This is a genomic window from Pseudomonas sp. GW821-FHT09D08 (assembly GCF_059416305.1).
Genome location: NZ_JBWKOX010000009.1, coordinates 1 through 54,674 on the forward strand (window position 1 = coordinate 1; position 54,674 = coordinate 54,674).

Here is a 54,674-nt window from a genome sequence, read left to right on the forward strand (position 1 = left end):
GACCCGCGTCCAGGCCTCAAATGTGTAAACGATGTCCCCGGTTTCAGATGTAAACGATGTCTACGGTTCTACACCCCGATAGCTGAGGGTCAGTCGACATCAAAGTGACTGATCCACCGCTATCGGTGGCAAGCCCCCTCCCACAGTTGTTTTGTGTTGGATTTGAGGTCAGCGGCGATCGGCGACGACGCCAATCAGCACCAGCACCACCACCAGCACCGGCGCCAGGCTGTAGTTATTGAACTGGCTCAATCCCCGCACAATCCACGGCGTGGCGTAGATCAGCGCGGCACCACTGCCGATCATGCACAGCAAGGCCATCAACGGTACGCGCAACGCGCCGGCAACGCTGCCCAGGCGTGCTTCGACCCAGCCCTTGATGTCGGCGCCAAACAGCACCAGCAAACAGCCCACAAGGGCCAGGGAGATTTCCGATAGGTTGCTGCGGCTCCAGCGGGATACGGTGGCGAGCAGGTCGAGTACCAGATCCATTCGATTTCCTTAGAGCGATCAGCTCAAAAACTTCTGCAACAGGTCATTGAGAAAGAGTTGCCCGCGATCGGTGGCCGCCAGGCGTGACGGTTCGACCTGCATTAAGCCACTTTGTTCTGCCTCGCGCCGCGCCTCGTCGAGGCTCGCCAGGTCGAGGCCGGTGCGTTCGGCGTAGAGCGTGGCGTCGACGCCCTCGGTGAGGCGCAGGGCGTTCATCAGGAACTCGAACGGCAACTCTTCGTTGGTCAGCTCCTTCGCCCCGGCCTGGAAGCTTTTGGCCGGGTTGAGGTAGTCCTTCGGCGCGCGGGTCTTCCAGGTGCGCACAATGCGCCCGTCCGGATGGCTGAGCTTGCCGTGGGCCCCGGCGCCGATGCCGATAAAGTCACCGAAGCTCCAGTAGTTGAGGTTATGTCGCGCCGGGCGCCCGGGCTGGGCGTAGGCCGACACTTCGTATTGTGCGTAACCGTGTTCGGCCAGCAGCGCCTGGCCGGCTTCCTGGATGTCCCACAGGGTATCGTCTTCCGGCAGCGCGGGCGGCTGGTTCCAGAACACGGTGTTGGGTTCCAGGGTCAACTGGTACCAGGACAGGTGTGTGGGTTTGAGCGCGATGGCCTGGCGCAGGTCGCTCAAGGCATCGTCCAGGGACTGGTCGGGCAAGCCGTGCATCAGGTCCAGGTTGAAGTTGTCGAACCCGGCCTGGCGCGCCATCCCTGCGGCGCGTACGGCTTCGTCGCCGTTATGGATGCGGCCCAGGGCCTCAAGCTTTGCCTGCTGGAAGCTCTGGATGCCGATGGACAGCCGGTTGATCCCCAGCGCGCGGTAGGCGACGAACTTCTCTTGCTCGAACGTGCCGGGGTTGGCTTCCAGGGTGATCTCGATGTCGGCGGCAAACGGGATGCGTGCTTCCACTCCTTTGAGCAATCGGCCCAGCGCCGCAGCGCTGAACAGGCTTGGCGTGCCGCCGCCGAAGAAGATCGAACTCAGTTCGCGCCCATACACCGCGTGCAGGTCCTGATCGAGGTCGGCCAGCAAGGCGTCCACATACTCTTCTTCCGGCAGCACCTTGCTGGCGGTGTGGGAGTTGAAGTCGCAGTAAGGGCATTTGCGCACGCACCACGGGATGTGGATGTACAGCGCCAGGGGCGGCAGCACCGGCAGCGCCGCCCGAGGTGTTTGCGCGCCACCGTGGATCAGCGGCTGCGCGGAGGTGTTCCGGGTCATTTCAAGCCCAGGCGCTGGCGCAGCAAATCCATTGCGCGGGCACGGTGGCTGATCTGGTTCTTGTCGGCCGGGCTCAATTCGGCACTGGAGACATTGCGCTCCGGCACCCAGAACAGCGGGTCATAGCCAAAACCGTGCTCACCGCTGGCCGCGTGCAGGATGCGCCCGTGCCACAGGCCTTCGCAGAGGATCGGCAGCGGGTCATCGGCATGCCGTACCAAGGCCAGCACACAGACGAACTGCGCGCCGCGCATCGCGTCCGGCACGTCCTTGAGCGCGTCCAGCAACTTGGCGTTGTTGGCCGCGTCGCCCTTGCCGTCGGCATAACGCGCCGAATAGATGCCAGGGGCGCCGCCAAGAAAGTCCACTGCCAGCCCCGAGTCATCCGCCAGCGCCGGAAGGCCCGAGATGCGTGCGGCATTGCGCGCCTTGAGGATGGCGTTCTCGACGAACGACAGGCCGGTCTCTTCCGGCTCCACCTGGCTGAACTCGCCAATCGAGCGCAGTTGCACGGACTCGCCGAGCATGGCCTGGAGTTCTTTGAGCTTGCCGGCGTTATGGCTGGCCAGTACGAGTTGAGTAAGGTTCATCATTCCGCCGGAAACAGTTCCTGGTTGAATTGGAAGCTATGGGCTTTGCCGCCGGTTTCCACATTGATGGTAAACGTCTTGTATTCCCGCTGCGTCACGGAGTACGGCGCGAGGTAATTGATCCCGCCTTTCTCGTCGATTTGCTTGAACGTCAGGATCTCGCTCTTGCCGCCCAGGTCCTTGATGGTGCCTGTCACCTGCGCTGCCACCGGGGTTACGCCCTTGATCACGGTCACATTGATCAAGCCCTTCTCCTTGCTGCGCACCACGCCGACTTTCTGGGCGGTTTCCGGCTGCAGGAAGCTGGAGGTGAAGGTGTTGTAATGAACGGTGATATCACCGAAGTCTTTCTTGCGATTAGCGTCGATAGTGTCCGCCGCCATGGCGCTGGCGCCCAGGCATGCAGTCAGTAGAAAAATAGCCAAGCGACTCATGATCGTCCCTCTTGAAAATGATTAGACGGCAATCTTGTGATCCGTCAAGCCAGGGCTGCTGACCCGATAGATACCAATTTCGCCCAACAGATTGGGCCATAGCTTGCTTGCCCAGCCGTGACGATGCTGTTGATCGACGGCCAGGCGGTTGATCACCTTGGCTTCACGCTCGCCACACAGGGCTTCGAAGTCTTCGAAGGTGCAGAAGTGGATGTTCGGCGTGTTGTACCAGGTGTACGGCAGGAAATCCGAGACCGGCATGCGGCCCTTGGTCGCCAGGTACCAGCGGCAGCGCCAGTGCCCGAAGTTGGGGAAGGTGATGATGCACTGGCGACCCACGCGCAGCATTTCGTCGAGGATGCGGTCCGGGTAGTGCACCGCTTGCAGGGCCTGGGTCATCACCACGATATCGAAGCTGTTGCTGGCGAAGTTGCCCAGGCCCTTGTCCAGGTCCTGCTCGATCACGTTGATGCCCTTGGCCACGCACTGGGCGATGTTGTCCGGGTCGTTTTCCAGGCCGTAGCCGGTGACTTGCTTGTTGTCGCGCAGCCAGCTCAGCAGTTCGCCATCGCCGCAGCCCAGGTCGAGCACGCGGCTGCCGGCGGGGATCCAGTCTTGGATGATGTCCAGGTCGGCTCTCATGGCGTTCTCACAAAGTAATGCGGTTCATGTAGTTGCTGAAAGCCTGGAGGTAGCGCGGGATCGGAATCAGGAAGGCGTCATGGCCTTGCGGTGCATCGATCTCCAGGTAGCAGACGTCTTTCTTGGCCGCCATCAGCGCATCCACCAGCTCTCGGGAGCGGGCCGGCGAGAAGCGCCAGTCGGTGGTGAACGACATGACGCAGAACTTGGCCGTGGCGCCCTCGAAGGTTTTCGCCAGGTCATCGTCGTGGTTGGCTGCCGGGTCGAAGTAGTCCAGGGCCTTGGTCATCAGCAGGTAGGTGTTGGCGTCGAAACGCCCGGAGAACTCCTCGCCCTGATAACGCAGGTAGCTTTCCACCTGGAACTCGACGCTGTGGAAGTCATAGTTGAGCTTCTCGCTCTTGAGGCCACGGCCGAATTTCTCGCCCATGGAGTCATCGGACAGGTAGGTGATGTGTCCGACCATTCGCGCCAGCATCAAGCCGCGCTTGGGGATCACACCGGCTTCCTGGAACGAACCGCCGTGGAACTCGGGGTCGGTGAGGATGGCCTGGCGTGCTACTTCGTTGAAGGCGATGTTCTGCGCCGACAATTTGGGCGCCGAGGCGATGGCCAGGCAATGGCGCACGCGATCCGGATACGTGATGGTCCATTGCAGGGCCTGCATGCCGCCCAGGCTGCCGCCGATCACGGCGGCCCATTGTCGGATACCCAGCAGGTCGGCGAGGCGCGCCTGGCTGTGCACCCAGTCTTCCACGGTGAGTACCGGGAAGTCGGCGCCGAACGGTCTGCCGGTTTCCGGGTTGAGGCTGCTGGGGCCGGTGGAACCGTTGCAGCCGCCGAGGTTGTTCAGGCTGACGACAAAGAACTTATTGGTGTCGATGGGCTTGCCGGGGCCGATGCAACTGTCCCACCAGCCAGGCTTGCGCTCGTCAACGCTGTGGAAACCAGCGGCGTGATGATGGCCGGAGAGGGCGTGGCAGATCAGCACGGCGTTGCTCGCCGTGGCGTTCAGTTGGCCGTAGGTTTCATAAATCAGGTCATAGGCAGGCAGCGAACGACCACAGGCCAGGGCCAGCGGTTCGCTGAAGTGCGCCACTTGGGGCACGACCAGTCCAACAGAATCGGGGGGGAAGGCAGTTGGCATCGACCCTGCTCTCGTTTAAATGAGGCGTAAGTCTAAAGACCGATGCACCCAGCGGCAAGCAAAGGCCAAATGTGGGAAGGGGCCGGTCGAATCGTCGCACCGCCCCTCCTGCATTTGCTTCGCCTGTCAGATCAGCCCGAACAGTAACTTGGGCATGTTCGCGAAGTCAGCCAGGTACGGGATGCCCCAGCCTTGTATCAGCTGGATCGCGATAAACGCGAAGATCGGCGAAATATCCAGGCCGCCGAGGTTGGGCACCCAGCGACGGAACGGCGCGAGCACCGGCTCGGTGATCTGAGACACCAGCTCGGCACCTGGGCTGCGGCTACCCGGTGCGACCCAGGACAGGATCACGCTGATGATCATCGACCAGAAGATGATCTTCAAAAACAACGAGAAGATCCCGATCAGTGCCCATGGCAACAGCAGCACGGTGTAAGGCAGGTAGCCCTTGAGCATCAGGACCAGCGCGAACAGCAGGATCTGCAGCAGCAATGCCAGCACCAGCGACGACATGTCCAGGCCGAACATGCTCGGGACCACCCGGCGCAGGGGCTTGAGCAGCGGTTGCGTGGCCTTCACCACGAATTGGCACAGCGGGTTGTAGAAGTTCGCCCGCACCAGTTGCAGGATAAAACGCATCAGCACGATCAGCAGGTACAGGCTGCCCAAGGTCTGGATGATGAAGATGACGGCGTCATTGAGTCCAAGCATCATTTATTCCTTCGTAGGGGGACGACTATTTGCCCAGCTGCTCGGCCATTTCAGCCGAACGATGTGCTGCGGCACCCAGTGCTTTTTCCACCAGGGCTTCAAAGCCCCCGGCCTGGAACGATTCGATGGCAGCCTGCGTGGTGCCGCCGGGGGAAGTGACGCGGCGGCGCAACTCGGCAGCGTCCACTTCACTGGAGACAGCCATTTTCGCGGCGCCCAGGGCGGTTTGCTCGGCCAGTTGCTCGGCGACTTGCTGCGGCAGGCCCAGTTTCACGCCGGCGGCGGTCATGGCCTCGATCAGCAGGAAGAAGTAAGCCGGGCCGCTGCCCGAGACGGCGGTGACCGCGTCCAGTTGCTGCTCCTGTTCCAGCCACAGGGCGATGCCCACGGCAGACAGCAGTTCCTGGGCCTGGTCACATTGCTCGGCGGTCACCTCGTGGGTGGCGTACAAACCGCTCACACCCTGGCGCAGCAGCGCCGGGGTGTTGGGCATGCAACGTACGATCGGCTGGGCACCGAGCCAGTTGTTCATGCTGGCGCAGGTGATGCCGGCGGCGATCGACACCACCAGTTGGTGCGGCTGCAGGCTTGGGCGCAGGCTTTCGCACACGGCCTTCATGGCCTGTGGCTTGACCGCCAGCACGATCACATCGACACCTTGGATGGCTTCGGCGTTATCGGCGAAGGTTTCGATACCGTGCTCGGCGCTGACGCGGGCACGGGTCTCGGCGCCCGGATCGCTGGCGCGGATCTGCGCCGCTTCCAGGCCCTTGGCCCGCAGGCCGCCGATCAGGCTGGCCGCCATGTTGCCGGCGCCGATAAAGGCAATACGCGTGTTGCTCATGACAGGTCCTTACTTAGATGGATGTCAGCCATTTCATGGCTGGCCGTAGTCGCGGGCGCCAAACAGGGCGGTACCGATCCGCACCCAGGTGGCGCCCTGGGCGATGGCCGACTCAAGGTCGTGACTCATGCCCATGGAAAGTGTGTCGAGCGGCAGGTTCAGGCTGTTTTGCAGGTCGCGCACGCTGGAAAACGCGGCGTCTTGTTCGGCACGATCGTCCGTCGGCTCGGGAATCGCCATCAGGCCCCGCAGCTTCAAGCGCGGCAGGGCGCTGATGGCGTTGGCCAGGGCCGGCAGGTCGGCGGGGGTGCAGCCGGACTTGCTGGCCTCGCCACTGACATTGACCTGGATGCAGATATTCAGCGGTGGCAGCTCGGCCGGGCGTTGCTCGGACAGGCGTTGTGCAATTTTGAGACGGTCCACGGAATGCACCCAAGCGAAATTCTCGGCGATGGCGCGAGTCTTGTTCGATTGAATGGGGCCGATGAAGTGCCAACTCAAGGGCAGGTCGGTTAATTCGGCCTGCTTGCCCAGGGCTTCCTGCAGGTAGTTTTCGCCAAAATCACGCACCCCGGCGGCATAGGCTTCACGCACGGCTTGGGCGGGTTTGGTCTTGCTCACGGCCAGCAGATGGATGCTGCTTGCGTCACGTTGCACGGCGTCGGCTGCGGCGCGGATGCGCTGGCTAACCTGGCCGATGTTGTCTGCTATCGTCGACATTCAAGATGCGCCCGTGGATATGGAGTCCGCGGCATTCTACTGGAAATGGAAAGCCCTATGGATATCACTGAATTACTGGAGGCCGGCGTGCGTCGCGGCGCTTCCGACCTGCATTTGTCGGCCGGTGTGGCGCCCATGCTGCGCATTGATGGCGAAGTCTGGCCATTGGATTGGCCAGTGCTTTCACCCCCGCAAGTGGCGGATTTATTGAGCCCTTTGCTCAACCGCTACCAACAAAAGGATTTCGAAACATCTCTTGAAACGGATTTTGCCTTCGAGTTGCCGGGCGTGGCGCGGTTCCGGGCGAACGTATTCCAGCAGGATCGCGGCATGGGCGCGGTGTTTCGCACCATCCCGGGCAAGGTCCAGAGCCTGGAAAACCTCGGCCTGGGGGAGGTATTCCGGCGTATTGCCCAGTTGCCGCGTGGCCTGGTGCTGGTGACGGGCCCCACCGGCTCCGGCAAGTCCACTACCCTGGCGGCGATGATCGATTACCTCAATCAGCATCGGCGCCAGCACATCCTCACGCTGGAAGACCCCATCGAGTTTATCCACACGCCGAAAATCGCCCTGATCAACCAGCGCCAGGTGCATCGCGACACCCACAGTTTCTCGCTGGCCTTGCGTTCGGCGCTGCGCGAAGACCCCGACGTGATCCTGGTGGGCGAACTGCGCGACCTGGAAACCATCCGCCTGGCCCTGACGGCGGCTGAGACCGGGCATCTGGTATTTGGCACCCTGCACACCACCTCGGCGGCAAAGACCGTGGACAGGCTGGTGGACGTGTTCCCGGCGGGGGAAAAGGCCATGGTCCGCTCGATGCTGTCGGAGTCGCTGCAGGCGGTGGTGTCCCAGGTGCTGGTCAAGAAGGTTGGCGGCGGGCGGGTGGCGGCCCATGAAATCATGCTGGGCACGCCGGCCATTCGAAATTTGATCCGCGAGGACAAAGTGGCGCAGATCGTCTCGGCGATTCAGACCGGCGGTGCGTTGGGTATGAAAACGCTGGATATGAGCTTGAAGGCGTTGGTCACGGAAGGCGTGATCAGCCGGGAAGAGGCGCGGGAGAAGGCGAGGGTGCCTGGGGATATCTGAGGGGTTGTGGACGACACAAATCGAATGTGGGAGGGGGCTTGCTCCCGATAGCGGTGGATCAGTCAGCTTATCTGTACCTGGCCCACTGCTATCGGGAGCAAGCCCCCTCCCACATGTACTACTGCATTCCAGCTTCAGATCAGCGTTGTACTACCCGCAAGGTGTTCTGCTCTTTCGGCAGAACCCGCTTGGCAATCACGTAGTTCTTGTCCCAGAACGGCTTTTTCAGCGTGTCGATGCTGACCGACTTGCCACGACGCGGTGCGTGGATGAAGCGGTCGTTGCCCAGGTAGATGGCTACGTGGTTCACCTGGCGGCTCTTCAGTTTGAAGAACAACAGGTCACCCGGTTTCAGGTCCTTGCGCTCAACCTTCTGCCCGTGACCGGCGGCCATGGCGTTGGAGGTGCGCGGCAGATCCACGGCCGCTACGTCGTTAAACGCATATTTCACCAGGCCGCTGCAGTCGAACCCTTTACTTGGGCTGCTGCCGCCCCAACGATAAGGAGTACCGAGCACGTTTACGGCGCGGCTGAGGACGGTGCTGCTTTGCTTGGTGTTGACTGCCATCAGGCCTGGAACTGCTTTACCGTGGGCCTTGCTCAGTTGAGTCGGGCGGCTGACGGTCGGCTTTGCCGATTTGGCAGTGCTGGGCGCGCTGTGGACTTTAGGGGTGAAACCGTTGACGTTCGGAAGTCGTTGCTCACGATTGGTGGCGTGGGCGGCCAGTGGCATTAATAGGCAAATGGTTAGCCATGTCTTTAAAAATGGTCGCATTAGGCGTGGCTCTTATGGGTTTGCGCGCAACTTTATAACAGCTTTTTGTGTCGTTCTCAGGCCGTTTGTCGACTGAACCTTGGGGTCAAACTCAGGAAAAACGCGACGATTCGCCGCGATTGTCCTACACAAGTCAGGTGGCATAAGGCTTTCAGGGGAGGGAAGATACCATTTGCCGTACGTCGGGCGCCTGTAAAAAAGTCACAAAGAAAGTGAAAAAATTTATCTATCGAAGCAAAAGAGGTACGCCATGAACACCTATCAACAGGTTGGTCCGCAGCAAGACACCCACAGCAAGGTGATCGGTTACCTGCTCTGGATTTTCGGGTTTACCGGGGCACATCGTTTCTATTACGGCAAGCCGGTCACTGGAACGATCTGGTTTTTCACCCTCGGCTTGCTGGGGATCGGCTGGCTGATCGACCTGTTCCTGATTCCGGCCATGGACCGTGAAGCGGACCTGCGTTTTACCGCTGGGCCTATCGAATACAACGTGGCGTGGATTCTGTTGGCGTTTCTGGGGGTGTTCGGCGTGCACCGCATGTACCAGGGCAAATGGATCACCGGCCTGATCTACCTGCTGACCGGCGGCTTGTTCCTGGTGGGGGTGCTGTATGACTTCTGGACGTTGAATACCCAGGTTTCGATCCGCAATGCCGAGCGCAATGGCGGCCGGTAGATCATAAATAACCTGTAGGAGCGAGCTTGCTCGCGAAGAACGAATAGACAATGCGGGCTACCTGATAGCGCTGCGTTATCGTTAACGTTCTTCGCGAGCAAGCTCGCTCCTACAGTTTTTAATGGCTCAAGCTTGGTAGCTGATGCGCCCATCCACCAAGGTGTAGCGCACGCTCGCCGGCAGGCTATGGCCGATGAACGGGCAGTTCTCACCCTTGGACAGCCAGTGCTCGCCCGCAACCGTGGAGCCGGCCGGGTCAAACAGCACCAGATCCGCCGCCGACCCCACCGCCAGCTTGCCCGCCGGCAGGCGCAAGGCCTCGGCCGGGCCTGCACTCAGGCGTGCCAGCAGTGTCGGTAGGTCCAGCAAACCGTCTTCCACCAACGTCATCGCCAGCGGCAGCAACAGCTCCACGCTGCTGATGCCCGGCTCTGTCGCGCCGAACGGCGCCAGCTTGGCATCGCGCTCATGGGGCTGGTGGTGGCTGGAAATCGCCGAGACCACACCGGATTTGACTGCCGCACGCAAACCGTCACGATCGGCCAATGTGCGCAGCGGCGGTTGCACGTGGTAAAGGCTGGAGAAGTCGATCAGCGCCTCATCCGTCAGCAGCAACTGATACAACGCCACGTCTGCCGTCACCGGCAGGCCACGGGCCTGGGCCTGGGCGATCAGGGCCACGCCCCGGGCGCTGGTCAGTTGGCTGAAGTGCGCACGCACGCCGCTTTGTTCCACCAGCAGCAGGTCACGGGCCAGGGCTACGGTTTCAGCGGTTTCCGGAATGCCCGGCAAGCCGAGGAAGCTGGCGACCGCACCTTCATGGGCCAGGCCGCCTTCGGCCAGGTCGCGGTCCTGGGAGTGGAAGATCACCGTCAAATCGAAGGTGGCCGCGTATTCCAGGGCGCGGCACAGGGTGCGGGTGCTGTGGAAACTCTCCAGGCCGTTGCCGAACGCCACGCAACCGGCATCGCGCAGGGCGATCAGTTCGGCGAGTTGTTCGCCTTCCAGGCCTTTGCTCAGGGCGCCGATGGGGAACACTTTGCAATTGCCGGCCTCACGGGCACGGTCGAGGATCAGCTCGGTCACGGCCGACGTGTCGAGCACCGGCTTGGTGTGCGGTGGGCAGCACAGGCTGGTGACGCCACCGGCTGCGGCCGCGCGGGTCTCGCTGGTGATATTGCCTTTGCGGCTGAAGCCCGGCTCGCGCAGGGCGACGTTCAGGTCCACCAGGCCGGGCGCGGCCACCAGGCCTTTGGCGTCGATGGTCTCGCTGGGGCTGAAAGCACCGGGCGCGGTACCGATGGCGATGATCCGGCCGGCCTCCAGGTGCAGATCGGTAACCTGATCCAGGCCACTGGCCGGATCGATGACTCGGGCGCCGAGAATGCTGAGCTTCACTGGGCCTTCTCCTGCTCGAATTGACGTTGCGCGGTTTGCCCGCTCATGGCCATGGACAACACCGCCATGCGCACGGCGATGCCATACGTGACCTGGTTGAGAATCACCGACTGGCTGCCGTCGGCCACCGCCGACTCAATCTCCACGCCTCGGTTGATCGGCCCCGGGTGCATCACGATGGCGTCCGGCTTAGCGCCGGCCAGGCGTGCGGTGGTCAGGCCGAACAGACGGTAGAACTCGCCTTCGCTCGGCAGCAGGCCACCCGACATGCGTTCGCGTTGCAGGCGCAGCATGATCACCACGTCCACATCCTTGAGGCCTTCGGTCATGTCGGTGTAGACCTTCACGCCGTATTGCTCGATGCCGATGGGCAGCAGGGTTTTCGGTGCGATCACGCGGATGTCCGGGCAACCCAGGGTTTTCAGGGCCAGCATGTTCGAGCGTGCCACCCGCGAGTGCAGGATGTCGCCGACGATGGCCACCGAGAGGTTTTCAAAGCTGCCCTTGTGCCGACGTATGGTGAGCATGTCGAGCATGCCCTGGGTCGGGTGGGCGTGACGGCCGTCGCCGCCGTTGATGATCGCCACCTGCGGGCACACGTGCTCGGCAATGAAGTGGGCGGCACCGGAGTCGCCGTGGCGCACCACGAACATGTCGGCGGCCATCGCTTCCAGGTTGCGCAGGGTGTCGAGCAGGGTCTCGCCCTTGCTCGCCGACGAGGTGGACACGTTCAGCGTGATCACGTCGGCCGACAGCCGTTGGGCCGCCAGTTCAAAGGTGGTGCGTGTACGGGTGGAGTTCTCGAAGAACACGTTGCAGATGGTCTTGCCGCGCAGCAACGGGACTTTCTTCACCGCCCGGCCGCCAACCTCGAGGAACGAGTCGGCGGTGTCGAGGATCTCGGTGAGCAGTTCGCGGGGCAAACCGTCGAGGGACAAGAAGTGTTGCAACTGGCCCTGAGCATTGAGCTGCAGCGGGCGCTTGGCATCTAGAGGCGTCATCGCGGGGACTCTTTACAAGGCGGTTTAAAGGGCAAGGTCTTGCAGTTCGAGTTCGAGCGGCGTGGGACCGGACAATTTTACTCGCTGGCTGGCCTCAAGGGACAGCGTGGCGCCAACCACGTCCGGGCTGATGGGCAGTTCGCCTGCGTCCAGGTCCAGCAGGCAGACCAGGGTGATGCTGGCCGGGCGCCCGTAATCGAACAGTTCATTCATGGCGGCGCGGATGGTACGGCCGCTCATCAGCACGTCGTCGATCAGCACCAGGTGCTGGCCTTCAATCTCGAACGGCAGGGCGGACGGGCGCACTTGTGGGTGCAGGCCGTTCTGGCTGAAGTCGTCGCGGTAGAAGGACACGTCCAGGGTACCCAAGGGTGAGTCGCTGCCCAGTTCGTCCAGCAACGCTTGGGCGACCCACACACCACCGGTGCGAATGCCGATAAAGCGCGGTTCGCTGATGCCACGGTGTTCCAGGTGCGTCTTGAGGCTAACCGCCATCTGGCGGATCAGTTCGGCGGGGTTTGGCAGACTCATGGTGGCTCCTTCAAGGCAGGCGATAGTGTGTAGGAGCGAGCTTGCTCGCGAAGAACTCACAGGCACCGTGTTCATCCAGGTTTCATGCGTTATCGTTGACGTTTTTCGCGAGCAAGCTCGCTCCTACAAAAAGCGACAGGCAAGCCGCGTCAGTCAGGATTCAAATAAAGCAGTGTTTTCGTCCAGCCAGCCCTGTAACAGCAAGGCGGCGGCGATGGCGTCCACCGGGTTGTCGCGGTAGCTGCCTTTCTGGCCGCCACGGTCACGGCGCTCGCCCTTGGCTTCAAAGGTGGTCAGGCGTTCATCGTGGGTATAGAAGGGCAGGTTGTAGCGGCCGTTAAGACGGCGGGCGAACTTTTCGGCGCGCAGGCACATGTCGCTGGGAGTGCCGTCCATGTTCAGGGGCAGGCCGACCACTACGGCATCGGGCTTCCACTCTTTGATCAGGGCTTCGACCTGGTTCCAGTCCGGTATGCCGTTCTGGGCCTTGAGGGTGCACAGCTCGCGGGCCTGGCCGGTGATGACCTGGCCGACCGCTACGCCGATCTGCTTGGTGCCGTAGTCAAAACCGAGGATCAGACGCAAGGCCATCAGGCGTGCCCCGCCTGGCTGGTCAGCAGGCTGAGGTTGACCCGCAGCTTGGCCGCGGCGGCTTCCAGGCGCAGTTCGCTTGCGGTGTTGAACAGGATGTCGGCATCGAACGGGCAGGTCAGCCAGGCATTGCTGGCCAGTTCGGCTTCCAGTTGCCCGGCTTCCCAGCCGGCGTAACCCAGGGTGATCACACTTTGTTCAGGGCCCACGCCGTCGGCGATGGCGAACAACACGTCCTGGGAGGTGGACAGCGAGACTCCGTCCAGGTCCACCGTGGCCTGGAACTTCGGCCCGGTGGGGTGCAGCACAAAGCCGCGATCGGTCTGCACCGGCCCGCCGATGTAGATCGGCACGCCCTGGCAACGGGCCGGCGGGTCGACCTCCGGGCGCAGTTGTTCAAGGATATCGGCCAGGTTCAGCGCCTGCGGGCGGTTCACCACCAGCCCCATGGCACCATTGGCCGTGTGCTCGACGATGTAGGTCAAGGTCTGCGCAAAGTTCGGGTCGGCCATATGGGGCATGGCGATCAGGAATTGGTGCTTGAGGTAGGTCGGGCTGACATTTTTCATGTCCGCTAGTGTGGCGTTGGAGGGGCGAACTGACAAGCTGGACGTGACCCGAATACAGTGCTGTCGGCTTTTCTGTAGGACGGCGCGTTCAGTTGCTGGAAAGGCGATCACCCTTGGCAAACTTCCAGGTGCGGATGATTTCCAGACGGTCCACATCGTTCAAGTCCCCGGTAAACGGGGCAAAGGGCGCTGCCAGGCGCACGATGCGTTGGGCGGCCTGGTCCAGCAGCGGCTGACCGGACGATTCCAGCACCTGCACTTCATATAAGGTGCCGTCGCGGTTGATCGACACCAATAGGCGCAAATTGCCGTAGATCTGCTGGCGCCGAGCCTCTTCCGGGTAGTTGAGGTTACCGATGCGCTCGACCTTCTTACGCCACTCGTCCTTATACCAGGCGCCCTTGTCGCGCATGGTCGAGGCGGCGTTCAGGCGGTAAATGCGTGGGCGCTTGGCGTACAGCTGTTGTTCATGGGCCAGTTCGGCCTCCAGGCTGGAAATTTCGTCGGACAGTGTCGAACTGTCGAACGTCGGCGCCGGCTTCACGGGCTCGGGTTGCGGCTCGGTCTTGGTTTTCTCGCGCTGGACTGGGGCTTTTTGCGGCTTGGGTGCGACGGTGGTCACCGTGGGCTTGGGCGTGGCCTGTTTGACTTCAGGCTTGGGCGCCGGCGGCGGTGTGACCTTATTGACCTTGTTGTCCTGGAAGGGCGCCACTTCGGTGGTCTTGGGGATCGCCTTCTTGTCCAGGGTGCCACTGCCCTGCTGGTTGTTCTGGGCGAGAAAATCCGCCTTCTCGGGCTTCTTTTCACTTTTGAACGTGGCGAGGGTGATTTCCAGGGTCTTGGTGATCTGCTTGGGCTCGACCATGGTGAAACCCACGCCGAGGATCAAGGCCAAGTGAATCAATGCGGCCAGGAACAGGGTAAATCCGAGCCGATCAGCCGGGCGCACGCCGCTGTGGGAGAGTTCGGAGGGCAGATCGGACGGGAGTGTCATGACAAAAAAACCAACATCGCGCGTTTCACAGGTCGCGCATGATAACGCAATGTTGGTGTGTGTCCGGCTGTTCTATGTCACTTGGCTTGCAGCTTGCGCTCGATGGCGGCCATCAACATTTCGCCGATGTTCGTGCCAAATGCGTTGTCGATCTCGCGAATGCAGGTCGGGCTGGTGACGTTGATTTCGGTGAGGTTTTCACCAATCACGTCAAGGCCGACAAACAGCAAACCCTTTTCCCGCAGGGTCGGGCCAACCTGGCTGGCGATCCAGCGGTCCTTGTCGGACAACGGCCGCGCTTCGCCACGACCACCGGCTGCCAGGTTGCCACGGGTCTCGCCCGCCGCCGGAATACGCGCCAGGCAGTAATCCACCGGCTCGCCGTCGATCATCAGGATGCGTTTGTCGCCGTCCTTGATCGCCGGCAGGTAGGCCTGGCCCATGATCTGCTGGGTGCCCAGGGCGGTCAGGGTTTCGAGGATCACCGACAGGTTCGGGTCGCCGGCGCGGTGACGGAAGATCGAGGTGCCACCCATGCCGTCCAGCGGCTTGAGGATCACATCACCGTGTTTGGCGGCAAATTCACGCAGCACGTCGGCGCGACGGCTGACCACGGTGGGCGGTGTGCACTGCGGGAACAACGTGGCGAACAGCTTTTCATTGCAGTCGCGCAGGCTTTGCGGCTTGTTGACGATCAGCACCCCGGCACGCTCGGCCTGCTCCAGCAGGTAGGTGGAGTAGACGAACTCCATGTCGAACGGCGGGTCCTTGCGCATCAGGATCACGTCGAGGTCGCTCAGGGGGCTGTCGATTTCGTCCTGCAGTTCGAACCACTTCTCGGGGTTGGCAAACACCTGCAGCGGGCGCATGCGTGCACGGGCCTCGCCGTCGCCCTGGTAAAGGTCGCGCTGTTCCATATAGAACAGGCTCCAGCCGCGGGCCTGGGCGGCCAGGAGCATGGCCAGCGAGCTGTCCTTTTTATAGGAAATGCTGGCGATAGGGTCCATGACAATGCCGACGCGAACGCTCATGGGGGATTTCCTCTAGCAAAATTGGGGCGCATAAAAGTGGCGTCAGAGTGGCGCTGCGGCTGTTGTGGGTCAAGGAAAAACCACCGGGCGGGTGCCTCGATAGATTGCTCCCCGAGACTGTGCTAAAAAGACTGCCACGGCGCAGCAGCCCTTGAATTCCAAGGCCTGCGGCGCTCATCCTGTGCAACATCAGGCAGTACACACCGAAAACCGATTCGCTGTGGCGATGGTAGAGCAGATATGGAACAGCATTCCAACGCCTTGAGAGTGATGGTGATCGACGACTCGAAGACGATCCGCCGCACCGCCGAGACGCTGTTGAAGAACGTGGGCTGCGATGTCATCACGGCCATCGACGGTTTCGATGCCCTGGCCCGGATTGTGGATCATCACCCGCACATTATCTTTGTCGACATCATGATGCCGCGCCTGGATGGCTATCAGACCTGCGCCCTGGTGAAGAACAACCCGGTGTTCAAGTCGATCCCGGTGATCATGCTGTCCTCCAAGGACGGCCTGTTCGACAAGGCCAAGGGGCGCATCGTGGGTGTCGATCAGTTTTTGACCAAGCCTTTCAGCAAGGAAGAGCTGCTGAGTGCGATCAAGGCCTATGTGCCCGGGTTCGCCGCAGTGGAACAAGCACACTGACGCCGCCTCACAAGGGCCGGTGCCGACCAATGTAGTGGGGAAAACCATGGCACGTGTTCTGATCGTCGACGATTCGCCGACCGAAATGTACAAACTGACCGGCATGCTGGAAAAGCACGGCCACCAGGTCCTCAAGGCCGAGAACGGCGCCGACGGCGTGGCCCTGGCCCGCCAGGAAAAGCCCGACGCCGTGCTGATGGACATCGTGATGCCGGGCCTCAATGGCTTCCAGGCCACCCGACAGCTGTCCAAGGAGCCGGAAACCAACGGCATCCCGATCATCATCATCACCACCAAGGATCAGGAGACCGACAAGATCTGGGGCGCACGCCAGGGTGCCAAGGATTACCTGACCAAGCCTGTGGACGAGGACACCCTGATCGCCACCCTGAACAAGGTGCTGGCCGGCTGACGGCACGCCATCATGACCGAGTCGCAAACCGCCTTCGAGTTGCTGCTGGACATCGACCGCCGCTGCCGCCTGCTGGCCGCCGACCTGCCATCCCAGGAAACCCGCCTGCAACGCTGGAGCGGGATTGGCTTTCGCCTGGGGCAGCATTGGTATGTCGCGCCCATGGGCGAAGTCGCCGAAGTCCTGCATGAGCCGCGCTGCACTTTAATGCCCGGGGTCAAGGCCTGGGTCAAGGGTGTTGCTAACCTGCGCGGGCGTTTGCTGCCGGTGATGGACCTCGGCGGCTTCCTTGGCCTTGAGCTGTCCAAGGCGCGCAAGCAACGGCGGGTGCTGGTGGTGGAATACAACGATCTGTTTGTCGGGCTGCTGGTAGACGAGGTGGTGGGGATGCAGCATTTTGCACAAGACGCCTTGCTGGCGAGCCCCAGCCCCGGCGCGCCATTTATCCAGGGCCAATTCGACGGCGAGCCGCTGTGGCAGGTCTTCAGCCCCTTCGCCCTGGCCCAGGCCCCAGGCTTCATGGATGTCGCCGCATGACCACCGCTACTACGCCCAAACCCTTGGCCGGCTCGCGCAGCCGCTCACAGATCATCGTGCTGTTTATCGCGCTGATCGTGTTCATCATGCTGCTGTTCGCCAACTTCGCGTACCTCAACACCCAGTCCACCTACGACAAACAGTACATCGGCCACGCCGGTGAACTGCGCGTGCTGTCCCAACGCATTGCCAAGAATGCTACCGAGGCCGCCGCCGGCAAGGCCGCCGCATTCAAGCTGTTGGGCGATGCGCGCAACGACTTTGCCCGACGCTGGGGCTACCTGAAAAAAGGCGACCCGGAAACCGGCCTGCCCGCTGCGCCCAGTGCGGTCCGTGCCGAAATGCGCGCGGTGCAGACCGACTGGGAGGCGCTGCTGAAAAACACCGACGCGATCCTCGCCAGCGAACAGACCGTGTTGTCCCTGCACCAAGTGGCCGCGACCCTCGCCGAAACCGTACCGCAATTGCAGATGGAGTCGGAAAAGGTCGTCGACATCCTGCTGCAACGCGGCGCGCCGGCCAGCCAGGTGGCCTTGGCCCAGCGCCAGTCGCTGCTGGCCGAGCGTATCCTGGGCGCGGTCAACACGGTGCTGGCCGGTGACGAAACCGCCGTCCAGGCCGCCGACACCTTTGGCCGCGATGCCAATCGCTTCGGGCAGGTGCTCAATGGCATGCTCAACGGCAACCCCGGGCTGCGCATCACCCAGGTCGAAGACCGTGATGCCCGCGCGCGGCTGGCGGAAATCGCCGAGCTGTTCGAGTTTGTCTCCGGCTCCGTGGATGAAATCCTCGAAACCTCGCCGCAGTTGTTCCAGGTCCGCGCCTCGGCGAGCAATATTTTCAACCTGTCGCAAACCCTGCTCGATGAAGCCTCGCACCTGGCCACCGGTTTTGAAAACCTCGCCAGCGGACGCAGCTTCGACACCATCGGCGGCTATGTGCTGGGCCTGTTGGCGCTGGCCTCGATCATCCTGATCGGCCTGGTGATGGTGCGCGAAACCAACCGCCAACTGCACGAGACCGCCGAGAAGAACGAGCGCAACCAGAACGCGATCATGCGCCTGCTCGATGAAATCGAAGACCTGGCCGACGGCGACCTCACCGTGACCGCCTCGGTGACTGAAGACTTCACCGGCACCATCGCCGACTCCATCAACTATTCCGTGGACCAACTGCGCGACCTGGTGGCCACCATCAACCTCACCGCCGGGCAGGTGGCGGGTGCCGTGCAAGAGACCCAGGCCACCGCCATGCACCTGGCCCAGGCCTCCGAGCATCAGGCCCAGCAGATCGCCGAAGCTTCCACCGCGATCAACCAGATGGCCCAGTCCATCGACCAGGTGTCGGCCAACGCGGCCGAATCCTCGGCGGTGGCGGAACGTTCGGTAGAAATCGCCAACAAAGGCAACGAGGTGGTGCACAACACCATCCACGGCATGGACAATATTCGCGAACAGATCCAGGACACCGCTAAGCGCATCAAGCGCCTGGGCGAGTCGTCCCAGGAGATTGGCGACATCGTCAGCCTGATCGACGACATTGCCGACCAGACCAACATCCTCGCCCTCAACGCCGCGATCCAGGCGAGCATGGCCGGGGATGCCGGGCGCGGCTTTGCGGTGGTGGCCGATGAAGTGCAACGGCTGGCCGAGCGTTCGTCGGCGGCCACCCGGCAGATTGAAACCCTGGTGCGCGCGATCCAGGCCGACACCAACGAAGCCGTCATCTCCATGGAACAGACCACCACCGAAGTGGTGCGCGGTGCACGGCTGGCCCAGGACGCCGGGGTGGCGCTGGAAGAGATCGAAGGCGTATCGAAAACCCTGGCCGCGCTGATCCAGAGCATCTCCAACGCGGCGCAGCAACAGACCTCATCGGCGGGGCAGATCTCCCTGACCATGAACGTGATCCAGCAGATCACCACGCAGACGTCGTCGGGCTCCACCGCTACCGCCGAGAGCATCGGCAACTTGGCGAAGATGGCCAGCCAGTTGCGCAGGTCGGTGTCGGGTTTCACCCTGCCTGCGGCCAAACAGGTTGATGATTGAAATGCAGTCAAAATGTGGGAGGGGCTTGCCCCCTCCCACACTAGATCTCTATTGGCTTTGAGATCCAGGCAACCCACGAATTCTAAGCGGAGCAGTTATGGTTGATCGGCACGACTACGTGGCCCTCGAATGGGTCAAGGGCGACATTGCCGAAACCCTGAAACAGGCCCGTTCGGCGCTGGATGCATTTGTCGAGACCCACGACGATGGCGTGATCAGCCAGTGCCTGGACGCTATCCACCAGGTGCATGGTGCGCTGCAAATGGTCGAGTTCTACGGCGCGGCGCTGCTGGCTGAAGAGATCGAGGAGCTGGCCCTGGCGCTCCAGGCCGGGCATGTCGGCCAGCGCGAGGAAAGTATCCGCCTGCTGCAACAGGCCCTGGGCCAACTGCCGTTGTACCTTGACCGGGTGCACAGCGCCCGCCGTGATTTACCGCTGGTGGTGCTGCCGCTGCTCAACGACCTGCGCAGCGCCCACGGCGAAAGCCTGCTGTCGGAAACCAGCTTGTTCAGCCCGCCGCTGCTGTCGATTGCGCCGCTTGCCGATGACACCCTGGCCCAACGCGCGCCGACCGACCTTCAGGCGCAACTGCGCCAGTGGCATCAACTGTTGCAGCAAGCCCTCGCCGGGCTGCTGCGTGAAGACCACGGGCCGAGCAACCTGGAAGACATGGCGCGGGTGTTTGCGCGCCTCGAGGCGCTGTGCCAGGGCGCGCCGCTGTTGCCGCTGTGGCAAGTGGCGTCGGCGCTGGTCGAGGGCATGCTCACCGGCGTGGTCGCCAACAGCCCGGCGCTGCGCAGCCTGCTCAAGGCCAGCGACAAGCAGCTCAAGCGCCTGCTGGCCCAGGGCATCGGCGGGATCAACCAGCCCGCACCGGATGAACTGCTCAAGAGCCTGTTGTTTTACGTTGCCAAAGTCACTCGACCGACCCCACGCATGCAGAGTCTGAAAGAGCGCTACAGCCTGGATGAGGCCTTGCCCGACAGCACGGTGGTGGACGCCGAACGCGCGCGCCTTGCCGGGCCGGATCGCAACGCCATGGGCTCGGTGCTCGGTGCGTTGTGTGAAGAGTTGGTGCGGGTCAAAGAGCGCCTCGACCTGTTCGTGCGCAGCGACCGCCAGCACACGAGCGACCTCGACGCGCTGCTGGCGCCCCTGCGACAGATTGCCGATACCCTCGCGGTGCTGGGGTTTGGCCAGCCGCGCAAAGTCATCATCGACCAGCTGGCGGTGGTATTGAGCCTGGCCCAGGGGCATCGCGAGCCCAACGATGCGGTGTTGATGGACGTCGCCGGCGCGCTGCTCTATGTGGAAGCCACGCTGGCGGGAATGGTCGGCACCGTCGAGCCGGAAGGCCAGGAAGAAAGCCGCCTGCCCACCACCGACCTGACCCAGATCCACCAGTTGGTCATCCGCGAATCCTGCCAGTGCCTGCAGCAAGCCAAGGAGCTGGTGATCGACTGTATTGAAGCCGATTGGGACCGCCAGCGCCTGGAATCCCTGCCGGAACTGCTGAGCCAGGTGCGCGGCGCGCTGGCGATGATCCCCTTGCCCCGCGCGGCCAGCCTGATGCGCGGTTGCACCGATTACGTCGACGAACAGTTGATGGTCAACGACAGCCCGCCGTCGGAGCTGCAACTGGGGCATTTCGCCGATGTGATCAGCAGCCTGGAGTACTACCTCGAACGCATGCTCCAGGACCCGGACGCCGCCGGTGAACGGGTGTTGGAAATGGCCACCCAAAGCCTGGCTGCGCTGGGCTACCTGCCCGCCGAAAAACCCTGGCGCCAGGCGCTGGCAGCACCCGATGGCGCGCTGTCGAGCGAGGTTGCGCCCAGCCAGTCGCAGTTCGACGCACTGGCCAACCCCACGTCGCGCCTCAATCCGCCGGCCTTGCAACGCCCCGGTAGCCTGCTGCCGCCGCCGGCCGATGAAGCGCCCATCGACGATGAATTGCGCGATGTCTTCCTCGAAGAAACCGAGGAAGTCCTTGAGGTGCTGCACCGTCACCTGCCCAACAGCGCGGACAAAACCGCCCAGGGCGAAATGCGCCGTGCTTTCCACACCCTGAAAGGCAGCGGCCGCATGGTACGCGCCCTGGTGCTGGCGGAGCTGGCCTGGGCCGTGGAAAACCTGCTGAACCGTGTGCTCGAGCGCAGCGTGGCCCTAGGCCCCGAGATCCAACAGGTGCTGGATGACGCCGTGGCCCTGCTGCCGGCATTGATCGCCGACTTCGCGACGGGCGAGCAACACCAGCGCGATGAGGTCGACGCCCTGGCCGCTCGCGCCCACGCCTGGGCCAACGGCGCCGCAGGGTCAGGCGCCGAACCCCACGATCCGATGTTGCTGGAGATCTTCCGCAACGAAGCCCAGAGCCATCTGGACAGCCTCAACCACTTCCTGCAACAGGCCGCCGAGCATGTGCCGCTGCAAGTCAGCGATGAACTGCAACGCGCCCTGCACACCCTCAAGGGCAGCGCCTACATGGCCGGCGTGTTGCCGATCGCCGAGTTGGTGCGCCCACTGGATCACCTGACCCGCGAATACAAGGCCCATCGCCTGCCGCTGGACCTGGACGAAGTCGAGTTGCTGCTGGAAGCCGAAGGCCTGTTCCAGCGTGGGTTGCGTCAACTGGACCGCGATCCCCTGGTGCCGATCAAGGGCGCGGATGACTTGATCCGCCGGACCCAGGCCCTGCTCGACCATCAACTGGCCGCGCTGCTCGACGCCCCCAACACGGGGTTGCGGATCAAGCGCGACCCGCAACTGATCGCCAACTTCCTGGCCCAGGGCATGGACATTCTGCTCGACGCCGAAAGCCTGCTGCGCCGCTGGCAGCAGCACCCCGGCGAACGCCAGGAACTCACCGCGCTGCTGGATGAATTGACTACGTTGGGGGAGGGCGCGCATGTTGCTGACCTGCACGCCATCGATGAACTCTGCGAAGCCTTGCTCGACCTCTACGGCGCCGTGGAAGAAAGCAGCCTGGCGGTCAGCGAGCGGTTTTTCCATGAGGCCGAACAGGCCCATGAGGCGCTGATCAGCATGCTCGATCAATTGGCCGCCGGCCAGGAAATCATCCCGGCTCCGGCACGTGTACACGCCCTGCGCGAACTGCTGGACGATGCACTGGACCCTTCTGCCACCGGCCTGATCAAAAGCGACGGCAGCCGCGCCCTGAGCATCTCCGAACTGGGCGCCGCCACCGCGCAACTGCAGGATGAAACGTGGATCGACGATGAACTCGTGGAGATCTTCCTCGAAGAAGCCGTGGATATCCTCGACAGTGCGGGGCAGTCCCTGAAACGCTGGCTGCTGGAGCCGGACAGTGCCGCGCCGTTGTCGTCCCTGCAGCGCGACCTGCACACCCTCAAGGGCGGCGCGCGCATGGCCGACATCGGACCGGTGGCCGACCTGGCCCATGAATTGGAGTGCCTGTACGAAGGCCTGGTGGATCGGCGCTACAGCTACTCCAGCGAGCTGTCGCAGGTGCTGATGGCCAGCCATGAGCGACTGGCCCTGCAACTGGAGGAACTGCAGCACCATCAACCCTTGAGCGACAGCGCCGAACTGGTCGCCCGGTTGCGCGCGCTACGCCAGGGCGGCATGCCGGCTGCACAGGCCGCTCCACCTGCGGAAACGCCGGGCACCGACCCCGAGTTGCTGGACATCTTCCTCGAAGAAGCCGCCGACATTCTCGACAGCTCCGGCAGCGCCTTGCTGCGCTGGCAGGCCGAGCCTAACAATCGCCAGGAAGTCGAAACCCTGCTGCGCGACCTGCACACCCTCAAGGGCGGCGCGCGCATGGTCGAGATCGGGCCGATCGGTGACCTGGCCCATGAGCTGGAATTTCTCTACGAAGGGCTGTCCGCCGGTTTGCTCGCGCCGTCCGCCGAACTGTTCGCGTTGCTGCAGGGCTGCCACGACCGCCTGGCGCAGATGATCGACGCCGTGGCGGATGGGCTGCCGGTGGGTTCGGTGGACAAGCTCATCGAACGTATCAAGAGCCTGGTGCACCCCAGCGATGAGCCCGTGACGCCCGTGGCGCTGCCCGCAGGCAAGGCCGAAGCGGTGGTTGATCCCGGCGCCGACATGGTGAAGATTTCCGCTGAACTGCTGGACGACCTGGTCAACCTGGCCGGCGAGACCTCGATCTTCCGTGGCCGTATCGAGCAGCAAGTCAACGACGCACGCATTGCCCTGCATGAGGTGGAAACCACTATCGAACGCATGCGCGACCAACTGCGCCGCCTCGACACTGAAACCCAGGGGCGCATCCTCAGTCGTCAACAGGCCGAGGCCGAGCGCCTGGGCTATGAAGAATTCGACCCGCTGGAAATGGACCGTCATTCGCAGTTGCAGCAACTGTCCCGGGCGCTGTCGGAATCGGCCTCCGACCTGCTCGACCTCAAGGACACCCTCGACCGCCGCAACGAGGACGCCCATGGCCTGTTGCAGCAACAGGCGCGCATCAACACCGAGTTGCAGGAAGGCCTGATGCGCACGCGCATGGTGCCCTTCGAGCGCATGCTGCCGCGCCTCAAGCGCATCGTGCGCCAGGTCGCGGGCGAGTTGGGCAAGGACGTGGAATTCATCGTCGGCAATGCCGAGGGCGAGATGGACCGCAATGTGCTGGAGCGCATGGCGGCACCGCTGGAACACATGCTGCGCAACGCCGTCGACCATGGCCTGGAGTCCCGCGATGCGCGGCTGCTGGCCGGCAAGCCGGAGAAGGGCCGCATCACCCTGGACCTGACCCACGAAGGCGGCGATATCGTTTTCGACATGCGCGACGACGGCGCCGGCGTGCCTCTGGACGCGGTGCGGCGCAAGGCGATCAAGCGCGGTTTGCTCGCCCCTCATCAAGAGATGAGCGACCGTGATGTGTTGCAGTTCATCCTGCAGCCGGGGTTCTCCACGGCGGAAAAGATCACGCAGATTTCCGGGCGTGGCGTGGGCATGGACGTGGTGCACGAAGAAGTGCGCCAGCTCGGCGGCTCGATGTTCATTGACTCGACACCGGGGGAGGGCGTGCACTTTCGCATCCGCCTGCCGTTTACCGTGTCGGTCAACCGAGCGTTGATGGTGCACTGCGCGGACGATCAATACGCGATCCCGCTCAACACCATCGAAGGTCTGGTGCGGGTGCTGCCCCATGAGCTGGCGGGGCACTACCAGCAGGATCCGCCGTGTTATGAATATGCCGGCCAACGCTACGAGCTGTTTTACCTGGGTGACCTGCTGCACACCGTCGGTCGCCCGAAATTACTGGGCCAGTATCAACCCGTGCCGGTGTTGCTGGTGCAGTGCAACGAGCGCCGTGTGGCGGTGCATGTGGACGCCATGGCCGGCACCCGGGAGATTGTAGTCAAGGGCCTGGGCCCGCAGTTTTCCGGGGTGCAGGGGTTATCCGGCGCGACCATCCTGGGGGATGGGCGCGTGGTGTTGATCATCGACCTGCTCGCGCACATCCGCGCCCGGCAACCGGCCTTGCCGGCCCAGGCGGTGGATGCTCCGCTGATCCTCAACGACCCGCTGAAAAAACGCCCGCTGCTGGTGCTGGTGGTGGACGACTCGGTCACCGTGCGCAAAGTCACCAGCCGCCTGTTGGAGCGCAACGGCATGAACGTACTCACCGCCAAGGACGGCATCGACGCCCTCGCCGTGCTCGAGGAACATACCCCCGACCTGATGCTGCTCGACATCGAAATGCCGCGCATGGACGGCTTCGAAGTGGCCATCCAGGTGCGCAACGACCCCCGGCTGATGCGCCTGCCGATCATCATGATCACCTCCCGCACCGGCCAGAAACACCGCGACCGCGCCATGGCCATCGGCGTCAACGACTACCTGGGCAAGCCGTACCAGGAATCGGTGCTGCTCGAAAGCATCGCCTACTGGAGCAAATCCCGTGCTTGACCACCGTACCAGCCAACTCACCGGCCTGCTCCTGCCCCTGGCCGACCGCCACCTGATACTGCCCAACGTCGCCATCGCCGAGTTGATCGACTTCCAGCGCGGCGAACCGGCCAGCGATGCACCGCCGTGGTATTTGCGGCAAGTGACGTGGCGGGATCGACAAATCCCGTTAATCAGCTTTGAAGCGGCATGCGGCGAGGCCAGCGTGACCGGCGAACGCTCGCGGATCGTGGTGTTGAATGCACTGGGCGGGCGCCCGACGTTGAAGTTTATTGCACTGGTGATCCAGGGGATTCCACGCTCGTACAAGCTCGATAGCGAATTGAGCTACGTGGACGTGTCGCTGTGCCCGCTGGAACTGGCGGCGGTGCAGGTGGGGGAACATGTGGCTAAGGTGCCGGATTTGATGGGGTTGGAGGCGCTGCTGGTGGAGTCCGGGTTGGCCTGAGCTGCGCCTTCTCCATAGAAGTGAAAGGCCCCTGTGGTGAGGGCGCTTTCCCGTTCAGAGACGCTGCAGCAGATGAAAATCAGCAATCAGCATACCCGCCAGGTACACCATCAAAACCACCACGCCCGCGTCCAACAAACGCCAGACCTTTGCCGAACGAAATAGCCCCGTCAACCTTTGGCATCCCAACGCCAAAACCACAAACCACACCAGCGACGCGGTCATTGCTCCGCCGGCAAAGAACGCTTGTTGGCTGACGGGCTTTGCCGCACCAATAGAGCCAATTAGCACCACGGTATCCAGCCAAGCATACGGATTGGCAAATCCAAGTATCACCGCCGTGCGCAGCAATCCCCGTTGTGAGGAGAGGTTGCTTCGAGTGTCTGGCATCGACTGGTTACGCACACAAGCCAATAACCGCTGCCCGCCAAACCACAACAGATAAGCCGCTCCCGACAGCAGCAGGAACGCCACCAGACCCGGCTTGCTGCCGAGCAACGAGCCCAAGCCCATGACCCCAAGAGCGATGAGGATGATATCGGCGAACACGCATACCGCCACCACACCCCAGACAGGACTGCGACTGACACCCTGGCGAATAACCAGGGTGTCCTTCGGTCCAGGAGCGGCGAACAGTCCGATGCCCAGTAGAAGACCTTCGAGATAAAAGGCGTTGAGGTCTGGAGTCATGAAGTGCTCGACCGCTTGGGTATCAGTTCAGATGTAAAGGAATGCAACAAACACTAAGTTCGCAAGCATGCGAGAAACTACGACACTGGATATGACCGGCTAAAAGGGTGCCATCCATGTCCTTCACAACATCGCCAGCAGGTGGCGAGTGTGCATGGTTCAAGACACGTGGCGGCGGACAGATTGTCTTTTTTGGCGGACAAAGAAATGACGTTCACCTAAAAATGGGAACCGCAAACTTCGTATGAATATAAGAACGCGAGATACCCTCAGGTCACTGGTTGCACGGCGCAGCCGCGAGCTGGGCAAGCCCCTGACTGCGCTGGCCAAGGAGGCGGGAATTTCCAGAACCTACCTGTACGGTCTAGCGGCTGGGGCCTCCAGGGACCCGTCGGTGCGTACGCTGATCAAGCTGGCAAAGGCATTGCAGGTTTCTCCCTTGCTACTGTTTCGCTACTTCGCTGACCTGACAGGCGCGCCCGATTATGCGTGCTCAATGGCTACCACCAATCGGGCTGCAGGTATTGATGATCCGGAGGACGTTGCGGTGTTCAATGCCGATGTCACGACGCCTGATCAAGCCGTCGTGTTGCCGGGGGAAGTCTTTCAGAAAACCTGGGAGATTCAGAACCTGGGCACACGACCCTGGCGCGGGCGACGACTGGTGCGTGTTGATAGGGAATATGTGATTGCCCGCCGCACCGATCCACAGGGTCAGTTGGAGGTTGTGATGGATATTCATCTGCGTAGCCTGCACAGCGAGCTCCCTATTGCCGATACGCTGCCGGGCCAGCCGGTGCATATCAGTGTGGAGTTTGCAGCACCCAAGGAGACCTGCACGGTGGCTTCAGTCTGGAGAATCGAGGATGAGCAGGGGAAACCTTGTTACGGCCCTGCGTTCATTTTGCATGTAGTGGTTAACGTCATGGCGCGTTGAGCGTCCGGTAGGCTTTTTCCTTAGTCAATCCGCGCAAACCGCTCAATCACCGGCTGCTCCCGATGCTCGGCCTGCCACAAGTCGTGGGCACTTTGCATCGACAACCATAACTGCGCAGTACTTACGCCGGCTCGCTCCAACCGGACGGCAAGGTCTGGGCTGACGGGGGCGTGGCCATGCAAGATCCTTGAAAAAGTCTCGCGGGCGAAGCCAAGGCGTCTGGCCATTTCGGTGATGGTAATACCGAGGGCCGGGACTACATCCTCAAGCAGAATTTCGCCTGGGTGAGGTGGGTTGTGCATACGCAGATTGGGTTTAGAGTTCGGATTCACGATGGTCGCCCGTGGTGGATTTGGACGAAAAAGGCTAGAGAGGCAGGTTCCGAGCAACAACCTGAAAGACCTGTCGGAACATTCTGTCGTGCCTGTCGGTAACTCGTGGATGCTACAAGCTGTGTTCGTACATCAGGCTTTGATCGAATGGCTGTATGAAATTTCTGTAAGTGCTGATTCGGTGCTTTTGCTGATTTTTGAGTGCTAGCTTTTGATACTCAACTCCATCAGCAAGGATTCGCATATGGCTGTCCCTCCAATGCCCCCAGGCGTTTCGCTGCAAGACAATATCGCCCTGGCCAACAACCGTAGGATGCATTTGAAGCCTGGTTCGGCGTTCACCTATTCATGGTTTTACTCACAGGTCAGGGGGCGTGGTCCTTGGGATTACAAACAGAAAAGTCGCGAGTACGAGGCGTTCGGCAACTTTAACTATGGGGTTACCGGAACGGTGTTGGGTATCTCCGAAGGTGTGTTGCTTAGAGCGGCGGGTGCTGCGCAAAAAGCGGCGGGGACATCTCGGCCGGAGTTTGGGGACTGGTGGGGTGATGCGCCCTATGGCGATGACCATAGCGACCAGTACTGGATCAAGGAGGGTATCGAGTATGCCAGAGCTCAAGGGTATTAAGTGGCCGATCCAGGTCTTGCTCAACGGGCTGCTGGTGGTGTGTCTCGGGTACTTGGGCGTTGGTTGGTTGATGAGTCCCGGTACACCAGAGTTGGATGAGGTAGTACTCAAGCATTCCTTGAGTAACGGCAACTCTATTTATGGCGTGCGGGATAGTCAGGGTGGTGCGACGGTGGGTTTTTCCTACAGGTACTACGTCCATAAGGATCTGGGCAATGATCACGAAATACTCACGTCATTGGTGTCGGCACATCCATTTCTAAAAACCAAGGAGCCTGATGTCCAAGTGACCCAGGTGGATGGAGTCATCCATCTCATTGTTCGTGGGGAGGTTTATGAGTACCGCAGCTACCCGCTTGAAGCTTTGGGGGGCGTGAGCATCGACATGAGGCTGTAGGTCTGCGCCTGCTGGCTTCGGATTTTTCCTGCAAGATTTTGGGTTGTGCATGAACTTGTCGCGTGCAGTCAGCGCGCCTAGTCTTCGTCCCGTCATCGCAAAAAACGGTGACACGGACGTGCAAGTCCGACGAAACTGTTTAGGCGTACAAACGCCCTGCCAACCAACGGGCGTTTTTTGTGCTCGCTGCTTTATGGCGGCTGCGCGCAGGAGGTCTTCGGACCTGCTGGGTGTCCTAAACAGGCCCGGTCTTGCACACCTGCGCACGGTCGCCACCCTCATTCGCGTGCAAGCGAACGGTGGCGCTCCTTACTGACTGTTTAGGAGTTTCATCATGATCAAACCTACCCCTAATCTGCCTCTCTTCGCCGTAAACCCCCACCAAACCACCGAAACGCTGCTGGTCAACGCCAGCGAAACCCTGTCCTCCCTCAACGCACTCACCTGCAACCTGGCCTTCGACCTGGACACTTCCCAGCGCGCCATCATGCTCGGGATCCAGCAAATGGCCGAGTTGGGGCAGTTGTTGGTGGATCGGGCGCTGGAGCAGGTCAGCCCTTCGCTGGAAAAGGTCCCAAACAGGGACTGATCAGCCCCTGTTTGGGACCGCTATCTAACAGGCATCACTGAACAAATGTGGGAGGGGGCTTGCCCCCGATGGCTGAGTGTCAGTTGATACATCACTTAGCTGACCCTCCGCTATCGGGGGCAAGCCCCTCCCACATTTAGATCATCTTTTGGCTCGGATCAGTGTTTGCTGATTCTCCATTACTCCAACCGTAACGATCCACCGCTAAGCTTGATTGATGGCCCCCCGAATCACTCCTAAGGTACAGCCCACGACAGCAAACCCGTGGAGCGACCATGACAACAACAATAAACCCCGACTCGCGCTGGACGCGGCGGCGCGACGAGAAACAGCGGCGGCTCGGGCGGGTTTTGCAGTATGCAGACGGGGCGGTTTTGCCCAGCGACAGGATCGTCGAGGCGCTTGAGGCGCTGATCCTCCCCGGCGACCGCGTGGTGCTGGAAGGCAACAACCAGAAGCAGGCCGACTTCCTCTCGCGCTCCCTGGCCAAGGCTGACCCGGCCAAGCTCCACGATTTGCACATGATCATGCCCAGCGTCGGGCGGTCCGAGCACCTGGACCTGTTTGAAAAGGGCATCGCGCGCAAGCTGGACTTTTCCTTCGCCGGCACCCAATCCCTGCGCATCAGCCAATTGCTCGAAGACGGCCTGCTGGAAATCGGTGCGATCCACACTTACATCGAACTCTATGCGCGGCTGGTGGTGGACCTGATCCCCAACGTCGTACTGTCCGCCGGTTTCATGGCTGACCGTGCCGGCAATATCTACACCGGCGCCAGCACCGAAGACACCCCGGCGCTGATCGAACCCGCCGCGTTCAGCGATGGCATTGTGATCGTGCAGGTCAACCAGTTGGTGGATGACGTCAGCGACTTGCCCCGCGTCGACATCCCGGCCAGTTGGGTGGATTTCGTGGTGGTGGCCGACAAGCCGTTCTACATCGAGCCGCTGTTCACCCGCGACCCGCGCCATATCAAGCCGGTGCATGTGCTGATGGCGATGATGGCGATCCGCGGCATCTACGAAAAACACAATGTTCAGTCCCTCAACCATGGGATCGGCTTCAACACCGCCGCCATTGAATTGATCCTGCCCACCTACGGTGAATCCCTGGGCCTGAAGGGCAAGATCTGCCGTAACTGGACCCTCAACCCGCACCCCACGCTGATCCCTGCCATCGAAAGCGGCTGGGTAGAAAGCGTGCACTGCTTCGGCACCGAACTGGGCATGGAGAACTACATCGCCGCGCGCCCGGATGTGTTTTTCACCGGCCGCGACGGTTCGATGCGTTCCAACCGAATGTTCTGCCAGCTGGCCGGCCAATACGCGGTGGACCTGTTTATCGGTGCGACCCTGCAAGTCGACGGCGACGGTCATTCCAGCACCGTGACCCGTGGCCGCCTCGCCGGTTTCGGTGGGGCGCCGAACATGGGCCACGACCCGCGCGGTCGTCGTCACGGCACGCCGGCATGGCTGGACATGCGCCACGGCGACGCGCCGGAAGCGCTGCTGGAGCGCGGCAAAAAGCTCGTGGTGCAGATGGTCGAGACCTTCCAGGAAGGCGGCAAGCCCACCTTCGTCGACACCCTCGACGCCGTGGAAGTGGCGCGCAAAAGCGGCATGCCCCTGGCGCCGATCATGATCTACGGTGACGACGTCACCCACCTGCTCACCGAAGAAGGCATCGCCTACCTGTACAAGGCGCGGTCCCAGGAAGAGCGCCAGGCGATGATCGCCGCCGTCGCCGGGGTGACCGCCATCGGCATGCGCCACAACCCCAAGGACACCGCGCGCATGCGCCGCGAGGGCCTGATCGCCTTGCCCGAAGATTTGGGCATCCGCCGTACCGACGCCACCCGCGAGTTGTTGGCCGCCAAGAGCGTGGCCGACCTGGTGGAGTGGTCCGGTGGCCTGTACAACCCGCCCGCCAAATTCAGGAGCTGGTAAATGCGCGCCCTTAAACTGCACGAACTTAGCCTCGCGGATCGCCTGGCGGATATGGCCGTCGATGCGCTGATCGATGAAGCCGACCTGTCACCCAAGCCCGCCCTGGTGGACCGCCGCGGCAACGGCGCCCACAGCGATTTGCACTTGGGGCTGATGCACGCTTCGGCGCTGTCGCTGTGGCCGATGTTCAAGGCAATGGCCGAGGCGGCGCTTGAATTCGGCGAGGTCGGCTTGCCCCTGCGCGAAGCCCTCGGCCGTATCGGGCGCGAAGGTGAACAAGCGATGCTCGCCACCACCCACGGCGTGAACACCCATCGCGGTGCGATCTGGGCCCTTGGCCTACTGACCGCAGCGGCCGCGCTGGACCCCCGCGCCATACCGCTGAATGCCGCCAGACTGGCCCTGCTCAACGACCGTTACGCGCCGCAAACCCCGAGCCACGGCGCCCAGGTCGCCCAGCGTTATGGCGCACGCGGTGCCCGTGAAGAAGCGCAACTGGGCTTCCCCGCCGTGACCCAACGTGGTCTGCCGCAACTGCACAAAAGCCGCCAGCAAAATGCTGGTGAACAGAACGCGCGCCTGGACGCCTTGCTCGCGATCATGACCGAGCTGGCCGACACCTGCGTGCTCTATCGCGCCGGCGTGGAAGGCCTGCATGCCATGCAGCGCGGCGCCCAGGCCGTGCTGGACGCCGGCGGCAGCGCAAGCCTCGCCGGGCGCCGCCAATTGCATGAACTGGACCACCAACTGCTGGCCCTGAATGCCTCCCCCGGCGGCGCCGCCGACCTGTTGGCCGCCTGCCTGTTTATCGACCGCCTCGACGGAGCGTTGTGATGGAAACCTTATCCTTTGAATTCCCCGCCGGGCAGCCGCCAACAGGCCGTGCGCTGGTGGGTTGCGTCGGCTCGGGCGACCTGGAAGTGCTGCTGGAACCGGGCACGGCCGGCACGTTGACCATCCAGGTACAGACCTCGGTAAATGGCGCCGAACAACGCTGGCAGCACCTGTTCGAGCGGATCTTCCAGGAGCAGACGCCCCCGGCCCTGAACATTGATATTCACGATTTCGGCGCCACCCCCGGCGTGGTGCGCCTGCGCCTGGAGCAGGGTTTCGAGGAGATCGGCCATGACTGACTTGCTGGCTAAACACAGCTTCGTGGAACTGGGGGCGCGGCAGCGGGCCAAGGCCTTGTTGGATGCCGGCACCTTTCGCGAACTGATCGACCCGTTCCAGAGGGTCATGTCGCCCTGGCTCAGCCGCCAAGGTGTTGTGCCCCAGGCCGATGACGGCGTGGTGATCGCCAAGGGCAGCCTCGGCGACTTGCCCGTAGTGATTGCGGCCATTGAAGGCAACTTCCAGGGCGGCAGCCTCGGTGAAGTGGGCGGCGCAAAAATCGCCGGCGCCCTGGAGCTGGCAGCCGAAGACAACCGCAAGGGCATCCCGACCCGCGCCGTGCTGCTGCTGGAAACCGGCGGCGTGCGCTTGCAGGAAGCCAACCTCGGCCTGGCCGCGATTGCCGATATACACGCGGCGATTGTCGACCTGCGCCAGTACCAGCCGGTGATCGGCGTAGTGGCGGGCAGCGTTGGCTGTTTCGGCGGCATGTCCATCGCGGCCGGGCTGTGCAGCTACCTCGTCGTCACCCGCGAAGCGCGCCTGGGGCTGAATGGTCCGCAGGTGATCGAACAGGAAGCCGGGCTGGAAGAGTACGACTCCCGCGACCGTCCTTTTATCTGGAGCCTCACGGGCGGCGAACAGCGTTTTAACAGTGGCCTGGCCGACCGTTACGTGGCCGATGATGTGGCGCAGATCCAGCAGACGGTCAGCGCGTTGCTGCAGCAAGGCGTGCCCGCACAACAGCGCAGTCGCCAGGCTGATTATTACCTCGCACGCTTGGCCGAGTTGGACGCCGTAGCGCAAATCGACCCGGCGACGGTGCGCGAGCTGTATCAGGGAGAACGCTCATGAGAGGTTTGCTGTGGTTCAACGCATTGAGCGCCGGCGCTCCAGTTGTAGACGATTTACCGGCGTCGCTGAGGGTGGCCGACGGTGTATTGGGTGAGCAAAAGGTGCGCTTTGTCGCCGTAGTGACTGACGCGCAAAACCGCTTCCCTCGGGCGCGCAATGGCGAAGTCGGTTTGTTGGAGGGCTGGGGTTTGGCCAAGGCCGTCGATGAAGCCATCGCCCGAGGTGACAAGCGCCCGATCATCGCCATCGTCGATGTGCCCAGCCAGGCCTACGGCCGTCGTGAAGAAGCCCTCGGCATCCATCAGGCCCTGGCCGCTGCCGTCGACAGCTATGCTCGCGCTCGCCTCGCCGGCCATCCGGTGATTGCGCTGCTGGTGGGCAAGGCCATGTCCGGTGCGTTCCTCGCCCATGGCTATCAAGCCAACCGCCTGATTGCCCTGCGCGATCCCGGCGTGATGGTGCATGCCATGGGCAAGGCCTCGGCTGCGCGGGTGACCCTGCGTAGCGTCGAAGAGTTGGAAGCCCTGGCCGCCAGTGTGCCGCCCATGGCCTATGACATCGACAGCTATGCCAGCCTTGGCTTGCTGTGGGAGACCTTGTCGGTCAGCCAGATTGAACAGCCCACGGCGGACGATATAGCGCGGGTCAGCGATTGCCTGGTGAATGCGATCAAGGACATCGGCAGCGCCGATCTGCGCGGACGCCTCGGCGCGACTAATCGCGCAGCCTCAAGCCACGTTCGCCAACTGCTGCGGGAACAATGGTGAACGCCCACGACTTGCTCTGGGGCATGACCCCGGCGCATGCGCCCGCCGATGCCCCGGCCTGGGTGCTCGAAGCGCTCGGCGCCGGCCATCCCGTGGTGGTGCGCCGCGCCATTGCCGCGTCGGGGCATGTGGCGGTCGGCGTGCGCGGGCGTTTGCGTGAGCAGCGGTTCGCCGCCGAGATGCCGTTGGCGGCGGTGCAGCGGCGTGTTGCACCGGAAGCCCTGCGCGACGTGGTTTCGTCAAGGGATTTACCCGCGCTGCAAGCGCTTGCTCAATTGCGTTCGGTGCTGGTGCACGAGACATGGGGCGTCAGCGGTAGCGCAGGCTTTGAATTGGCCACCGGCCTCGAAGCGCTGCATGCCCAGAGTGATCTGGATTTGATCCTGCGCACGCCCAAGCGCCTTGAACGCGCCGATGCCGAGGACCTGTTGGCGAGCCTGGACACGGCGGTGTGCCCTGTGGACCTGCAACTGCAAACCCCGTTCGGCGCCGTGGCCTTGCGCGAATGGGCCGGTGGATCACGTCGCGTGCTGTTGAAAACCATCAGCGGCGCGCACCTGGTCGACGATCCCTGGCAGGCCGTGGCATGAGTAGCCTCCTGGTGTTTCCGGGGCAGGGTGCCCAGCGACCAGGCATGCTCCAGTCGCTGCCCGAACCTGTGCTGGAAGAAGCCAGCGATGCCCTGGGTGAAGACGTGCGCCGGCTCGACTCAGCCCAGGCCCTTGAGTCGACCCGCGCCGTGCAACTGTGCCTGTTGATCGCCGGCGTCGCCCACGCCCGCCTGTTGGAGCGCACCCCGGATTACGTGGCGGGCCTGTCCATCGGCGCCTACCCGGCGGCGGTCATCGCCGGGGCCCTGGATTTTGCCGATGCGGTAAAGCTGGTCAGCCTGCGCGGCCAACTGATGCAAAACGCTTATCCACACGGCTACGGCATGACCGCGATCATCGGCGTGGAGTTATCCACCGTCGAAACACTCCTCGCCGACATCCACAGCCCCGAAACCCCGGTGTACCTGGCCAATATCAACGCCGATAACCAGGCTGTGATCGCCGGCAGCGACGAGGCCATGAAGCGTGTCGCCGCGCGTATCAAGGGCAACGGCATCGCCAAGCGCCTGGCCGTCAGTGTGCCGTCCCATTGCGCGCTGCTGGCGCAACCGGCCGAGGTCCTGGCCCAGGCATTTGTCCCGCTCAAGGCGCCGCGCATCACCTACCTGAGCAGCACCCGCGCGCGGCCGATCCACAACCCCGAACACCTGCGCGACGACCTGGCCTTCAACATGTGCCGCGTCGTTGACTGGCGCGGCACCGTACAAAGCGCCTACGAGCGCGGTGTGCGCCTGCAAATCGAACTGCCCCCGGGCGCCGTGCTCACCGGCCTGTCACGCCGCGTGTTCGAACAAGGCACGGTGATCGCCTGCGAAGGCGCACGCCTGGATACCTTGCAGGCCCTGCTGGAAGAGGAGGAGCGCCACCACCGATAAAGCACCACCCAAGGCTGTCGAAGCACAAAAACAACAATTTCGATCGAGCACTTCGAGGACAACAACAATGATTATTTACGGTGTGGCATTGCTGGCGATCTGCACGCTGGCAGGCGTGATCATGGGCGACATGCTCGGCGTGTTGCTGGGCGTCAAATCCAACGTGGGCGGGGTGGGCATCGCCATGATCCTGCTGATCTGCGCTCGCCTGTGGATGCAAAAACGCGGCGGCATGACCAAGGAATGCGAGATGGGCGTGGGCTTTTGGGGCGCCATGTACATCCCCGTGGTGGTGGCGATGGCCGCGCAGCAGAACGTCGTGACCGCCCTGCACGGCGGCCCGGTCGCGGTGCTGGCGGCGATTGGTTCGGTGGTGGTCTGTGGTTGCACCATCGCTTTGATCAGTCGTACGCACAAGGGCGAGCCCCTGCCCGCCGAAGAGCCGCTGATCGTGCCTGCGGGAGGTCGCTGATATGTGGGATCTCATCGAAAAAGGCCTGGAACATAACGGCCTGATCACTGCGTTTGCCTTTGTTGGCGTGGTGATGTGGATTTCCGTGGTGCTGTCCAAGCGCCTGACGTTCGGGCGCATCCACGGCTCGGCGATTGCCATCGTCATCGGCCTGGTCCTGGCCTGGATCGGCGGCACCCTTACCGGCGGGCAAAAAGGCCTGGCCGACCTGGCGCTGTTCTCCGGCATCGGCCTGATGGGCGGCGCGATGCTGCGCGACTTCGCCATTGTTGCCACGGCGTTCGAGGTACAGGCCACCGAAGCGCGCAAGGCCGGGATGATCGGTGTGATTGCACTGCTGCTGGGCACGATCCTGCCGTTTATCGTCGGCGCCAGCATGGCCTGGGTGTTTGGCTATCGCGACGCGATCAGCATGACCACCATCGGCGCGGGTGCCGTGACTTACATCGTCGGCCCGGTGACCGGTGCGGCGATTGGCGCGACTTCGGATGTGATGGCGCTGTCCATTGCGACCGGGTTGATCAAGGCGATCCTGGTGATGGTCGGCACACCGGTGGCGGCGCGTTGGATGGGCTTGGACAACCCGCGTTCGGCGATGGTGTTCGGTGGCTTGGCCGGCACCGTGAGCGGCGTGACGGCAGGGCTGGCGGCGACGGATCGGCGCTTGGTGCCGTATGGCGCGTTGACGGCGACGTTCCATACCGGGCTTGGGTGTTTGCTGGGGCCTTCGTTGCTGTACTTCATTGTGCGTGGGTTGGTGGGCTGACCTTGGGGGTTGCGGAGTGTCAGGCTGTTCCCTGCCGATTGGCATACATCCGACACTCCGCCAGCAACGCCAGTAAATTCGGATCACGCTCCTTGGCCTTCAGGAACACCACGCCGATATGCTGCTGCAACCGATACCTGGGTTGCAGCGGTATCAGCTTCACGCGGTTCTCGTACACCGCCGCAATCCTTCCCGGCAGCAACGCATAACCCACCCCCGAACTGACCATGCTCAGCAGTGTGAAGATGTCATTGACCTGCATCGCCACCTTGGGCTCGAACCCCGCCTGCTTGAACACCCGGTTGCCATCCTGGTGGGTGGCGAAGCCTTGGGTGAGGGTGATGAAGGTGGCGTCGCGCACGTCGGCCAGGTCGATTTCCTGGGCGCGGTCGAAGGGCGAGTCGGCCGGGGTGGCGAGGAAGATGTCGTCGCAGAACAGCTCGATCTGTTCGCAGTCGGGGTCGTTGGCGTGTTCGTCGAGGGAGATGAGGATTGCGTCGACTTCCATATTCTTGAGCTTGTACAGCAGGTCGAAATTGGAGCCGAGGATCAGGTCGATATTGAGTTCGCTGCGCCTGATCTTCAGGCCCATGATCAATTGCGGCACGGTCTTGACCGTCAGCGAATACAGCGAGCCGAGCTTGAAGCGTTCGGCGGAGAAACCGGCGGCTTCGCGGGTCAGGCGTACGCTGTCGACCACATCGGCGATCAGTTTCTGTGCGCGTTCTTCCAGCACGTAGGCGCTTTCCAGCGGCGTGAGGTTGCGGCCCTCGTGTTTGAACAGCGGGCAGCGCAAGGCATTTTCCAGCGAGTGGATGGCGCGGTGCACGCTGACATTGCTGGTTTGCAGCTCGGCGGCGGCGCGGGCCAGGTTGCCGGTGCGCATGAATGCCAGGAAGATTTCCAGCTTCTTGAGGGTGAATTCTTCGTCGATCAGCATGGCCGTGGGCTCTTGTTCGAATGCGTCCGATTGTGCCCGCAAAACCCGGCGGCGTCCTCGGAACGTCACAAGTCGCTTGCACTCTTATGCGCAAGGCTGGACGCTTGCCAGCCAGTTCCAGCGGCTACAGGAGGTCAGTGACAGATGTATCACGGGGAACGATTCAACGCCTGGAGCCATTTGCTCGGTGCAGTCGCGGCGTGTATTGGCGCCGTGTGGATGTTGGTGGTGGCGAGCCTGGATGGCAGCCCCTGGAAGATCGTCAGCGTGGCGATTTATGGCTTTACGCTGATGGTGCTGTACAGCGCGTCGACCGTGTACCACAGCGTGCAGGGGCGGCGAAAAGAGATCATGCAGAAGGTCGATCACTTTTCGATCTACCTGCTGATCGCCGGCAGCTACACGCCGTTTTGCCTGGTGACGTTGAGAGGCCCGTGGGGCTGGACGCTGTTCGGCATCGTGTGGGGGCTGGCGGTGATCGGCATCCTGCAGGAGATCAAGCCGCGTTCCGAGGCGCGCATCCTGTCCATCGTGATCTACGCGGTGATGGGCTGGATCGTGCTGGTGGCGGTCAAGCCGCTGATCGCCGCGCTGGGCACCGCCGGGTTTATCTGGCTGGCGGCGGGCGGGGTGCTGTACACCGTCGGCATCATCTTCTTTGCCCTGGAGCATCGCCTGCGGCATTCCCACGGGATCTGGCATTTGTTTGTGATCGGCGGCAGCCTGCTGCATTTCGTGGCGATCATGCACTACGTGTTATAGGCGCTCCAGCAGCTCCCGAGCCCGGTTGCCGAGGATCTGTAGCAGGTTGGCCAGCATATGCGGCGGTGGTTCATTGGCACGGGTCAAGGCGTAGAGGGTGATCGGCAGCGGCGGTGTAAGCGTGCGGATGCAGGTGGTCGCCGTCGATGCGCCGAGGGCGGTAAAGGGGTCGATGACCGTCAAGCCGGCGCCGGACTCCACCATCGCCCGTGCCAGGGAATAGGTTTGCACCGAGATCGTCACCCGAGGCGGCGGGTCGACGCTCTCCAGGTAGTTGTCGAGCTTCGCCGCCAGCGGGTCGGCGCTGGACAGGCCAATCAACGGTGCCCCCGCCAGGTCTGCCAGGGGCAGGGCTTGATGCAGCTCAGCGTCCGGCCAGTAGTTTTTCGACGCCAGGGCCACCAACACACCGTTGGCCAGCACTTGTGTGGTCAACCCGGGATGGCCCGAGAAGCTGAGGGTCAGTGCCAGGTCGATCTCGCGCATCAACAGTTTTTGCACCAGCTCGCGGCTATGGTCGCTGGACAGTTCGCAGGCGATGTCCGGGTAGTCGCGCTTCCATTCCAGGATCGCCGGGGGCAGCAGCGACAGTGCCAATGCCGGGATTGCACCAATCCGTACACTTTGCCCCGGGGCGCGGCGCAGGCTCTTGGCCAGCCGCCGCACGCCTTGCAGGCTCGCGGTGACTTTTTCGACTTCGCTTTCCAGCGCCAGGGCTTCGGGCGTGGGCTGCAATTTGCCGCGTACCCGCAAAAACAGCGGGAAACCCAATTGTAACTCGGCATGTTGCAACACCTTGGTCACCGCCGGTTGGGAGACATGCAGCAACTGGGCGGCGGCGCTGATGGAGCCGGTCTGGCGGATGGCCTGGAAGATTTCGATATGACGCAAGCGCATGGCAGGTCCATAACCTTTGTTTATAGGTGCCCCATCTTTATTCATTGTCGGCGGCCTGTCACCTGCACCTACGCTGGGGCTTTCTTGGATCAAGGGCTGGGGGTGTTGAATGGCCGGGCAGGTTTGCATCATTGGTGGTGGCGTTATCGGCCTGGCGAGTGCCTACGCGTTGGTACGTGCAGGTCATGACGTGACGGTGATCGACGCGCGTGACACCGTGGGCAGCGAAACCAGTTTCGCCAATGGCGGGCAATTGTCCTACCGCTACGTCGCACCGCTGGCGGATGCAGGGGTGCCGTTGCAGGCGATTGGCTGGCTGCTGCGCGGTGACTCGCCGCTGAAGCTGCGCCCACGCCTGGACCCTCAGCAATGGCGCTGGATGGCCGCCTTCATCGGCGCCTGCCGTGGCTCGGTGAACAAGCGCAACGCCGCGCACCTGCTGCGCCTGGCGAACCTGAGCCAAAACACCTTGCAGCAATGGCGCGTCGACGATCGCCTGGACACGTTCAATTGGCGGCGTAACGGCAAGCTGGTGACCTTTCGCAATGCCGAGACCTTTGAGCGTGCGCGCAGCAAGGTCACCGACATCCTGCAACAACAGGTGCTGTCGGCCCTGGATTGTGCGCGCCTGGAGCCGGCGCTGGCGCAGGTGGCTGATCAGTTTGTGGGCGGTATCTACACGCCCAACGAGGAAGTCGCGGACTGCCATGCCTTTTGCCAACGCCTGGCGCAAAGGCTCGAAGCGTCGGGGCGCTGCACCTTTCTGCTGGGGCGCAAGGTCACCGGGATTCGCCATGGGGATGGCGCGGTGCAAGCCATCGAATTGGGTGGCGAGGTGATGCCGGTGGAGCAACTGGTGCTCGCGGCGGGCCATCGCAGCGCCGAGTTGGCATTGCCCGGCGTGTCACTGCCACTGTATCCACTCAAGGGCTATAGCCTCAGCGTGCCGATGGGCGCACAGCATCAGGCGCCGAATGTGAGCATCACCGACTACGACCGCAAGATGGTCTACGCGCGTATCGGCGAACAGCTGCGGGTGGCGGCCATGGTGGATATTGTCGGCTTTGACGCCAGCCTTGAGCCCAAGCGCCTGGCGCTGATGAAACGCCAGGCGGTCGAGACATTTCCTACGGCTGGCGACTATGCCAATGCTGTGGAATGGGCCGGTATGCGTCCCGCCACCCCGACCGGTGTGCCGCTGATTGGCCCCAGTGTCTATCGCAACCTGTGGCTGAACCTGGGCCACGGCGCCCTCGGCTTTACCCTGGCGTGCGGCAGCGGCCAATTGCTGGCCGAGCTGATCGGCCATCACCTACCTTCCATTGATATGCAGGGCCTGGCACCCCGCGCCGCGTGAGGATTGACCCATGACCATCAACCGAATCAGCAGCAACGACCGGCTGTCCGGCGCCGTCACGTTCAAGGATCTGGTATTCCTTTCGGGCCAGGTGCCCGGCGAAGGCCAGGATGTGGCGACGCAGACCCGCGAAGTGCTGGCCAGGATCGATGCGCTGCTGGCCCAGGCCGGCAGTGACAAGGATCATTTGCTCAATGCGACCATTTACTTGAAAGACATCGGCAGCGGTTTTGCGCCGATGAATGAGGTATGGGCCGCCTGGCTATCGCCCGGGATGGCGCCGACGCGCACCACCCTGCAAGCGGAACTGGCGCGGCCGAGCGTGCTGGTGGAAATCAGCGTGATTGCGGTACGAAAATAACGTCAAAAACCAACGGAGAATAACAATGAAAAAAATCCTGTTGACCGGCTGCATCGGCCTTTTGCTGGGAGTACACGCCCATGCCAGCCAGGCGCCGCTGGACGGTACGCTGGGCAAGATCGCCAGCACCCAGTCCATCACCCTGGGCTATCGCGATGCGTCGGTGCCGTTTTCCTACGTGGGGGATCACAGCGGTAAGCCGATGGGCTATTCGGTGGACCTGGCCGGCAAGATCGTCGAGCGTATCCAGCAGAAAACCGGGGTGGCTGACCTGAAGGTGAAGTACAACCTGGTGACCTCTCAAACGCGGATTCCGCTGGTGCAGAACGGCACCGTCGACCTGGAGTGCGGCTCCACCGGAGTCACGGCCGAGCGGCAGAAACAGGTGGCATTTTCCTACGGGTTTATCTACGTGAAGGGCCAATTGTTGACCGCCAAGGATAGCGGCATCAAAGGGTTTGACGACCTCAAGGGCAAGAACGTGGTGACCACCGCCGGCACCACCAACGAGCGTTTTCTAAAGAGCTATAACGCCGAGCACAAGAGCAATATGTTCGTGATCAGCGCCAAGGACCACGGCGAGGCGTTCAAGATGCTCGAGACAGGCCGCGCGGCCGCGTTCTATATGGACGATGCATTGCTCTACGGCGAACGCGCCAAAGCCAAGGACCCACACAACTGGGTGGTGGTGGGCGAGGAGCAGTCGCGGGAGATCTACAGCTGCATGGTGCGCAAGGATGATCCGCAGTTTCTGACGGTGGTCAACGAGACCCTCGGCGACCTGTACCGCTCGGGGGAGATCAACGGGATTTACCAGCGCTGGTTTGAACAGCCGATTCCGCCCAAGGGCTTGAACCTGGAATTCCCGATGACCAGTGAGTTGAAGGCGATCATTGCCAAGCCGGTCAGCGATCCGGTGGAGTAAGAAGGGGTAACCCCATCCGAATGTGGGAGGGGTTGCAAAGTGGGTTAGAAGTCGCCCCACAGCTGTTGGGCGACCGCCAATGCCACCACCGGCGCAGTCTCGGTGCGCAACACGCGCGGGCCGAGGCGGGCGGCGTGGAAGCCAGCGCCTTGGGCGGTGTCGACTTCGTTGTCGGTCAGCCCGCCCTCCGGGCCGATCAGAAACGCCAGGCTCGCAGGCTTGGCATGGCTGACCAGCGGCTCGGCCACCGGGTGCAGCACCAGTTTCAGGTCCGCCTCGACCTGCTTCAACCAGTCCGCCAGCAGCAACGGCGGGTGAATCACCGGTACCGTCGAACGCCCGCACTGCTCGCACGCGCTGATCGCCACCTGGCGCCAGTGCAGCAGGCGTTTGTCGGCGCGTTCGTCCTTGAGGCGCACTTCGCAGCGGTCGCTGAAGATCGGCGTGATGGCGTTGACGCCCAGCTCGGTGGCTTTCTGGATCGCCCAATCCATGCGCTCGCCCCGGGACAGGCCCTGGCCGAGGTGGATGTGCAGCGGCGATTCGGCCTGGCCGGCGAAGCTTTCCGTCAGTTGCACGGTGACGCGTTTCTTCCCGACTTCCAGCAGGCTGCCCAGGAATTCCTGGCCGGAGCCGTCAAACAATTGCACGGCGTCACCTTCGCCCATGCGCAGCACGCGGCTGATGTAGTGCGCCTGGGCTTCGGGCAGTTCGTGATCGCCGAGGCTCAGCGGGGTGTCGGTGAAAAAGCGGGACAGTCTCATGTCGGTTCTCTGGAAAAAGGTGTAGGTGTGCCGGCAATCAACCCGGATCGCGGAAACCAGGGTGGAAATCCTTCGGCACCGCCACGCTGACTTTGCTGTTGGTGGCGATATCGATGCCTTCGCTGGCGACTTCGGCGAGGAAGTCGATCTGCTCCGGTGTAATTACATAGGGCGGCAGGAAATACACCACGCTGCCCAACGGCCGCAACAGCGCGCCGCGTTCCAGGGCGTGTTCGAACACCTTGAGACCACGGCGCTCCTGCCACGGGTAAGCGGTCTTGGTGGCCTTGTCCTGGACCATCTCGATCGCCAGCACCATGCCGGTCTGGCGTACTTCCGAGACATGCGGATGGTCGACCAAATGCGCTGTTGCCGTGGCCATGCGCCGGGCCAGGGCCTTGTTGTTTTCGATGACGTTGTCTTCTTCGAAAATATCCAGGGTTGCCAAGGCCGCCGCACATGCCAGCGGGTTGCCGGTGTAGCTGTGGGAGTGCAGGAAGGCGCGCAGGGTCGGGTAGTCGTCGTAGAACGCGTCGTAGACGTCATCGGTGGTGACCACGGCGGCCAACGGCAGGTAGCCGCCGGTCAGGGCCTTGGACAAGCACAGGAAGTCCGGGCGGATGCCGGCCTGTTCACAGGCGAACAGGGTCCCGGTGCGGCCGAAGCCCACGGCGATTTCATCGTGGATCAGGTGCACACCGTAGCGGTCGCAGGCCTCGCGCAGCAGCTTGAGGTACACCGGGTGGTACATGCGCATGCCGCCGGCGCCCTGGATCAGCGGCTCGACGATCACGGCGGCGACGCTGTCGTGGTGCTCGGCCAGGGTCTGTTCCATGGCCAGGAACATCGTGCGCGAGTGTTCTTCCCAGCTCATGCCCTCGGGACGCAGGTAGCAATCCGGGCTCGGCACCTTGAGGGTGTCCAGCAGCAGCGCCTTGTAGGTCTCGGTAAACAGCGGCACGTCGCCCACCGACATCGCGGCGATGGTTTCGCCGTGGTAGCTGTTGGTCAGGGTGACGAAGCGTTTTTTATTCGGCAGGCCACGGTTGAGCCAATAGTGAAAGCTCATCTTCAGCGCGACTTCAATGCACGACGAACCGTTATCGGCATAGAAGCAGCGGGTCAGGCCCTCGGGGGTCATCTTGATCAGGCGCTCGGACAGCTCGATCACCGGCTGGTGGCTGAAACCGGCGAGGATCACGTGTTCCAGCTGGTCGACCTGGTCCTTGATGCGCTGGTTGATGCGCGGGTTGGCGTGGCCGAAGACGTTGACCCACCAGGAGCTGACGGCGTCGAGGTAGCGCTTGCCTTCGAAGTCTTCCAGCCAGACGCCTTCACCGCGCTTGATCGGGATCAGCGGCAGTTGCTGGTGGTCTTTCATCTGGGTGCAGGGATGCCACAGCACCGCGAGGTCGCGTTGCATCCACTGGTTGTTCAAGCCCATCGGTGATCTCCTCGAAGCGGTCCTGCGAGCGGCGCAGGTGAAACAATCGCGCAAGCCTATGCAATGGGCGGCGGTGTCACAACCCATAACGCATGAATTGGCAGTAAACACAGGACGGACTGTCACGTTTCTTCTGGATAGTCCTTAATCCTTGGTTAATTTACTGTTCATACCCTCAAGATCATATTTCTCGATATTTCAAAGCGAAATTTTCCGCTTTAATTCGATAGGTAAATCGCTAGTCTTGGGCGCAGCTCTTACGGGATTAAGTACATGCAGCTACGTAACTCACCGGCCCGTTACGGCTGGGTCAGTATGGTTTTGCACTGGGGCGTGGCCCTGGTGGTGTTCGGCCTGTTCGCCCTGGGCTTGTGGATGGTGGGTTTGGACTACTACAGCGCCTGGCGCAAGGACGCACCGGACCTGCACAAGAGCATCGGCATCACGCTGTTCGCCATCATGCTGGTGCGTATTGTCTGGCGCCTGATCAGCCCGCCGCCTCCGCCGCTGGCCAGTTACAGCCGCTTGACCCGTATCGGTGCCGCGTTCGGCCACGCGTTCCTTTATCTCGGGCTGTTTGCCGTGATGATCGCCGGTTACCTGATTTCCACCGCAGACGGTGTCGGTATCCCGGTGTTTGGCCTGTTCGAAATTCCTGCCGTGGTTTCCGGTCTACCGGACCAGGCAGACACCGCTGGCGTGGTGCACCTGTACCTCGCCTGGGTGTTGGTAGTCTTCGCCGGCTTGCACGGCGTGGCTGCGTTGAAACACCACTTTATCGATCGTGATGCGACCCTGACGAGAATGCTGGGGCGCAAAGCCTGATGTTCAACCTCGACTCACAAGGAATAGAAAGCATGTTGAAAAAGACCCTCGCCGCTCTGGCAATCGGTACAGCGCTGCTGTCTGCAGGTCAGGTGATGGCTGCCGACTACAAGATCGACAAGGAAGGCCAGCACGCCTTCATCGACTGGAAAATCAGCCACCTGGGCTACAGCTACATCCATGGTACCTTCAAGGACTGGGATGGTACGTTCAGCTGGGATGCCACCAAGCCTGAAGCCAGCAAAATCGCGGTCGACGTGAAAACCGCCAGCCTGTGGTCCAACCACGCCGAACGTGACAAGCACATCGCAAGCAAGGACTTCCTGGATGTCGGCAAGTTCGCCGATGCCAAGTTCGTCTCCACTGCGGTTAAATCCACCGGCGAGAAAACCGCTGATGTGACCGGCGACCTGACCTTCCACGGCGTGACCAAGCCTGTGACCTTCAAGGCCACGTTCAACGGTGAAGGCAAGGATCCATGGGGCGGCGAACGTGCCGGCTTCAACGCCAAGACCACGCTGAACCTGAACGACTTCGGCATCAAGGGCCCAGGCCCGACTTCCCAGACCGTCGACCTGGACATCTCGCTGGAAGGCGTCAAGCAGAAGTAATTTCTGTCCGCACACAAAAAACCGGATCTCAGGATCCGGTTTTTTTTGGCCTGTATTTCCTGTAGTGAGCGAGCTTGCTCGCGCTGGGGCGCGAAGCGGCCCTAATCAGAAACACCATGATTCTTCTGGCGGAACACGGTGACAGGTGTTGGGGCTGCTGCGCAACCCAGCGCGAGCAAGCTCGCTCACCACAGCAAGCTCGTTCACCACAACCAGCTCGCTTATCCCAGGGAACGTGTCGGGAGGAGATAAAAAATGCCCCGCATCTTTCGATGCGGGGCATTTTTCGTGGCGCTTTGAAACTCAGCGGTTGCGGGTCAGCAATGCCGGTTTTTCACCACGCGGACGGCCTGGCAGTTGATCCAACTGCTCGGGTGTCGGGAAGCGGTCGGCTTTCGACTCCTTGTGGATGATCTTCGGCGCCGGGCCACCGCGCGGGTTCTGCACGGCTGGCTCGGACAAACGCGGCTGGTCGTCACGGGCCGGGCGACGGTTGTTGCTGCGCGAGTCTTCGCGACGCGCCTGGCCGTCACGCGGTGCACCGTTACGCGGGCCGCTGCGCTTGGCCGGTGGAGTGCCGGTCGTGCCGCCGCTGCTGTTGCGCGGGCCGTTCTGACGACCGCCCTGAGGCTGGCCGCCACGTGGAGCGCCGGCGGCAGCGCCCTGTGCCGGAGCACCTGGACGACGGCCGCGGCCCTGGGCCGGTTTGGCCTGGGGCACGTAGTCCACGCGGTTACCGAAGTTGTCCACGTCGTCGTCGAGGAATTCGTCCGGGGCGCGGTCGGCTGCGGCACGTGGGGGCTGGCTCGGCTGGCGCTGTTCGCGGGCCGGGGTGCCTTCACGGGGCTTCTGCTCACGGGCCGGGCGTTCGCCACGGCCGTTGGTTGGCGCCTTGTCCTTGCCGCCTTTGTCCTTGCCCTTGTCGCGACGACCACCGCCACCACCGCCGCCGTTCGGGCCATCGCCCTTCGGACCGCGTGGGTTACGTGGGTTGCGCACGTCCGGACGCTCGCGCACTTCAGGCTTCTCGGCCTCAACGGCGCTGGCATCGAAGCCCATCAGGTCGCCATCGGCGATTTTCTGCTTGGTCATGCGTTCGATGCTTTTCAGCAGTTTCTCTTCGTCCGGGGCAACCAGGGAAATGGCTTCACCCGAACGCCCGGCACGGCCGGTACGGCCGATACGGTGCACATAGTCTTCGTCGACGTTTGGCAGCTCGAAGTTGACCACGTGTGGCAACTGGTCGATGTCCAGGCCACGGGCGGCGATATCGGTGGCCACCAGGATGCGCACTTCACCGGCCTTGAAGTCGGCCAGGGCCTTGGTGCGGGCGTTCTGGCTCTTGTTGCCGTGGATGGCGACGGCGGTGAGGCCGTGCTTGTCCAGGTACTCGGCCAGGCGATTGGCGCCGTGCTTGGTGCGGGTAAACACCAGTACCTGTTCCCAGGCGCCGGCGGTGATCAGGTGCGCCAGCAGCGCACGCTTGTGGCTGGCGGCCAGGCGGAACACGCGTTGCTCGATACGCTCGACCGTGGTGTTCGGCGGCGTGACTTCGATGCGCTCCGGGTTGTGCAGCAGCTTGCCGGCCAGGGCGGTGATGTCGTTGGAGAACGTTGCCGAGAACAGCAGGTTCTGACGTTTGGCCGGCAGGCGGGCTAGGACCTTCTTCACGTCATGGACAAAGCCCATGTCGAGCATGCGGTCGGCTTCGTCCAGCACGAGGATTTCCACGTGGGACAAATCGACGCTGCCTTGGCCGCACAGGTCGAGCAAACGACCGGGGCACGCCACCAGCACGTCAACACCACGGGACATGGCCTGAACCTGCGGGTTCATGCCGACGCCGCCGAAGATGCAGGCGCTGACGAACTTCAGGTCGCGGGCATACAGCTTGAAGCTGTCGTGCACCTGCGCGGCGAGTTCGCGGGTAGGGGTCAGGACCAGTACGCGCGGTTGGCGCGGGCCGTGACGCTGGGATTTGTCCGGATGACCGTTGGGGAACAACCGCTCCAGAATCGGGAGGGCGAAGCCGCCGGTTTTACCCGTACCTGTCTGAGCCGCAACCATCAGGTCGCGACCTTGCAACACGGCGGGAATAGCCCGCTGTTGCACCGGAGTAGGCTCGGTATAGCCCGCTGCCTCGATGGCGCGGACTAAAGCCTCGGAGAGACCGAGGGAAGCAAAGGACATGAGTAATCCTGTTTTAGTTAGGGCTTGGCCCAGAGGGATAATCTTGCCGGGCGTGAATGGCGCTTAGGGGAGCGCAATCCCGTCCGGTCCTGCTGCGTCTGGCGGGCACTCCACCGGCTCGCGCGGGCTGAAAGCTGCGCAGTAGCGGGGTTGGGTGCCTTTTTCAGGACCTCAGCGGCCGGGCGTAAGCCTGGCGGAAAGGCTGGAGTATAACAGAGCAATCACTGTGCGCCGCTTTCCTGCTGCTCAACGGTGTGTCCGGACGCGGTTATGGCGTGGATTCCACCATATTTGGCGCTTAAAGCGGCGTAGGCCGGTTCCTGTTTGAAGCGCTTGAGCTCGGCGGCAAAGCGTTGCACCAGCAGGTCCATCCCCGCGCCACGGCGTACCGCGAGGTATTGCTGCTGGCGGCTGACCACGATGGGCGCCTGGCTGACCTTGCCTTCCAGGCCCAGGGCCTTGATCACATGCTGGCCGACCCGGCGGTCGGTGATCAGCAGGTCGATGCGTCCCAGCAGCAATTTACCGAAGTTGGCCTCGTGGCTGGGGGCCGGCTCGCGGCTGAACCGGGTGGAGTCGCTGAATGGCGCGCCATACAGATAGCCTGGCGACGTGCCGACAGTGAGGCCGTCCAGCTCGTCGAGGCCTTGGACCGGGTGAGGGCGTTCGCTGGCGTAGAACATCACGAATTCCACTTCCGACAACGGTTCGCTGGGGTACAGCAGCAGGGCGTCGCGTTCGTGGCTGTGGAAAATATCCAGTGCGCCATCGGCATGGCCCTGATCGAGCATGGCCAGGCAGCGCTTCCAGGGCAGGAACTGCCATTGCACCTCGACCCCCAGGCGCTGGAACACGATCACCGTGGTTTCGTAGTCCAGCCCGTGCATGGCGCCGTGCTCTTCGTACACATAAGGCGCCCAGGGCTCGGTGACAATGCGCAATTTCTCGCCATAAGCGGCGAGGCTCAAGCAAGTAAAAAGCGCAACGGTCAACAGCTTCAGAGTGACGGGCATGCCCCGAGGTTACGACGCCCGTGCGCTAAAGAGAAGCGCTGGCACACGCATCTGCGGGCGACGCTATTTTGTGGGTGAGGTCATCAGGTGCTCATAGATGGCTGCACGTCGCTCGCCCAGAATCAGGCGCACCACTGGGTTGGCGAACCAATGTTCGAGCTGGTGCGCATCGACCGGGCTTTTTTGCCGCTCTTCCTGATTCTGCAAAGCCTTGTCCCACCAAACCGGGCCACAGGCCTGGTCGAATTCATTTTCGTGCTCGTAGCAGCCGTAGAGAATTTCGCGGATGAACTGCTGCTTGCGTTTGGGCAAGGCCAGGGTGATCAGCTTGTACATCAAGCGTTGCAATCGCGGCGGGCGGGGCAGGTGGGCAGACACATTGCGGGTGTCGGCCAGGGCCTGGGCGCAGATGGGGTTCGCGGCGTGCTTGGTGACCCACGCCTTGACCTTGGCCCGGAACAACTGCTTGCGGCTCCAGTAGTGATGGATCAGGTCGGGGCACTGGCGCACGTTGAGCGTACGGTACGCGGCCACCGACAGGCAGAACTCTTCCAGGGTGTAGGCACCGTGGGCCATCGGGAACAGCTCGTCCATCAACTCTATGGAGCGATCAAGGATGTGCGCGTCTTGCCGGGTCAGGCCCATGACGCCGGAGTTGAGCAGCCACATGTCGTCGTCGGCCAGGCCTTTGTCTTCAAGGTGCCTGGCCAGGGCTTCATACAGCACGCTTTCGCGGTTGTCGCCGTATTTGGCGTGGAAGGCATTGCACAGCACGGTACCGGGCGCGACGCGCTCGAACAACGCCATGGGCGAGTCGTGGAAAAAGGTGTCGGTATCGATCAACAGCGCCCGTTCCGCTGTTTCCAGCACCTGGCGCAACAGCACGTGCTTGGTGCGGAAATGGTAGCCGTGGGGCTCGCTCCAGCGTCTGCGCGTGGCGTCGTCCAGGGTGTGAACCTGTACCGGCAAGCCGCGATAGGGGGCCGGATTGTCGCTGAACACCTGGATGTCCAATGGCATGTCCTGGGGACCGCCCAGGTGGGCCAGGGCGCTGGCGATGCTGAATACGGCTTCCTGATGATAGGTCTCGACGCCGAATACCAGGTACACCAGCTGCGGGCGGGGAGTCGGGGACGCTGTATTCATGTACTGCAGGCTTCCTTTCCGGGGATATATAGACGAAAAAAACCCCCGTAATAACGAGGGCCGGGTACAGCGATTAAACCGGCCTAACGTGGCAGTTTAAGGTTGTTCCAGATCGCGAGGCTGGGTTCAGCCTGGTTCAGGGTATAGAAGTGCAGGCCTGGTGCGCCACCTTGCAACAATTCTTCACACATATTGCTGATCACCTGTTCGCCGAACGCCTGGATGCTCTTGACGTCGTCGCCATAGGCTTCCAGTTGCTTGCGCACCCAACGTGGGATCTCAGCACCGCAGGCGTCGGAGAAGCGCGCCAGCTTGCTGTAGTTGGTGATTGGCATGATGCCCGGCACGATCGGGATGTTCACGCCCATGGCGCGTACACGCTCGACGAAGTAGAAGTAGCTGTCGGCGTTGAAGAAGTACTGAGTGATCGCGCTGTCGGCGCCGGCGTTGGCCTTGCGTACGAAATTCTGCAGATCGTCTTCGAAATTACGCGCTTGGGGGTGCATCTCCGGGTAAGCGGCCACTTCGATATGGAAGTGATCGCCGCTTTCTTCACGAATGAAGCTCACCAGGTCATTGGCGTAGCGCAGCTCACCGCTGGCCATGCCCATGCCGGACGGCAAGTCGCCACGCAGGGCAACGATGCGCTTGATGCCGGCGGCCTTGTATTGAGTGAGCAGGCCGCGCAGGTCGGCCTTGCTGTCGCCTACGCAGGACAAATGCGGAGCGGCGGGAATGTTGACTTCGCTTTCAAGCTGCAAGACGGTGTTGATCGTACGATCGCGGGTCGAGCCGCCGGCGCCGTAGGTGCAGGAGAAGAAGTCGGGGTGGTAAGTGGCCAACTGCTTGGCAGTTGCCATTAGTTTTTCATGCCCAGCATCGGTCTTCGTGGGGAAGAACTCGAAGCTGTAGCGACGGTCTTGGGACATGGTCATACCCTTTGAAACTCAGAAGCCGACTGTGCAACCCATCTGCACTGTAGGAGCGAGCTTGCTCGCGAAGAACGTCAACGATAACGCGTAGAAACAGGATGTACGCGGTGTCCTTGAGTTTTTCGCGAGCAAGCTCGCTCCTACAGGTAGAGCAGGTTGGGCTGATTACTTAGTAGCGATAAGCGTGCGGCTTGAACGGACCTTCGACGGTCACGCCGATGTAGTCGGCCTGGGTCTTGGTCAGCTGAGTCACCACGCCGCCGAAGCCGCGGACCATTTCCAAGGCCACTTCTTCGTCGAGTTTCTTCGGCAGTACTTCCACGGTCAGGCGCTCGGCTTTCTGGGCTGGCGACAGGTCGGCGTATTTCTGGCCGAACAGGAAGATCTGGGCCAGTACCTGGTTGGCGAACGAGCCGTCCATGATGCGGCTTGGGTGGCCGGTGGCGTTGCCCAGGTTAACCAGGCGGCCTTCGGCCAGCAGGATCAGGTAGTCGTCGTTCTGTGGGTCGAAAGCGCCAGCGCCGGTACGGTGAACCTTGTGTACCTGCGGCTTTACTTCTTCCCACGCCCAGTTCTTGCGCATGAAAGCGGTGTCGATCTCGTTGTCGAAGTGACCGATGTTGCACACCACGGCGCGCTTCTTCAGGGCCTTGAGCATGTTGGCATCGCAGACGTTGACGTTACCGGTGGTGGTCACGATCAGGTCGATCTTGCCCAGCAGGGCCTTGTCGATGCTGGCTTCGGTGCCGTCATTGACGCCATCGATGAACGGCGAAACCACTTCGAAACCGTCCATGCAGGCTTGCATGGCGCAGATCGGGTCGACTTCGGAGACTTTAACGATCATGCCTTCCTGGCGCAGGGACTGGGACGAACCCTTGCCCACGTCACCGTAGCCGATCACCAGGGCTTGCTTGCCCGACAGCAGGTGGTCGGTGCCGCGCTTGATGGCATCGTTCAGGCTGTGACGGCAGCCGTACTTGTTGTCGTTCTTGCTCTTGGTCACCGAGTCGTTGACGTTGATGGCCGGGATTTTCAGCTCGCCCTTGGCCAGCATGTCCAGCAGGCGGTGTACGCCGGTGGTGGTTTCTTCGGTCACGCCGTGGACGCGGTCGAGGATCTGCGGGTACTTCTTGTGCAGCAGCTCGGTCAGGTCGCCGCCGTCGTCGAGGATCATGTTGGCATCCCAAGGCGCGCCATCTTTAAGGATGGTTTGCTCCAGGCACCACTCGTACTCTTCTTCGGTCTCGCCTTTCCAGGCGAATACCGGGATACCGGCGGCGGCGATGGCGGCAGCGGCCTGGTCTTGCGTCGAGAAGATGTTGCAGGACGACCAACGCACTTCGGCACCCAGGGCAACCAGGGTTTCGATCAGCACGGCGGTCTGGATGGTCATGTGGATGCAGCCGAGGATCTTCGCGCCCTTGAGCGGTTGCTCGGCGGCATACTTGCGACGCAGGCCCATCAGGGCTGGCATTTCGGATTCGGCGATAAAGGTTTCGCGACGGCCCCAGGCGGCGAGGGACATGTCGGCGACTTTGTAGTCGTTGAAATCTGCAGGCGTAATTACAGCGCTCATGAAGAGCCTCCATTCGTAGTGTGCGAATGGGCGCCGTTGTGCGTTTAGTATCAGGCCAGGGCAACCAGGCCGGACAACGCCCCATCCGAGCCTGACAGGTTGAACCTGCTGCAGCGCCCCTCGGACAGGTGGCGGGAGAAACGGTATCAACTGAAGATGACCGTTTTGAAGCGGGGCGATTATAGCCGTGTACGCGGCACTTCCCAAGCCTTTCTGTCGGCCATATGAAGATCGCACATGGGGTTGATAGGCAATGGCGCATAGAGCTTGGGGGCAGGCTCTGCCATGATGTTGCCCATCATTCGGCAAGACGCTTTGGAGTGACCATGAACTTCCACACCCGCAAATGGGTAAAACCTGAAGACCTCAACCCCAACGGCACCCTGTTCGGTGGCAGCCTGCTGCGCTGGATCGACGAAGAAGCGGCCATCTACGCCATCGTCCAACTGGGCAACCAGCGCGTGGTGACCAAGTACATCTCCGAAATCAACTTTGTCAGCGCCTCGCGCCAGGGCGACATCATTGAACTCGGGATCACTGCCACCGAGTTTGGCCGCACCTCCATCACCCTCACCTGTGAAGTGCGCAACAAGATCACCCGCAAAAGCATCCTCACCGTGGAAAAAATGGTCTTCGTCAACCTGGGCGAGGACGGTTTGCCCGCCCCTCATGGACGCACCGAGATCAAGTACGTCAAGGACCAGTTCCAGGACGATGGCATCCGCGAGTAACTACATGTCACCCGTTTGATTTCTGTTGCCGGGTTGTTCCGGCTGGATCTTTCCCAGGCTCTCTCATCACTCAGGATTACACCCCTGCAGAGAGAGTCGGCTCATGAAAGTGCTCAATCCGGTCACCCCTGTTCAGACGCCTTTGCATGGAAATGACAGCGCCAGCGCCGATCACACGGCGAAGACGTTGTTGGTGGACAGTGGCGGCGAGCGCAATCTGACCCTCCTTCGCGATCCTCAAGGGCGGGTGGAGGTGGTGTTATCGCCGCCGCCCATCACGCATTTGGTGCTCAGTGGTGGTGGCGCCAAGGGCGTCGCCTTCTCGGGAGGTGTGCAGGCACTGGAAGACGCACGGCAATTGGAAGGCATTCGAGAGATCTCCGGTTCCTCTGCCGGCGCGATTTCCGCAGCCTTGATTGCCAGTGGCATGGGGGCGGCAGCATTCGATCGGCTGTCGGACACCATCAATCTGCCCAGTCTGCTGAACAGCGAAGACCCTGTGACGGCCTGGTTGCAGGAAGCCAGTTCAACGCTTGGCAAGCATGTGGGGCGCTTGCCGGGCCTGGTCGGCAACATTTCCCAGTTGCTGGTGACCCTGCTGCCGCGTCTGAAAACCGCTGCCGTTCCGCTGGAGAACATGATCCGCGACGAGTCGCGCAAGGCGCTTCTTGGTCATATTGCCGACTCTCCCAGAGAAACCCGGCCCGCCGAAGTCATGCGCATTGCTGACAAGCTCAGTGCCGGTGGCGCGCCCACGTTTGCCGACCTTGAGGTGTTAAGCCGCACTATTCCAGCGGTCAAGCAACTCAATATCACGGGTACTGGCATGTTTGGTGGGCGCCCACAGTTGGTAGTGTTCAACAGCAGTTTGACTCCGGGCATGGATATCGCCCGCGCCGCGCGTATTTCGGGTTCGTTGCCCGTCCTGTTCAAAAGCCCTGTGGAACAAGGACATGCCTTCCAGATGGCATCTGAAACCACTGCCTTTCAGGACGGTGGCCTGTTGCTCAATACACCAGCGCCAGGCGTGGTGGACCGATTGTTTCCCGAGAGCCCCCTGAGCAAGTCTGAGTCGCTGATCATCAAGTTCGAGTCAGACGCCGTCGGGGCGCCGGCCCAAAGTGGCGGTTTTATCAGCAGCCTGGCCGACTGCATCACGGGAACACCCCACTCGGCCGCCGAGGCTTACCAGGATAAAAGGCTCGAAGCATTTGCCGAGCAGACGCTGGCGTTGCCACTGAATACCGAAAAAGGCGATTTTCGCGGCCTGCTCAACGGTACGGTCAACTTCACCATGAAGGATGAGTACAAGCAGCACCTGCAGGAAAAGGCGCGTGAGGCGGTGGAGGGGCATCTGCAGCGTCGTGCCGCGACGCGTGAGTCTCACTCGTTCGGTACGCTGGATGAAGCGGTGCTGGCGATGGATGATAAAACACTGGCCAGTGTGCAGCCGGCGTTGCAGAAAGACACGGCCGCAGCCAGCGCGCTGATGTTTCGAGAAGAAGCGAAGCAGGTGTTGCACGCCCTGGACCGTGCGATTACTGAGGTCGATAACTCCCATGATGGCTTGCTGTTCACACCGAAGTTGTCGTCGGCAGTTCGTAATCTGGATGCACTCGCCCGCAGTCCCGAGAAAACCGAATGGTTGGGACGGCGCTTGAATGATACTGGCCAACAAAATTTCCAGGCCTTGCTGCAAATGGCTGCCAAGCAGGGCGACGCCTCTTCCAAAGTCATGACC

The 54,674-nt window shown here is 62.2% G+C and carries 57 protein-coding genes and 1 riboswitch (1 of these 58 running past the window's edge); of the genes, 29 read left to right on the forward strand and 28 right to left on the reverse strand.

What is annotated here, in order from left to right:
* Positions 1–168 precede the first annotated feature (168 nt).
* The 9 genes from AC07OP_RS16890 to AC07OP_RS16930 all read right to left on the reverse strand — a co-directional run bounded on the left by AC07OP_RS16890 (position 169) and on the right by AC07OP_RS16930 (position 6,804).
* Positions 169–492, reverse strand: coding sequence for a DUF3392 domain-containing protein (locus AC07OP_RS16890; protein ID WP_010207241.1), 324 nt, complete (start codon positions 490–492; stop codon positions 169–171).
* Between the two features lie 18 nt (positions 493–510).
* Positions 511–1,713, reverse strand: coding sequence for a radical SAM family heme chaperone HemW (hemW, locus tag AC07OP_RS16895; protein ID WP_495102045.1), 1,203 nt, complete (start codon positions 1,711–1,713; stop codon positions 511–513).
* A complete protein-coding gene (rdgB, locus tag AC07OP_RS16900; RefSeq protein ID WP_027606096.1) occupies positions 1,710–2,306 on the reverse strand; it encodes an RdgB/HAM1 family non-canonical purine NTP pyrophosphatase in 597 nt (198 codons plus the stop codon). The genes hemW and rdgB overlap by 4 nt, the downstream gene beginning before the upstream one ends.
* The gene (locus AC07OP_RS16905) at positions 2,303–2,737 is read right to left on the reverse strand and encodes a DUF4426 domain-containing protein (RefSeq protein ID WP_027606095.1); all 435 of its coding nucleotides are present in this window, start codon (positions 2,735–2,737) and stop codon (positions 2,303–2,305) included. Before AC07OP_RS16905 ends, rdgB begins: the two co-directional genes overlap by 4 nt.
* A gap of 21 nt (positions 2,738–2,758) precedes the next feature.
* Positions 2,759–3,379 carry a methionine biosynthesis protein MetW gene (metW, locus tag AC07OP_RS16910; protein WP_017735309.1) on the reverse strand — a complete coding sequence of 207 codons (621 nt, stop codon included), beginning with the start codon at positions 3,377–3,379 and terminating at the stop codon, positions 2,759–2,761.
* A 7-nt stretch (positions 3,380–3,386) separates the two neighbouring features.
* Positions 3,387–4,526: a homoserine O-succinyltransferase MetX gene (metX, locus tag AC07OP_RS16915; protein ID WP_027606094.1), complete on the reverse strand. Its 1,140-nt coding sequence runs from the start codon at positions 4,524–4,526 to the stop codon at positions 3,387–3,389.
* 126 nt (positions 4,527–4,652) lie between these two features.
* Complete coding sequence (locus AC07OP_RS16920; RefSeq protein ID WP_065938117.1) at positions 4,653–5,240, reverse strand: YggT family protein; 588 nt, start codon at positions 5,238–5,240, stop codon at positions 4,653–4,655.
* Between the two features lie 25 nt (positions 5,241–5,265).
* Entirely contained in the window at positions 5,266–6,084 is an 819-nt protein-coding gene (gene proC, locus AC07OP_RS16925; protein WP_495102044.1) for a pyrroline-5-carboxylate reductase, read from the reverse strand.
* Between the two features lie 33 nt (positions 6,085–6,117).
* Positions 6,118–6,804 carry a YggS family pyridoxal phosphate-dependent enzyme gene (locus AC07OP_RS16930; RefSeq protein WP_495102043.1) on the reverse strand — a complete coding sequence of 229 codons (687 nt, stop codon included), beginning with the start codon at positions 6,802–6,804 and terminating at the stop codon, positions 6,118–6,120.
* Positions 6,805–6,861: 57 nt separating this feature from the next.
* On the opposite strand from AC07OP_RS16930, the gene AC07OP_RS16935 reads away from it, so the two are divergent.
* Positions 6,862–7,896 carry a type IV pilus twitching motility protein PilT gene (locus tag AC07OP_RS16935; protein ID WP_495102042.1) on the forward strand — a complete coding sequence of 345 codons (1,035 nt, stop codon included), beginning with the start codon at positions 6,862–6,864 and terminating at the stop codon, positions 7,894–7,896.
* A 139-nt stretch (positions 7,897–8,035) separates the two neighbouring features.
* Here AC07OP_RS16935 and AC07OP_RS16940 read toward each other — a convergent pair whose 3' ends face one another.
* The gene (locus tag AC07OP_RS16940) at positions 8,036–8,671 is read right to left on the reverse strand and encodes a C40 family peptidase (protein WP_065938120.1); all 636 of its coding nucleotides are present in this window, start codon (positions 8,669–8,671) and stop codon (positions 8,036–8,038) included.
* Positions 8,672–8,921: 250 nt separating this feature from the next.
* On the opposite strand from AC07OP_RS16940, the gene AC07OP_RS16945 reads away from it, so the two are divergent.
* On the forward strand, positions 8,922–9,350 hold the full coding sequence (locus AC07OP_RS16945; protein WP_027606088.1) for an NINE protein: 429 nt from the start codon (positions 8,922–8,924) through the stop codon (positions 9,348–9,350).
* A 126-nt stretch (positions 9,351–9,476) separates the two neighbouring features.
* On the opposite strand, the gene AC07OP_RS16950 is transcribed toward AC07OP_RS16945, so the two are convergent.
* The 7 genes from AC07OP_RS16950 to gshB all read right to left on the reverse strand — a co-directional run bounded on the left by AC07OP_RS16950 (position 9,477) and on the right by gshB (position 15,465).
* A complete protein-coding gene (locus tag AC07OP_RS16950) occupies positions 9,477–10,748 on the reverse strand; it encodes a dihydroorotase (RefSeq protein ID WP_495102041.1) in 1,272 nt (423 codons plus the stop codon).
* Positions 10,745–11,749 (reverse strand): aspartate carbamoyltransferase catalytic subunit, encoded by a 1,005-nt coding sequence (locus AC07OP_RS16955; RefSeq protein WP_027606086.1) that lies wholly within the window; start codon positions 11,747–11,749, stop codon positions 10,745–10,747. Before AC07OP_RS16955 ends, AC07OP_RS16950 begins: the two co-directional genes overlap by 4 nt.
* Positions 11,750–11,773: 24 nt before the next feature.
* Positions 11,774–12,280: a bifunctional pyr operon transcriptional regulator/uracil phosphoribosyltransferase PyrR gene (gene pyrR / locus AC07OP_RS16960; protein WP_065923847.1), complete on the reverse strand. Its 507-nt coding sequence runs from the start codon at positions 12,278–12,280 to the stop codon at positions 11,774–11,776.
* A gap of 153 nt (positions 12,281–12,433) precedes the next feature.
* Positions 12,434–12,871, reverse strand: coding sequence for a Holliday junction resolvase RuvX (gene ruvX, locus AC07OP_RS16965; RefSeq protein WP_005792259.1), 438 nt, complete (start codon positions 12,869–12,871; stop codon positions 12,434–12,436).
* Positions 12,871–13,440, reverse strand: coding sequence for a YqgE/AlgH family protein (locus AC07OP_RS16970; protein WP_027606084.1), 570 nt, complete (start codon positions 13,438–13,440; stop codon positions 12,871–12,873). Before AC07OP_RS16970 ends, ruvX begins: the two co-directional genes overlap by 1 nt.
* An 88-nt stretch (positions 13,441–13,528) precedes the next feature.
* The gene (locus AC07OP_RS16975; RefSeq protein WP_495102040.1) at positions 13,529–14,434 is read right to left on the reverse strand and encodes an energy transducer TonB; all 906 of its coding nucleotides are present in this window, start codon (positions 14,432–14,434) and stop codon (positions 13,529–13,531) included.
* A gap of 77 nt (positions 14,435–14,511) precedes the next feature.
* A complete protein-coding gene (gene gshB / locus AC07OP_RS16980; protein ID WP_065923845.1) occupies positions 14,512–15,465 on the reverse strand; it encodes a glutathione synthase in 954 nt (317 codons plus the stop codon).
* 240 nt (positions 15,466–15,705) lie between these two features.
* On the opposite strand from gshB, the gene pilG reads away from it, so the two are divergent.
* The 6 genes from pilG (at position 15,706) to AC07OP_RS17010 (ending at position 25,478) form a co-directional block, all read left to right on the forward strand.
* A complete protein-coding gene (pilG, locus tag AC07OP_RS16985; protein WP_027606081.1) occupies positions 15,706–16,113 on the forward strand; it encodes a twitching motility response regulator PilG in 408 nt (135 codons plus the stop codon).
* Positions 16,114–16,159: 46 nt separating this feature from the next.
* Positions 16,160–16,525, forward strand: a complete 366-nt coding sequence (gene pilH / locus AC07OP_RS16990; protein WP_003234583.1) for a twitching motility response regulator PilH — start codon at positions 16,160–16,162, stop codon at positions 16,523–16,525.
* A 12-nt stretch (positions 16,526–16,537) separates the two neighbouring features.
* The gene (locus tag AC07OP_RS16995; RefSeq protein WP_065938125.1) at positions 16,538–17,062 is read left to right on the forward strand and encodes a chemotaxis protein CheW; all 525 of its coding nucleotides are present in this window, start codon (positions 16,538–16,540) and stop codon (positions 17,060–17,062) included.
* Complete coding sequence (locus AC07OP_RS17000; protein ID WP_115485583.1) at positions 17,059–19,110, forward strand: methyl-accepting chemotaxis protein; 2,052 nt, start codon at positions 17,059–17,061, stop codon at positions 19,108–19,110. Before AC07OP_RS16995 ends, AC07OP_RS17000 begins: the two co-directional genes overlap by 4 nt.
* A 97-nt stretch (positions 19,111–19,207) precedes the next feature.
* A complete protein-coding gene (locus AC07OP_RS17005) occupies positions 19,208–25,030 on the forward strand; it encodes an Hpt domain-containing protein (RefSeq protein ID WP_495102039.1) in 5,823 nt (1,940 codons plus the stop codon).
* Entirely contained in the window at positions 25,023–25,478 is a 456-nt protein-coding gene (locus AC07OP_RS17010; protein ID WP_495102038.1) for a chemotaxis protein CheW, read from the forward strand. Before AC07OP_RS17005 ends, AC07OP_RS17010 begins: the two co-directional genes overlap by 8 nt.
* A gap of 54 nt (positions 25,479–25,532) precedes the next feature.
* Here AC07OP_RS17010 and AC07OP_RS17015 read toward each other — a convergent pair whose 3' ends face one another.
* Positions 25,533–26,168, reverse strand: coding sequence for a LysE/ArgO family amino acid transporter (locus AC07OP_RS17015; RefSeq protein WP_495102037.1), 636 nt, complete (start codon positions 26,166–26,168; stop codon positions 25,533–25,535).
* A gap of 244 nt (positions 26,169–26,412) precedes the next feature.
* Here AC07OP_RS17015 and AC07OP_RS17020 point away from each other — a divergent pair, with 244 nt between their 5' ends.
* Positions 26,413–27,105, forward strand: coding sequence for an NBR1-Ig-like domain-containing protein (locus tag AC07OP_RS17020; protein WP_495102036.1), 693 nt, complete (start codon positions 26,413–26,415; stop codon positions 27,103–27,105).
* 20 nt (positions 27,106–27,125) lie between these two features.
* Here AC07OP_RS17020 and AC07OP_RS17025 read toward each other — a convergent pair whose 3' ends face one another.
* Positions 27,126–27,413, reverse strand: coding sequence for a HigA family addiction module antitoxin (locus tag AC07OP_RS17025; protein WP_495102048.1), 288 nt, complete (start codon positions 27,411–27,413; stop codon positions 27,126–27,128).
* A gap of 268 nt (positions 27,414–27,681) precedes the next feature.
* Between AC07OP_RS17025 and AC07OP_RS17030 the strand changes: the two genes are divergently transcribed.
* The 12 genes from AC07OP_RS17030 to madM all read left to right on the forward strand — a co-directional run bounded on the left by AC07OP_RS17030 (position 27,682) and on the right by madM (position 36,456).
* On the forward strand, positions 27,682–28,065 hold the full coding sequence (locus AC07OP_RS17030; protein ID WP_193603507.1) for a polymorphic toxin type 44 domain-containing protein: 384 nt from the start codon (positions 27,682–27,684) through the stop codon (positions 28,063–28,065).
* Entirely contained in the window at positions 28,043–28,462 is a 420-nt protein-coding gene (locus tag AC07OP_RS17035; RefSeq protein WP_115485588.1) for a hypothetical protein, read from the forward strand. The genes AC07OP_RS17030 and AC07OP_RS17035 overlap by 23 nt, the downstream gene beginning before the upstream one ends.
* Positions 28,463–28,796: 334 nt before the next feature.
* The gene (locus AC07OP_RS17040) at positions 28,797–29,051 is read left to right on the forward strand and encodes a DUF6124 family protein (RefSeq protein ID WP_092355663.1); all 255 of its coding nucleotides are present in this window, start codon (positions 28,797–28,799) and stop codon (positions 29,049–29,051) included.
* 275 nt (positions 29,052–29,326) lie between these two features.
* Entirely contained in the window at positions 29,327–30,997 is a 1,671-nt protein-coding gene (mdcA, locus tag AC07OP_RS17045) for a malonate decarboxylase subunit alpha (protein WP_495102035.1), read from the forward strand.
* The gene (locus AC07OP_RS17050; protein ID WP_495102034.1) at positions 30,998–31,831 is read left to right on the forward strand and encodes a triphosphoribosyl-dephospho-CoA synthase; all 834 of its coding nucleotides are present in this window, start codon (positions 30,998–31,000) and stop codon (positions 31,829–31,831) included.
* Positions 31,831–32,130 (forward strand): malonate decarboxylase subunit delta, encoded by a 300-nt coding sequence (locus AC07OP_RS17055; protein ID WP_065923835.1) that lies wholly within the window; start codon positions 31,831–31,833, stop codon positions 32,128–32,130. The genes AC07OP_RS17050 and AC07OP_RS17055 overlap by 1 nt, the downstream gene beginning before the upstream one ends.
* Positions 32,123–32,965, forward strand: coding sequence for a biotin-independent malonate decarboxylase subunit beta (locus tag AC07OP_RS17060; RefSeq protein WP_115485592.1), 843 nt, complete (start codon positions 32,123–32,125; stop codon positions 32,963–32,965). Before AC07OP_RS17055 ends, AC07OP_RS17060 begins: the two co-directional genes overlap by 8 nt.
* Positions 32,962–33,732 carry a biotin-independent malonate decarboxylase subunit gamma gene (gene mdcE, locus AC07OP_RS17065; protein WP_495102033.1) on the forward strand — a complete coding sequence of 257 codons (771 nt, stop codon included), beginning with the start codon at positions 32,962–32,964 and terminating at the stop codon, positions 33,730–33,732. Before AC07OP_RS17060 ends, mdcE begins: the two co-directional genes overlap by 4 nt.
* A complete protein-coding gene (locus tag AC07OP_RS17070; protein ID WP_495102032.1) occupies positions 33,726–34,322 on the forward strand; it encodes a malonate decarboxylase holo-ACP synthase in 597 nt (198 codons plus the stop codon). Before mdcE ends, AC07OP_RS17070 begins: the two co-directional genes overlap by 7 nt.
* Positions 34,319–35,218 carry a malonate decarboxylase subunit epsilon gene (mdcH, locus tag AC07OP_RS17075; RefSeq protein ID WP_495102031.1) on the forward strand — a complete coding sequence of 300 codons (900 nt, stop codon included), beginning with the start codon at positions 34,319–34,321 and terminating at the stop codon, positions 35,216–35,218. Before AC07OP_RS17070 ends, mdcH begins: the two co-directional genes overlap by 4 nt.
* A gap of 67 nt (positions 35,219–35,285) precedes the next feature.
* Positions 35,286–35,690, forward strand: coding sequence for a malonate transporter subunit MadL (gene madL, locus AC07OP_RS17080; RefSeq protein WP_027606068.1), 405 nt, complete (start codon positions 35,286–35,288; stop codon positions 35,688–35,690).
* A 1-nt stretch (position 35,691) separates the two neighbouring features.
* Positions 35,692–36,456 carry a malonate transporter subunit MadM gene (gene madM / locus AC07OP_RS17085; protein WP_098480789.1) on the forward strand — a complete coding sequence of 255 codons (765 nt, stop codon included), beginning with the start codon at positions 35,692–35,694 and terminating at the stop codon, positions 36,454–36,456.
* Positions 36,457–36,475: 19 nt separating this feature from the next.
* Here madM and AC07OP_RS17090 read toward each other — a convergent pair whose 3' ends face one another.
* A complete protein-coding gene (locus tag AC07OP_RS17090) occupies positions 36,476–37,396 on the reverse strand; it encodes a LysR family transcriptional regulator (protein ID WP_065923829.1) in 921 nt (306 codons plus the stop codon).
* A gap of 144 nt (positions 37,397–37,540) precedes the next feature.
* Between AC07OP_RS17090 and trhA the strand changes: the two genes are divergently transcribed.
* Positions 37,541–38,158, forward strand: coding sequence for a PAQR family membrane homeostasis protein TrhA (gene trhA, locus AC07OP_RS17095; protein WP_065938136.1), 618 nt, complete (start codon positions 37,541–37,543; stop codon positions 38,156–38,158).
* Here trhA and AC07OP_RS17100 read toward each other — a convergent pair.
* On the reverse strand, positions 38,153–39,055 hold the full coding sequence (locus AC07OP_RS17100) for a LysR family transcriptional regulator (RefSeq protein WP_495102030.1): 903 nt from the start codon (positions 39,053–39,055) through the stop codon (positions 38,153–38,155). The genes trhA and AC07OP_RS17100 overlap by 6 nt on opposite strands.
* Before the next feature lie 109 nt (positions 39,056–39,164).
* On the opposite strand from AC07OP_RS17100, the gene AC07OP_RS17105 reads away from it, so the two are divergent.
* The 3 genes from AC07OP_RS17105 to AC07OP_RS17115 are packed head-to-tail and all read left to right on the forward strand — an operon-like array spanning position 39,165 to position 41,698.
* Positions 39,165–40,412 carry a D-amino acid dehydrogenase gene (locus AC07OP_RS17105; protein WP_495102029.1) on the forward strand — a complete coding sequence of 416 codons (1,248 nt, stop codon included), beginning with the start codon at positions 39,165–39,167 and terminating at the stop codon, positions 40,410–40,412.
* 10 nt (positions 40,413–40,422) lie between these two features.
* On the forward strand, positions 40,423–40,773 hold the full coding sequence (locus tag AC07OP_RS17110; protein WP_027606062.1) for a RidA family protein: 351 nt from the start codon (positions 40,423–40,425) through the stop codon (positions 40,771–40,773).
* 25 nt (positions 40,774–40,798) lie between these two features.
* A complete protein-coding gene (locus tag AC07OP_RS17115; protein WP_495102028.1) occupies positions 40,799–41,698 on the forward strand; it encodes a transporter substrate-binding domain-containing protein in 900 nt (299 codons plus the stop codon).
* A gap of 44 nt (positions 41,699–41,742) precedes the next feature.
* Here AC07OP_RS17115 and AC07OP_RS17120 read toward each other — a convergent pair whose 3' ends face one another.
* On the reverse strand, positions 41,743–42,462 hold the full coding sequence (locus AC07OP_RS17120) for a 16S rRNA (uracil(1498)-N(3))-methyltransferase (RefSeq protein ID WP_027606060.1): 720 nt from the start codon (positions 42,460–42,462) through the stop codon (positions 41,743–41,745).
* A 37-nt stretch (positions 42,463–42,499) separates the two neighbouring features.
* Positions 42,500–43,906: an adenosylmethionine--8-amino-7-oxononanoate transaminase gene (locus AC07OP_RS17125; RefSeq protein WP_092355645.1), complete on the reverse strand. Its 1,407-nt coding sequence runs from the start codon at positions 43,904–43,906 to the stop codon at positions 42,500–42,502.
* A gap of 273 nt (positions 43,907–44,179) precedes the next feature.
* On the opposite strand from AC07OP_RS17125, the gene AC07OP_RS17130 reads away from it, so the two are divergent.
* Complete coding sequence (locus tag AC07OP_RS17130; protein ID WP_027606058.1) at positions 44,180–44,731, forward strand: cytochrome b; 552 nt, start codon at positions 44,180–44,182, stop codon at positions 44,729–44,731.
* Between the two features lie 32 nt (positions 44,732–44,763).
* The gene (locus AC07OP_RS17135; RefSeq protein ID WP_495102027.1) at positions 44,764–45,342 is read left to right on the forward strand and encodes a YceI family protein; all 579 of its coding nucleotides are present in this window, start codon (positions 44,764–44,766) and stop codon (positions 45,340–45,342) included.
* A gap of 303 nt (positions 45,343–45,645) precedes the next feature.
* Here the strand turns inward: AC07OP_RS17135 and rhlE2 are convergent, their stop codons facing one another.
* The 5 genes from rhlE2 to ahcY form a co-directional block, all read right to left on the reverse strand.
* Positions 45,646–47,532 carry an RNA helicase RhlE2 gene (gene rhlE2, locus AC07OP_RS17140; protein WP_495102026.1) on the reverse strand — a complete coding sequence of 629 codons (1,887 nt, stop codon included), beginning with the start codon at positions 47,530–47,532 and terminating at the stop codon, positions 45,646–45,648.
* A 221-nt stretch (positions 47,533–47,753) separates the two neighbouring features.
* Positions 47,754–48,545, reverse strand: coding sequence for a substrate-binding periplasmic protein (locus AC07OP_RS17145; protein WP_495102025.1), 792 nt, complete (start codon positions 48,543–48,545; stop codon positions 47,754–47,756).
* Positions 48,546–48,608: 63 nt separating this feature from the next.
* The gene (locus AC07OP_RS17150; protein ID WP_495102024.1) at positions 48,609–49,691 is read right to left on the reverse strand and encodes a hypothetical protein; all 1,083 of its coding nucleotides are present in this window, start codon (positions 49,689–49,691) and stop codon (positions 48,609–48,611) included.
* Positions 49,692–49,774: 83 nt separating this feature from the next.
* Positions 49,775–50,620 (reverse strand): methylenetetrahydrofolate reductase [NAD(P)H], encoded by an 846-nt coding sequence (gene metF, locus AC07OP_RS17155; RefSeq protein ID WP_065938146.1) that lies wholly within the window; start codon positions 50,618–50,620, stop codon positions 49,775–49,777.
* A gap of 172 nt (positions 50,621–50,792) precedes the next feature.
* Positions 50,793–52,202: an adenosylhomocysteinase gene (ahcY, locus tag AC07OP_RS17160; protein ID WP_053128057.1), complete on the reverse strand. Its 1,410-nt coding sequence runs from the start codon at positions 52,200–52,202 to the stop codon at positions 50,793–50,795.
* 21 nt (positions 52,203–52,223) lie between these two features.
* Positions 52,224–52,330, reverse strand: a riboswitch (S-adenosyl-L-homocysteine riboswitch).
* A 198-nt stretch (positions 52,331–52,528) separates the two neighbouring features.
* Between ahcY and AC07OP_RS17165 the strand changes: the two genes are divergently transcribed.
* Together AC07OP_RS17165 and AC07OP_RS17170 are read left to right on the forward strand one after the other, a co-directional pair.
* Entirely contained in the window at positions 52,529–52,933 is a 405-nt protein-coding gene (locus tag AC07OP_RS17165; protein ID WP_065938148.1) for an acyl-CoA thioesterase, read from the forward strand.
* A gap of 103 nt (positions 52,934–53,036) precedes the next feature.
* Positions 53,037–54,674 carry the 5' portion of a patatin-like phospholipase family protein gene (locus AC07OP_RS17170; protein WP_495102047.1) on the forward strand. 282 nt of this gene lie beyond the right edge of the window, so the window shows 1,638 of its 1,920 coding nt (coding positions 1–1,638); the start codon lies at positions 53,037–53,039; the stop codon falls past the right edge of the window.

What these genes read in the sequence shown, in the direction of transcription:
- mdcE (WP_495102033.1), top strand. Translation starts at nt 32,962, where the DNA reads ATGAGAGGTTTGCTGTGGTTCAACGCATTGAGCGCCGGCGCTCCAGTT.
- AC07OP_RS17125 (WP_092355645.1), bottom strand. Translation starts at nt 43,906, where the DNA reads ATGGGCTTGAACAACCAGTGGATGCAACGCGACCTCGCGGTGCTGTGG.
- hemW (WP_495102045.1), bottom strand. Translation starts at nt 1,713, where the DNA reads ATGACCCGGAACACCTCCGCGCAGCCGCTGATCCACGGTGGCGCGCAA.
- AC07OP_RS16920 (WP_065938117.1), bottom strand. Translation starts at nt 5,240, where the DNA reads ATGCTTGGACTCAATGACGCCGTCATCTTCATCATCCAGACCTTGGGC.
- AC07OP_RS17060 (WP_115485592.1), top strand. Translation starts at nt 32,123, where the DNA reads ATGACTGACTTGCTGGCTAAACACAGCTTCGTGGAACTGGGGGCGCGG.
- metW (WP_017735309.1), bottom strand. Translation starts at nt 3,379, where the DNA reads ATGAGAGCCGACCTGGACATCATCCAAGACTGGATCCCCGCCGGCAGC.
- AC07OP_RS17135 (WP_495102027.1), top strand. Translation starts at nt 44,764, where the DNA reads ATGTTGAAAAAGACCCTCGCCGCTCTGGCAATCGGTACAGCGCTGCTG.
- AC07OP_RS16955 (WP_027606086.1), bottom strand. Translation starts at nt 11,749, where the DNA reads ATGACGCCTCTAGATGCCAAGCGCCCGCTGCAGCTCAATGCTCAGGGC.
- AC07OP_RS16890 (WP_010207241.1), bottom strand. Translation starts at nt 492, where the DNA reads ATGGATCTGGTACTCGACCTGCTCGCCACCGTATCCCGCTGGAGCCGC.
- rhlE2 (WP_495102026.1), bottom strand. Translation starts at nt 47,532, where the DNA reads ATGTCCTTTGCTTCCCTCGGTCTCTCCGAGGCTTTAGTCCGCGCCATC.
- AC07OP_RS16975 (WP_495102040.1), bottom strand. Translation starts at nt 14,434, where the DNA reads ATGACACTCCCGTCCGATCTGCCCTCCGAACTCTCCCACAGCGGCGTG.
- AC07OP_RS16945 (WP_027606088.1), top strand. Translation starts at nt 8,922, where the DNA reads ATGAACACCTATCAACAGGTTGGTCCGCAGCAAGACACCCACAGCAAG.
- AC07OP_RS17115 (WP_495102028.1), top strand. Translation starts at nt 40,799, where the DNA reads ATGAAAAAAATCCTGTTGACCGGCTGCATCGGCCTTTTGCTGGGAGTA.
- AC07OP_RS17090 (WP_065923829.1), bottom strand. Translation starts at nt 37,396, where the DNA reads ATGCTGATCGACGAAGAATTCACCCTCAAGAAGCTGGAAATCTTCCTG.
- trhA (WP_065938136.1), top strand. Translation starts at nt 37,541, where the DNA reads ATGTATCACGGGGAACGATTCAACGCCTGGAGCCATTTGCTCGGTGCA.
- AC07OP_RS17105 (WP_495102029.1), top strand. Translation starts at nt 39,165, where the DNA reads ATGGCCGGGCAGGTTTGCATCATTGGTGGTGGCGTTATCGGCCTGGCG.
- AC07OP_RS17020 (WP_495102036.1), top strand. Translation starts at nt 26,413, where the DNA reads ATGAATATAAGAACGCGAGATACCCTCAGGTCACTGGTTGCACGGCGC.
- AC07OP_RS17015 (WP_495102037.1), bottom strand. Translation starts at nt 26,168, where the DNA reads ATGACTCCAGACCTCAACGCCTTTTATCTCGAAGGTCTTCTACTGGGC.
- madM (WP_098480789.1), top strand. Translation starts at nt 35,692, where the DNA reads ATGTGGGATCTCATCGAAAAAGGCCTGGAACATAACGGCCTGATCACT.
- pyrR (WP_065923847.1), bottom strand. Translation starts at nt 12,280, where the DNA reads ATGAGTCTGCCAAACCCCGCCGAACTGATCCGCCAGATGGCGGTTAGC.
- AC07OP_RS16940 (WP_065938120.1), bottom strand. Translation starts at nt 8,671, where the DNA reads ATGCGACCATTTTTAAAGACATGGCTAACCATTTGCCTATTAATGCCA.
- AC07OP_RS16905 (WP_027606095.1), bottom strand. Translation starts at nt 2,737, where the DNA reads ATGAGTCGCTTGGCTATTTTTCTACTGACTGCATGCCTGGGCGCCAGC.
- metF (WP_065938146.1), bottom strand. Translation starts at nt 50,620, where the DNA reads ATGTCCCAAGACCGTCGCTACAGCTTCGAGTTCTTCCCCACGAAGACC.
- AC07OP_RS16935 (WP_495102042.1), top strand. Translation starts at nt 6,862, where the DNA reads ATGGATATCACTGAATTACTGGAGGCCGGCGTGCGTCGCGGCGCTTCC.
- AC07OP_RS17005 (WP_495102039.1), top strand. Translation starts at nt 19,208, where the DNA reads ATGGTTGATCGGCACGACTACGTGGCCCTCGAATGGGTCAAGGGCGAC.
- AC07OP_RS17150 (WP_495102024.1), bottom strand. Translation starts at nt 49,691, where the DNA reads ATGAATACAGCGTCCCCGACTCCCCGCCCGCAGCTGGTGTACCTGGTA.
- rdgB (WP_027606096.1), bottom strand. Translation starts at nt 2,306, where the DNA reads ATGATGAACCTTACTCAACTCGTACTGGCCAGCCATAACGCCGGCAAG.
- AC07OP_RS17050 (WP_495102034.1), top strand. Translation starts at nt 30,998, where the DNA reads ATGCGCGCCCTTAAACTGCACGAACTTAGCCTCGCGGATCGCCTGGCG.
- AC07OP_RS17100 (WP_495102030.1), bottom strand. Translation starts at nt 39,055, where the DNA reads ATGCGCTTGCGTCATATCGAAATCTTCCAGGCCATCCGCCAGACCGGC.
- AC07OP_RS17110 (WP_027606062.1), top strand. Translation starts at nt 40,423, where the DNA reads ATGACCATCAACCGAATCAGCAGCAACGACCGGCTGTCCGGCGCCGTC.
- AC07OP_RS17055 (WP_065923835.1), top strand. Translation starts at nt 31,831, where the DNA reads ATGGAAACCTTATCCTTTGAATTCCCCGCCGGGCAGCCGCCAACAGGC.
- pilG (WP_027606081.1), top strand. Translation starts at nt 15,706, where the DNA reads ATGGAACAGCATTCCAACGCCTTGAGAGTGATGGTGATCGACGACTCG.
- ahcY (WP_053128057.1), bottom strand. Translation starts at nt 52,202, where the DNA reads ATGAGCGCTGTAATTACGCCTGCAGATTTCAACGACTACAAAGTCGCC.
- AC07OP_RS17040 (WP_092355663.1), top strand. Translation starts at nt 28,797, where the DNA reads ATGATCAAACCTACCCCTAATCTGCCTCTCTTCGCCGTAAACCCCCAC.
- AC07OP_RS17145 (WP_495102025.1), bottom strand. Translation starts at nt 48,545, where the DNA reads ATGCCCGTCACTCTGAAGCTGTTGACCGTTGCGCTTTTTACTTGCTTG.
- AC07OP_RS17070 (WP_495102032.1), top strand. Translation starts at nt 33,726, where the DNA reads ATGGTGAACGCCCACGACTTGCTCTGGGGCATGACCCCGGCGCATGCG.
- AC07OP_RS17120 (WP_027606060.1), bottom strand. Translation starts at nt 42,462, where the DNA reads ATGAGACTGTCCCGCTTTTTCACCGACACCCCGCTGAGCCTCGGCGAT.
- AC07OP_RS16970 (WP_027606084.1), bottom strand. Translation starts at nt 13,440, where the DNA reads ATGAAAAATGTCAGCCCGACCTACCTCAAGCACCAATTCCTGATCGCC.
- metX (WP_027606094.1), bottom strand. Translation starts at nt 4,526, where the DNA reads ATGCCAACTGCCTTCCCCCCCGATTCTGTTGGACTGGTCGTGCCCCAA.
- pilH (WP_003234583.1), top strand. Translation starts at nt 16,160, where the DNA reads ATGGCACGTGTTCTGATCGTCGACGATTCGCCGACCGAAATGTACAAA.
- AC07OP_RS17130 (WP_027606058.1), top strand. Translation starts at nt 44,180, where the DNA reads ATGCAGCTACGTAACTCACCGGCCCGTTACGGCTGGGTCAGTATGGTT.
- AC07OP_RS16930 (WP_495102043.1), bottom strand. Translation starts at nt 6,804, where the DNA reads ATGTCGACGATAGCAGACAACATCGGCCAGGTTAGCCAGCGCATCCGC.
- AC07OP_RS17000 (WP_115485583.1), top strand. Translation starts at nt 17,059, where the DNA reads ATGACCACCGCTACTACGCCCAAACCCTTGGCCGGCTCGCGCAGCCGC.
- mdcA (WP_495102035.1), top strand. Translation starts at nt 29,327, where the DNA reads ATGACAACAACAATAAACCCCGACTCGCGCTGGACGCGGCGGCGCGAC.
- AC07OP_RS17035 (WP_115485588.1), top strand. Translation starts at nt 28,043, where the DNA reads ATGCCAGAGCTCAAGGGTATTAAGTGGCCGATCCAGGTCTTGCTCAAC.
- mdcH (WP_495102031.1), top strand. Translation starts at nt 34,319, where the DNA reads ATGAGTAGCCTCCTGGTGTTTCCGGGGCAGGGTGCCCAGCGACCAGGC.
- proC (WP_495102044.1), bottom strand. Translation starts at nt 6,084, where the DNA reads ATGAGCAACACGCGTATTGCCTTTATCGGCGCCGGCAACATGGCGGCC.
- madL (WP_027606068.1), top strand. Translation starts at nt 35,286, where the DNA reads ATGATTATTTACGGTGTGGCATTGCTGGCGATCTGCACGCTGGCAGGC.
- AC07OP_RS17030 (WP_193603507.1), top strand. Translation starts at nt 27,682, where the DNA reads ATGGCTGTCCCTCCAATGCCCCCAGGCGTTTCGCTGCAAGACAATATC.
- AC07OP_RS17165 (WP_065938148.1), top strand. Translation starts at nt 52,529, where the DNA reads ATGAACTTCCACACCCGCAAATGGGTAAAACCTGAAGACCTCAACCCC.
- ruvX (WP_005792259.1), bottom strand. Translation starts at nt 12,871, where the DNA reads ATGGCCTTGCGTCTGATCCTCGGTTTTGACTACGGCACCAAGCAGATC.
- gshB (WP_065923845.1), bottom strand. Translation starts at nt 15,465, where the DNA reads ATGAGCGTTCGCGTCGGCATTGTCATGGACCCTATCGCCAGCATTTCC.
- AC07OP_RS16995 (WP_065938125.1), top strand. Translation starts at nt 16,538, where the DNA reads ATGACCGAGTCGCAAACCGCCTTCGAGTTGCTGCTGGACATCGACCGC.